Genomic DNA, 57,671 nt, shown 5'->3' on the forward strand with positions numbered 1-57,671 from the left:
CTTACTGGTGTGTACGGGTGACCAGCAGGATTTGGTTGGGGGAGGGCTGATTGTGGGTGGTCAGGCTCTGCCATGTCAGGTGCAGCAGTGCTGCTTCCTCGGGGTGCTGGTCTGTGACACACAGGACTGCGGTGGCGGCCAGAAGGGCTGTGCGAATGCAGGCCAGCACGTGCGGATGGCCGGGCAGTCTGCGGTCGCGGACTGATAGCAGAAGTTCCAAGGTCTGCTCGACCAGCAGCTGCGCCTGCGGGAGTAGCTCCTGCCGAGTGCCGCGCAGAGCTCCTCGGAGGAGATCGTGGACCTGAGCCAGGGTGCTGGCTGGATCTTCTGGTGCCTGTCGCTCAGAGGAAAGGCGATCAGTCCCGGTGCGAACCAAGAGATCGTCGAGCCTCGTGAGCTGGAAAGGGGGTTCCGCATCGGCGGAACCCTTAAAGACAGCGAACAGGGTGCGGAGAGCGGCGAACGCGACCCTCAGCGCGCTGGCATGAGGGCTGAAGTCAAGGTCGAGATCGGGGTCGTGGGCGAGAGCGATGGCGAGGTCAAGGTCGTGCGCGAGGGTGATGGCGGGCTCGGGGACGGGGCCGTGGGCGAGAGCGTGGGCGAGGTCAAGGTCGTCGGCGACGGCGACGGCGGGCTCGTGGTCGAGGGCGTGTGCCAGGGCGGGGTCGAGAGCGCGGGCGAGGTCAAGGTCGTGTGCCAGGGCGGGGATGAGGTGGGGAGTGGGGTCAGGAGCGAGGTCGAGGTCGGGGGCGAGGTCGGGGGCGAGGTCGAGGATCAGGTTGAGGGCGAGAGCGAGGGCGGGGGCGGGGGCGGGGGCGAGGGCGAGGTCGGGATCGGGGTAGGAGGGGAAGTCGGGGTCGGGGTCGAGGTCGATGCCGAGGGCGAGGGCGAGGTCGTGGCCGCGAGCCTGGGCGCGGGCGCGGGCGGGATCGAGGTTGTGGTCGAGGGCGAACACGCGGATGAGGTCGCGGGTGAGGTCGCGGACGCGGGTGAGGTCGACGCCGCCGTCGCGGGCAAGGGCGCTGACGAGGGCGCGGATGAGGGCGAAGCTGCGGTCGAGGGCTGGGTCCAGTTGGGTGATGACAGGACCCCTGTGGAGTTCAGGGGGTGTTTTGAAGGCGGTGGCGATCACTCCGGTCCACTCCTCCACGCGTCTGCGTTGTGAGGGTCGAATGGCCCAAAGGCGCAGGTAGCGCGTAATCCGCTGCCGGTCGGCTGCGGGGAGGCTGTGGATCTGGCCGGGGCTGGGGGTGTAGGGCCAGGGGACTCCGGCGGGCTGGTGGAGCAGGGCGCGGGTGTCGCTGTGGGCCCAGACGGTATGGCGGGTCAGGTCGGCTGCCATCTCGGCGGCGGGATCAGCCAGTTCTTCGGGGGTGGGCAGCCGGTAGGAGCTGTCCCCGGTGATGGTGTTGAGCCAGGTGATGAAACGTTCGGCGTCCCCGGCGTGCATACCGGTGGCCGATGCTTCGGTGTCGGTGAGGTTCGAAGAGCGGGGGTGATGGCGTCCTTCGGCTTGTTCATCGTGGACGAACTGGCGGTACAGGGAGCGGGGAACGGGCCGGGCGCACAGAGCGGCACTGTCGCTGACAGCGATGGTCTCGTGCAGGGTGCGGGTGGCGCGGATGCCGATGAGCAGGCGCCGGCGTGCGGGGTCCTGGCCGGTCTCGGGGGACTCCAGCAGGGCTGTCAGGCGCTCGCGGGTGGTGAGGTCGACGGTCCGGGCCTGCTCGGCGCAGTCGTAGGCGAGGGCCAGGGCGGAAACGGTGCTGGCGTCCAGGCAGGCGGTGATCACGGCGGTGGCGTCGTTGCCGGCGGCCCACAGCCGGATCGTCTCGCGCCACCACGGGTTGGTGACGTTTCCGGTCAGCAGAGTGATGTCGGTGTGCTGGGTACCGAGCTGGGCGGCGGCGAGGTATTCCTGCAGGGTCAGGTGGGCGAAGCCGTAGACGCCATGCTCGCGCTCGACCAGCAGGCCACTCTTGCACGCCTCATCGAGGAACACCTCGCCCTCGACATTGCCGGGAACCTGCTGCAGAGGGTGGCGGATCGCCTCGACGGCCTCGTGCAGCGGCCAGTCCCGGACGTTCGCTTCCATCATGGCCAGCGCGAGGTGCTGGACGACGTGCTGCTTGTGCGGCCCGCTCAACCCCGTGGCATCGCTCAGGCCGCGGACTTCAGAGCGGCGGTGCAGCAGCACGTCGCACATCTCCGCATACAGTGCCGCGCGGCTGCCCGGCAGCTGGCCGCGGTAGCGGTGCACGTTCGCGGTCATCGTCAGCAGCAGCGGGTTCGCCGCCAGATCGTATAGCGCCGGCCTGTCCCGCAGCCGAGCCAGCAGATCCTCCGCATTGCGGCGCGCGGCGGCGCGCACTTCGCTTTCGGCGCCGTCGCGGGCCCGCCGCTCGATCGCGTACGACCACTGGTGCACAAACCGAGAGATCTGCTCCCTTGTGAACCGCCGCACCTGCAGGACCTCAGCCTCCGGCAGCGGATTGGACTGGTAGCCGTGCGGACGCGAGGTCACTACGTACAGGGTGCGGGGATGACGCTGGATCTGCCGTTTGATCCAGTCCACCACTCGGGCCCGGTCCTTCGCCGCGGCGACCTCGTCCAGCCCGTCCAGCAACACAACGCACCGGCCGCGATCGAGCCTGTGTTCCAGCCAGTTGGCCGGCACCTTTCCTTCCAGCCACCCGGCCGACACCGCCACCGTGCTGAGCGACGGCGGATCGTCGGCCAGCAGCGCCGTAGCGTGGTCACGTAGATACAGCAGGACCGGAAGCCGCCGTCCACGTGGCCGCCACCGGCCTTCACACAGGCCGAGCGCGGTGTTCCGGGCCAGGGTGGTCTTGCCCGACCCTGGTCCGCCGACCACCGCCAGGGCTCGGCCGCCCGTGCTCCGCTCCGCCTGCCGCATCATCGACTCCAGACTGCGGCGCTGCCCCGGTACCGCCGCGTCCTCTCCCGGTACCACCGGGCCCACATACGGTTCCCCGGCGGTGGCATGCAGCGGTTTGGGCACCAGGCTGACGTCGACGTACACCTGACGCATCCGAAGCACGTACTCGCCCTGCGTGGCGATGCCCACGGTCTCCATGTTGCGCACGTTCGCCCGCAACTGTCGTAGATATACCCGTTTGATACTGGACCCCCGCCGCTGCAGCCAGTGGTCGACGGCGTCAGCCGCCAGCTGCACCCGTCGGCCGCGCAACTCCGTCACCACGTCACCGGCGAACGCCACGGCGAAGGCGGCCACCTCGTAGGCAAGCAGTGCGGCGGCCGCAATCACCGGGTGGTGCCTAACCGCTGACCAGAACGTGGCGATACCAGCGGCAGGGATGAGCTGGGCCAGTCCCGCCAGCCCAAGACGCCGTAGTTCTGAAACCTTGCCCGCCACGGCATCCCCCCGGGTGACCGTTCGTGAACTGGATTCGTATCTGCCCTCTTTTCATACAGGCAGTGACGTCACTCCCACCCCGTCTTGACGAGAATCACCTGCGGGATTGCGAGCCGGCCCCGACCAGATGACCGACCACGATCACGAAGCCCTCCCGGACTGCTCGCCCGCCTACCAACGAATCTGCAGGCCACTACGCTGTTCCGGTCGTGGTGGGGGAGGCCGACATCCCCCCTACGCCCCCGAGTCCACGCCCAAGCAGGAAGAAGAAGAGAAGTGGGTGGGTGGGACAGGCCCCGGGCGCGGGCGAGAGGGACCAGGCGCCTGGAGGTGTTGCATTTTATTTGCGGATACGAGATCGATTTGCGCGCCACCCTAGTTCGCCAGCCTTCACTCCTGCCCGCCAGGGTGTCGGTATCGGCGGCCGTCGGCCCAGACGTAGACGTAGTCGCTGGTGGACAGATCGCGCTCGCTGAACGCGGCGTGGTCGGCCTGCCATTGCTGGGTGAGGCGGGTGACCGTCGCCGGTGAGATCCCGGCCGTCGACCCGAGGAACTGCTCCAGGGCGGGCACGAAGTCGCCAGAGGACAGGCCGTGCAGATAGAGCAGGGGCAGCACCTCGCTGATCTTCGGGGACTTGCGGCACCACGGCGGCAGGATCGTCGAGGAGAACCGCTTGCGCTCGCCGGTGCTCTCGTCGACGCGCTTGTCGTTGACCCGCGGGGCCTTCACCTCGACCGCCCCGGCCGCGGTCGTGACCTTCCTCGCCTGGTGATAGCCATTGCGGACCACCAGACGGTGCCCGTGCTCATCCCGCTTGTCGGCCAACTCGGCTATATAGGCGTTGACTTCAGCTTCCAGCGCGGCGGCCAGCATTCGCCTCGCGCCCTCGCGAACGATGTCGTCGATCAGGCGGCCGGTCCCGGTCGTTCCATCGGCATTCACTACGCTCAGCACGGGCGTGCCTTCCCGACCGACGGTGCAACGTCGGCCTACTCGATGACCAGAAGTCGATCACTCGGGAAGGTACGCCCTTCGCGTCCAATCCGAGGCCGATCCACAAGTCATGAGCATTGCTCCAGAGGGGATCGAGGACAGCGGACACCTTTGGTGGTGTCGTCCGCGTGGGGGTGGTGAGCGCCTCGCGGTCGGCGGTCCTGCGGCTCTCTGCTTGAGAGCGACCATTTGGGGCTTCGACCTGGCCCAGGGTGGCGTGTTCAGCGTCGCAGCGATCGGCGCGGGTGTTGTCCCGGATGTATGACTGGTAGTCATCGGTACTGTCTCCGGCGTGAGTTCGACATGGAGGGCGGGACAGTGACAGAACGCGGGTGCTTGCGTCTCGTCCTGGCGGGCAAGGCTCCTTCACCCGGTAGGGCCGGAAGCCCGGGGTCCGGACAGCACCGACCGAGAGGAAAGATTCCGGGGCACGACGAAGGCCCGGACACCTGGTCCGGGCCTTGCTCTGTAAAATGTCCCTAAGGGCTTGCAGATCATTAACACGTTGTCTTGATCATGCTGCTGGTGTCGTTGCCCAGGGCTCGAACCCGAGCCTGGAGGGCTGTGAGGGCAGAGGGCGGAGTGGCCGCCGGCGGGATGACGATGCTGTGCGCCTTCAGCAGCGTCCTGATCTTCAGCAGGGTGCGGTGCATAGCGGTCCGACTGCTGTCGAAGAGCACGGCGAGGGGTTCCGCGGCCAGGGCGACCCGCAGGTGAAGGACAGCTGCCAGGATCTGGTCGGGGAAGGCGAGCCGGGGCGGGCGGCCGCGCTTGACGTCGCTGTGGAGGGCCAAAGTGTCGGTGAGATCGCTCAGTTGCTGCCGGGACATGCCGGTCAGGGCGGGGTCAGACAGGAGAGCGTGGTCCCACTCAGGGGCCGGCATCTGCGGAGCCCGGTGTGCTGGGATGGCTGGGCAGGGCTGGGGGTGCAGGGCATAGTTCCAGTCGCCGTGGAAGGTGTGTCGAGTCAGTGGCAGGGACGCCATCTCCGCGTCGCCGATCTGGACTCCGGTGGGGTAGACGTTGGTGTCCAGCTCGGCCATGACACGCAGTCCGGTGCGGGTGGTGGTCGCGGCGATGGACTGGACAATCACTTCATGGCTGGTCAGCGGGCGGCCGCGCCAGTTCATGGTGATGTGCGAGAAGAGCCGGTGCTCGATCTTGTTCCACTTCGATGTGCCCGGCGGCAGGTGGCACACGGTGATCGTCAGACCTGTTTCGGCCGCGAGCCGGGCGAGTTCGAGCTTCCAGGCCCGGGTGCGGTAGCCGTTCGAGCCGCCCGCGTCGGCGGTGATGAGCAGTCGGGTCGCCTGCGGGTAGGCGACCCGCCCCTGGCCGCACCACCAGCGGCGGATCGATTCCACCGCGAATGCGGCGGTGTCGTGATCGGTGCCCACGTTGACCCAGCCGGTGTTCGCCGCCAGGTCGTAGATGCCGTACGGGACGGCCTTGCCCAGCTGGGGGTCGCGAAGTCATGGATGTTCACCGGCGCCGGATCAGCCGCAGGCCGCCACTGGCGGCCGTTGTTCTTGAACTCGCCGACGAGCTCCTTCTTCTTGGTGTCCACGCTGATCACCGGCTGGCCGGCGTCCCGGTGATCACGGGCCTGCTCGTTGAGATAGCGGAACTGGGCATCTCGGTCGGGATGTTGGCTTCCCTCGATGGTCTTGGCGTTGGCCTGCAGGCTGAAGCCTTCCTCCCGCAGCAGGTCGGCGACGGTGTCCGACACTGACTTTGTGTCCGGTCCGGGCGAGCTCCCGCGCCAGCGTGCGGGTCGACTTCACCGTCCACCGCAGTGGCGACATCGGATCGCCTCGCTCGTCCGGCTCGACAAGCGCCAGGAGAGCCGGCCGCAGCCCCGGATCGAGATCTGCGACCCTCTTGCGGCCTCCGCCCGGCCGCCGCACCCGCCCCAGAGGCTCCTCGCCGGCCTCCAACTCGGACACGCCCTTGCGGACCGTGGTCTCACTCACCGAGGCCGCCCGCGCGACGGCCCGAACACCACCGTGTCCCAGAGCACGGGCCTCTGCGGCCATCAGCAGCCGTCGCTGCCGCTCATCCAGATGCCGGAACAACACCCCGAACTTCATGGTGAGTTGGGCACAGATCTCGTCCGGGATGCGCATACCACATCAACGAGCCATGGGACGGGAAGCAACACCTTGATGATCTGCAAGCCCTAAGAGCTGTCCCGCAAAGATCTTCGGTGTGCGACGGCTGCCGCCTATGTTGCGAGGGTGAGGTTGTGTAGGCGGGCGATGCCGAGCATGGCGTGGTGTACGCCGTCGCCCTTGAGGCGGCAGTCGCGCAGGATCTTCCAGGTCTTCATGTGGGCGAAGGCATGCTCGACGCGGGCCCGGACCTGTTTGTGCGAGCGGTTGTGCTCCTGTTTCCACTCGGCGAGTTCCTCGCCGGCCCGGCGACGGTGCGGCATCACGAGTCCGGTCCCGGGGTAGCCGCCGTCGGCGATCGTCATGGTGTGGCCGACGGCGGCCTTCGCGCCGGACTCACCCCATGCCTTGCAGTCGTTGCGGTTGCCCGGCAGCGGCTGTCCTACCACAACGACCAGCCGGGTGTCGGCGTCGATAACGACCTGATGATTGGTGGAGTACCGATAGTTTTTCGACTGCTCGGCAACCCCGTGGTCGCGGGTCGGAACCAAGGTGCCGTCCACGATGAGCACGGCCTCCTTCGCGAATCGGCGCCGAGGCTGCAGGGCCAGCAGCGGTCCGAGATGATCGATGATGCGATCGACCGCGGACTTCGAGATGCCGAACAGCGGGGCGAGCTGGCGCATCGTCAAGTTCGTGCGCCAGTACGCCGTGACCAACAGTGTCCGATCGTCCAGCGACAAGCCCCACGGCCGACCCCGGTGGTGAGTATCGACACCGGCGCGACGCAACACCGTCACCAACTTCGCGAACTGGCGCGGGCTCAGCCCGGTGAACGGGGCTATCCAAGACGACTCCGACGCCGTGATCACACCAGCCATGGCAAGATCATTCCACTGGCGCTGATCCCTCCGGCCGAGGGCGGGTTCCGGATGTGAAGGCGAGAATGTCGAGGACCGCTGCGCGCAGCCTCCCGAAGTGCCGGTGCACGCCGTCGACGGCGACGGGAGTGTTGACTCCCCACACCGTCATGCCGGCACGCAGCCCGGACTGCACCCCGGAGGGGGCGTCCTCGATCACCAGACAGTCCTCGGGCTCGGCACCGAGTCGCTTGGCAGCCAGCAGATACGGGACGGGTGAGGGCTTGCCTTCCTCGACGGAGGCGGCATCCACGATGACATCCGGCACTGGCAAGCCGGTCCGGGCGAAGCGTCCGCGTACCCGGTGGTCGTAATTCGACGTCACCAACGCCCACGCTGTGGAGGGCAGAGCGTTCAGCAGCTCAGCCGCGCCATCGAAGGCCGTATATATGCCGGACCGCACATCCTCATCCTCCAGATCGTGCAGCGCGGCCAGGCACTCCCGTGGATCGCGGTCCGGAATGACCTGCGCAAAGGTCTCCATCGGCCTCGTCCGCAGCGCCACTTGGTAGACCTCGTCGGGATCCAGCCCGTATCGCTCCGCCCACGCGCGCCAAACCTGGCGCTGGTTGTCCACGGCATCGATCAACGTGCCATCGACATCAAACAGGACATACTTCTTGGCTCCGGGCGGAACAGGTTCACCGATCACGTCCCGATCATGCCATCAGGCCCTCGAGCAGGAAGTTTGCGGGACAGCCCTTAGCTGGTCGAATGCCAGTAAGGGAGTCGGAGACCTTCCGTCTACTCGCGCGCTTTCCGGGAGCGGTTGAGTGTGGCGCGCGGGTGACTGGCTAGGCCGTGTTTTAGAACCGGGCCTGTGGCCATGCCTCATGTTGGATGATCGCGGTGTGGGGCGTGGGGATCTCTCGGATGAGCAGTGGGCGGTGCTGGAACCGTTGTTGCCCGTTGTGCAGGTCGGTAGGCCGTCAGCGTGTCGACGGAGGCTGATTGACGGGATCCGCTGGCGGGTGCGAACCGGTGTGCCGTGGCGGGATCTGCCGGTGGAGTACGGGCCGTGGCAGACGGTCTATGGGCTCTTCCGCCGCTGGCAGCGGGCCGGTATCTGGGCTTTGGTGCTGACCGGGCTGCAGGCCAGGGCCGATGCGGCCGGGCTGATCACGTGGGAGGTGAACGTCGATTCCACGATCTGCCGGGCACACCAGCACGCCGCTGGTGCCCGCCGGGAGGGGCGGGCCCAGAAGGAGCCGCCCGGCGGGGTCGGCTGCGAGCCGGACGACCACGGACTCGGGCGGTCCCGGGGCGGCTGGACGAGCAAGATCCACCTGGCCTGCGACCAGGACCAGCGACCGTTGTCGCTGCTGGTCACAGCGGGCCAGCGAGGAGACAGCCCCCAGTTCGTGACCGTGCTGGAAGGCATCCGGGTGCCGCGGGCGGGTCGGGGCCGTCCGCGCAGACGGTCTCTGCGGGTGCGAGCAGACAAGGCGTACTCCTCGCGTGCCAACCGCGCCTACTTACGGCGGCGCGGCATCCGGTGCACCATCCCGGAACCGGCTGATCAGGCCGGTCATCGTAAGCGCGGGGGAAGCAGTGGTGGGCGGCCTCCGGGCTTCGACCGTGAGGACTACAAGGCCCGGCATGCCGTCGAGTGCGGCATCAACCGGCTCAAGCGCAACCGGGCGGTGGCCACACGGTTCGACAAACTCGCCGTCCGCTTCGAGGCCACGATCCACCTCGCCGCAATCAACGAATGGCTGTGACCACACGGGGCTGCCGCCTCCCATGTCATCCTGACGGCAGCTTCTGGGCAGCACGTCGGTATCAGGGGGACAACGGATCGTGGCGGCAACCTACTGCGCCGACAGCGAGAACGGGGACCACATCGACGACCCGTCCGAGGACGCCCTGTTCGAGCTCATCAGCGAACTCGACGACACGGACAACACGTTCATCGTCATTCAGCCCGACGAGGACGACCCCGTCTGGTTCGCCTCTGTGGCCGTCTGCGACGAAGGCGGCTATGAGATCGTCCTGCGCGACAGCACACGACGCGAACACAAGGTCACCACCGAAACAGACGTCGGTGCGATCGCCAACGACCTCATCATCTGGCTGGCCGCCCGCAACTTTCCCGGACGACCAACCCAGCACACCAGCACCTTCTAAAACACGGCCTAGCTGCGTCGGCCGTGATCACGGCGGTGGTCAGTGCGGTGACGTCGTTGGCAGAGAATGCGGCCACTGGTCAGGACCGGTGGCCGGGTCCGCTCGACCAGGTTCGGCGGCACGCGTGGATTGTCCTGGGCGTGGGGCTGGCCCTGGCCCTGCTGCTGGTGGTGTACACACTGTTCCGCGAGGCCAAGTCTTCGTCGGTGGCCGACGACCCACCACCGCCAGCGCCCCCGGAGATACCGCGGTGGGTCGTCGACCGTGCACAGGTCCGGCAGGTGGCGGCCGCGCTAAGCCGCCGACGGCGGTTGCGGTCGGTGGGGATCACGGCTACGGCCGGACTGCACGGCGCGGGCGGCTTCGGAAAGACCACGCTCGCGGAGATGGTGTAGGCCGACCGACGATTCCAACGCCGCTTCCGTGGGCGGATCTACCGAGTCACCCTCGGGTTGGACGTGCGCAGCCGGACGGAGATCACCGCGAAGGTGGCCGAAGCGACCCGGTTCATCACCGGGGACACCACGGTCTTCGACGACCCGGAGCTGGCCGGCGCGCACTTGGGCCGACTGCTCGACGCCCGCCCGCCAATTCTGCTGATCATTGATGACGTGTGGAGCACCGAGCAGCTCGCGCCGTTTCTGGCCGGCGGCACCAAGTGCCGTCGGTTGAATGCTCGGCGTCCACATCAAGGTCGCCGTCCAGTGGCAGCAGGCATCCGCCGGCGACTGGGCCGCCGACGTCAGCCGCCGTGTCCCGGAGAACCGATGAAACTGCCCATCACCATCCACCAAACGCGCCTCGGAGCAACGGAGTTCAAAGTCATCCGACCTGCCCGGCCACTGGTCCACACCGTGCTCATCGACCACGATCGGCACCTGGACGCCTACCTCGACCAGGACGCCGCGAGGCGAATCGGCGGTCTGTGGACGCTCGCTGCGTCCTCGCCGCGCTCACTGATACACCTGCCGATGCGCGGCAACCAGCCCCCGCCCCACGAGCTGCCTGAGAACGGCACGCGCCAGCTTGATCTCGTGCTGCTGCATCACTCGCTCCAGTTCGCGCCTTCACGCTGGAAGGAAATCCGCGGGCGACTCGGCCCGGGCCGTCCGCAGACAGTGACGCTGCCCGACCCGGGGCACACAGACGACACCGTGATCGACTACGAGGCGAGGCACCACCGGGAGAACCGGGACCTGTTCCACCAGCACCTCCACGCCGAAACCTTGTTCATGACCGGCAGCGCGAAGGTGTTCCGCGAGACTGCCCGGCACTTCTTCGACATCGCTCGAAATGGTCCCGGCTACGTCCCCGTCCACCCGAGCTACCCGCACTTCTGCACAGAGCTCCACTCCAACGACGGCATTCTCGGCAACGCGCGCGAGATGCACATCGAGTACTGCGACCAGTGGGGCTCATGACCCGACAGACAGGACGCCGCCGAGCATGACGTTCCACGATCACCTCCAGAACCTTGCCGAGACCGCCCTCGCAACCATTCCGGTCACCGGCGCCGACGATATCTACGCTCTCTCCTTCCTCATCGACAACGAGGACGACGACCCCCGCCTGCCGACCCTGACGATCGGCTACAACACCGAGGCGCAAGCCCGTCACAGCACCCAGAGCGCCTCCGACCAGGAAGAAGCCCGCTGGAACTACGCCTTCTGGATCCAGAACCAACTGACGGTGATCGGCGACCTCACCAGCGACCCCGACGGAGCCGTGGTTCGCCAGGCCTGGATCAACGAACTCGGACTTTGGTACACCGAGCCCACCGACCCCTCAGCCTGGGCCGCAACCGTCGGGCCGCTCGCCGCCCAGATCGAGGCCCACTTCAACCAGGCGTGCTGTCAGCTCGCCAAAACCCTCCACACAACCGGTGCCATCGAGAGGTACGTCGGCCGATCCGTCCCGGTGATCGTCCACGAGCTCGAGTACTACGAAGGGATCGCCCGGCGGACCGAGGCAGCCAACCCGCCCGGTCTCGCCGACGAGTTCACCGCATGGGTCCGCAGCGGCTGAGGCATTCGGACAGTTCCAATACCCGACTCCACCATTAGGCACCTCCGACTCTGGCTTCCGCGACGAGGTCGAGGCTGAAGAAGCCTTCGCCCGGGGCCAGTTTCTCGCCGAACTGGGCGCCGACGACGACCGGCCGGCTCTGACCGGTCCCGCAGGTGCGGAAGCCGAAGCCCGGCTCGCCGAGCTCGCCCGCCACACGGTCTTCGACGGCCAGGTCGTCACCGACGAAGCCCGCCTGCGCCGTATCCTCACCCGCCACGACACCCACGTGTACCCGGGCGCCTTCATCACCTGCGTCTACAACCCCGCTCGCGCCCTGTGCCGCAGCCCCGAGGCTTCCGCCGATCAACCTGTCATGGCCGACTGTCAGCCGCTGGCCTGCAGAAACACGGGGCCCGAGCCGCCCGCCGCCCCACCCCGCCTACGCCCGCGCCCCCACCCCCTGTCCCGCAGGCTCCGCCGCGCGCTCCGCCGCCGGCTGGCGCAGCAGCAGCGCAACCACCGCCCCGCCGACCACGGCCAGCACACCGGCCACGAGGAAGGTCGTGCCCAGCGCGCCGCCGACGGCCGAGTGGATCGCCGTGTCGAGGGTCGCCCGTGAGCCGACCGGGGCGGCCGCCAGGACTGCGGCGGATCCGCCGCTGGTCACGGCGTGCGCGATCTCCGCGCCGCCCGGCATGAGGGCATCGACCCGAGCGCTGAAGATGCTGCCCAGTACGCCGATGCCCGCCGCGAACCCGAGCTGACGTCCCGTGTTCACCGCGCCGGCGGCCATCCCGCCGCGCTCGCGCGGGACCGCGGCCATCGCCGCGGCGACGACCGTCGGGATCGCGATGCCGGCCCCGACCCCGATCACGGCCAGCCCGGGCAGGACCGCGGCCCATCCGGAGCTGCCGTCGAGGCCGAGCATGAGCAGATCGCCGACGCCGATGACCGCCAGGCCGCCGCCGACCGTCCAGCGGGGCGACGCGCCGTGCAGCACGCGACCCAGGCCGCCGGCCACGAAGAAGGCGATCCCGCTCAGCGGCAGCGTCACCAGACCGGCCGAGATCGCGCCGAGGTCGAGCACGGTCTGCAGCCAGATCGACACGTAGATCAGGCCGGCGAAGGCGGAGATGGAGAGCAGCGCCGCGGCGATCAGCACGAGCACGAACGAGCGGCGGCGCAGCATGGCCAGGTCGAGCATCGGCTCGGCCACGCGCCGCTCGATGGCGACGAACGCGCCCAGCGCGGCGACGCAGACGGCCAGTGCCCCGAGCGTCTGCCCGGAGCCCCAGCCCTCCTCGGCGACCCGCACCAGAGCGAAGGTCAGCGCGGCCGCGGCCAAGGTGAAGGCGCCGCCGCCGGCCCAGTCGATCCGCGGGCGCTGCGGCAGGCGCGACTCGCTGAGCGAGCGCCGGGCCATGACGATCGTCGCCAGACCGATCGGGATGTTGACGAAGAAGATCCAGCGCCAGGAGAGGCCCTGGGTGAGCAGGCCGCCCATGATCGGGCCTGCGGCGACCGCGGCACCCGAGGTCGCGCCCCAGATGCCGAAGGCGGTGCCGAGATCACGGCCGCGGTAGGCCGTGTTGAGCAGGGCGATGGTCGTCGCGAGCATCGCTGCGGCGCCCGCGCCCTGCACGAACCGCGCGGCGACCAGCAGCCCGACGGACGGCGCGATGCCGCAGACCAGCGACGCGGCGACGAACACCGCGAGGCCGACGAGGTAGGTGCGGCGACGACCGACGGCGTCGGCGATCGACCCGACGAGGAGCAGGAGCGCGGCGAGGGCGAGCGCGTAGGCGTCGACCACCCACTGCAGGCCGGTGAACGAGGCGTCCAGCGCGGTCGCCATGTCGGGCAGCGCGACGTTCACGATCGAGACGTCCAGGAGCAGCATGAACGTGCCCAGGCAGACCGCCAGCAGCGGCGTCCAGCGTCCGCGCCCGGGCGCGACAGCGGTGGGAGAAGCGGAAGAAGTCATGCGCCGATGGTCTTGCGCACCCCCGGTCGCGACCGAGCGAATCGGCGTTTCGTGTAGAATCCCGCCACAATCATGCCTGCAGAGACGGAAACTATCACCACCGACGCGCTGGACCGCCGGATCATGAGCGCCCTCCAGTTCGACGGGCGCGCCTCGTTCCGGCGCATCGCCCAGGCGCTCGGCTCCTCGGAGCAGACGGTCGCCCGCCGCTACCGGCGCCTGCGCGAGGCCGGCATCCTGCGCGTCGTCGTCCTCCCCGACCCGCGCGCGTCGCGCGAGAGCCTGTTCGTCCGCATCCGCACGGCCCCGGGCGCCGCGGAGCCGATCGGCAGCGCGCTCGCCCGCCGGCCCGACGTCTCGTGGGTCACGCTCGCCGCGGCCGGGACCGAGGTGATGTGCGCGCTGCGGGCCGACGACCCGCGCGACCGCGACGAGCTCGTCCTGAAGAACCTCCCGCGCCTGAGCCAGGTCACCGACGTCTCGACAGCCTCGCTGCTGCACGTCTTCGCCGAGACCGGCCTGAATGAGTGGCAGGGTTTCGACGCGCGCCTGGACGCCCAGGAGATCGCCGCGCTCGGCGCCCGCTCGCGCCGCCACGTCCCCGTGCGCCGAACCGCCGACGAGCCCGGCCTCACCCCCGACGACGACGCGCTCCTCGCCCCGCTCGCCGCCGACGGTCGCATCTCCTACGCCGCGCTGGCCGCCGCCACCGGGCGCAACGAGAGCGCGGTCGCCCGGCGGGTCGAGGCGCTCCTGGAGCGCGGGATGCTCTTCGTCGACGTCGAGGTCGCCTACGCCCTGATCGGGTTCCGCGCGGCCGCGACGCTCTGGCTCACCGTCGCCCCGGCCGACATCCACCGGGTCGGCAGCGAGATCGCCCTGCACCCGGAGGTCGGCTTCGTCGGCGCCGTGTCCGGCCCGGCCAGCCTCGTCGTCGCCGTCACCTGCCGCGACACCGCCGACCTGTACCGCTACATCACCGAGCGTCTGGCCCCGATCGCCGCGATCCGCCAGCACGAGGTCACGGTCACCGTGCGCCACCTCAAGCAGGCGGGCACCGTCATGGACGGCGACCGCCTGCCGCGCCTCTCGCCGTCGGTCGCGCGTCCGGCGGGAGGGTGACGGTCCTGCCGGTCGCCTGGCCTTGCGTGACTCAGCCGCTTCCGGCGTCCCACATGCCGCGTGCGGCGTCCGCGGGCGGCTCCAGGGCCTGGATGCGGCCGGCCTGTTCGCCTCGCGCCCATCAGGATCAGTACGTGCCGGTCCTCGGTGAGTGCGCGGACGGCGACGGCTTCCTGCTCGGGGGAGAGGTCCATGGGTGGGAGGGTCGCGGGTGAGCGTCGCGGCTATGTTGCATGGACGCCCGCACTGTGATGTGAGACGCATCACAGTGTGTGACGGTGGATCAGTACTTGAGAGGTGCTTGTCGGGCTGCGGCGCAATTGGTCGCGTCTGGTGAAGTGCGGTGCAGGTCAGGGGTGTTGTGGACACGATGTGGGGCGTCTTGTTGTACGCGAGCCCAATAGCGCGCTCGCTGGGGGCCGTTGCCGCAGATCAACACCGATATGGACACCTGCCGCTCACCGTTCACGGCCGCGGTATCGATCAAGCTATCAGCCTCCGCCGAGCGAGGTTATATCTACACTCTCGCTGGTCAGGGGCCCTGTGGATCTGCGGCAAGCTTGGTTCCGAGCTGCTTCGGCCGCTCATGCGGAAGGGCCGCCCCGGGCAGGGGGCGGCCCCGTGTTCCGCGCACCGGTAGTGCATCCAACGGATACGACGGAGGTTCCATCGTGGCAGATCGTCTGACGGCTCCCGAGCTGGAGGGGCCGGACCTGTTCCGGTTCAGGCGTCCCTCGCGGCACAGCATGCGGGTGTTCGGGCTCGGCATGCTGGTGGCGGCCGACCTGGGCGGGCTGGTGCCGCACGGCCCCAGTGCCGCCTGGGCGGTGGCCACGGTCGCGGTGACGGGCCTGCTGAGGGAGTGCGTCCGCAGCGGCAGGTGACACCGGCGGTTTCGGGGCGACGGTGTGCGGCGCCCCGAAACCGCCGGGCTGCGGGGCGGGTCCTTCAGGATCCACCCCGCAGCCCCGTTCCGGAGTCGAGGTGCGCCTCGGCGCTCACCTCCGCGGCCGCGGTTTCTTCGATCAGTCGGTCATGCGCAGACGGGTGCGGGGTGTGCAGTGGGGGCAGTCGTCGAATCGTCGGCGAGGAGGCGGCGTGCCTCCTCGCGGTCGACGGGGCGGTGGCGGATGCCGGAGATCATGACGCAGTCCCCGGCGTGCAGCTGGAGGGGCGGCTTTCCGGCGCGGCCGATGTACCTGGAGGCCGAGGACTCCTGGTTCTGCCTGATGGAGGCGTACAAGGACTGGGTCGGCTCCTTCCGGTGGCTTCGGCTCGGCGGCCGCCACCGCGCCCTGGGCGACTGCGAATCCGCGAGGAGAGTGTTGATCCGGATGTCCAAGGGCCGCGGCTCCACGTTCACGCCGACCGCGCCCGCGGAGGGCGATCCCGTGCCCGGACCGCCCTCCGGGACGGTCCTCGCGGTCACGGAGGTCAGCCCCACCCGCCACGACGAGTTCAACCTGAGTAGTCCTCGAGTTGGCCGTCCGGGACGGGGCTGCCGGTGAGGATGTCCCACTCGTCGCCGCGGTGTACTTGGACGGCGATGTGGATCGTGCCGTCGGGGCGGCTGCGGGTGCCGGGGAGCGGGGATCGGGCTGCGGAGGGTCTCGATGACGGGCGTGAAGGGCCGGCACCGGGCGGCTCTCCTGCGCTGTCCCTGTGTGTCAGCGGACGAGCCGTCGGGCGTCCCAGACGAGGATGGAGGCGCTGCCCAGGTGCCAGGTGGCCAGGTACCGGCCGTCGGGCGAGGTCCGCATGTGGTGGGCGCTGCCGCGGTGGTCCGGGGTGAACTCGCCGAGCAGTTCGCCGGTGTCGGTCCGGTGGAAGCGGACGGTGTCCCCCGGGACGGCGAGCCAGCGGCCGCCACCGCCGACGGCGAACGGTTGCGAGCCCGGGATGTGCAGGCGCTCCCGGCCGCCGGGCAGCGGCCCCCAGGGGCGGCGTGGACGGCCTTGGGCGAAGGTCATCAGCGTTTTGACGCGGTACGAGAGCTCGCGCCGGTATTGGAGGTCCTCGGTGGCCTCTCGGTCGGCTTTGCAGGCGGCGCGCTTGACCTGATCGAGGGTGGGGCCGTCGTACCAGCGGTACGTCCACTCGGAAACGGTCCTCGTATCCCGAGCCCCGCTGCAACCGTGGATCTCCGAGCGTTGTCTCCGACTTCATGACAGCAAACCGACGGCCGCGATCAGCCCCAGATGACCGGGAGCTACGCCTGTGGAAGGTCGGCCGGGCCCTGACCGTCACCTTCGTCGCCGCAGTGCTAGTGGCGGGAGGAATCTTCTACAGCCTGGTGGTCCTTCTGGACTTCCAAGGGATCGACCGCACCACGAAGCTCAACGCGGAGACGCTCTTCGACCTGGTGAAGCTCTCCTTCGGCGTGGTCGCCGGAGCTGGTGCGCTCGTCGCCCTGGTCGTCGCCTACCGCCGCCAGCGCGTCGACGAAGCCGGCGCCCACAGGGAAGCCACCCGGCTGCACACCGAACGCTTTTCCCAGGCCGTCGACAAACTCGGATCCGACTCCCCGGCCGTCCGGCTCGGCGGCGTCCACGCCTTGGCCGGCCTCGCCGACGACGCCCCAGACGACAGCCTGCGCCAGACCTGCATTGATGTTCTGTGTGCCTACCTCCGCCTGCCGTTCCCCACCGATCCCGGCGATCTGCTCGACCCCTTGCCCGACGGCACCTCACCCACCGACGAACGGCGCGACGCCCACCAGGACAAGAAGGACCGACACCGCGCACTTCGCGAGGTCCGGCATACGATCTTGCGCCTTATCGGAGACCGCTACCGCATTCCCGAGGGCACTCACCGCTCCTGGCAGGGCTGCAACCTGGATCTCACCGGGGTCATCATCGGCAGCATCGTGGACTTCGGCGGCGCGACGTTCTCCGGCAGCATCGTGGACTTCGGCGGCGCCACGTTCTCCGGCAGCATCGTGGACTTCGGCGGCGCCACGTTCTCCGACGGCATCGTGCGCTTCGGCGGCGCGACGTTCTCCGACGGCATCGTGCGCTTCGGCGGCGCGACGTTCTCCGACGGCACCGTGAGCTTCGGCGGCGCGACGTTCTCCGACGGCACTGTGAGCTTCGGCGGCGCGACGTTCACCGGCAGCGACATGTACTTCGGCGGCGCGACGTTCACCGGCGGCACTGTGAGCTTCGGCGGCGCGACGTTCACCGGCGGCACCGTCTACGTCGTCAACGCGACGTTCTCCGGCGGCACCGTGAGCTTCGGCGGCGCGACGTTCTCCGGCGGCGGCGTGAGCTTCAGCGACATGACGTTCTCCGGCGGCACCGTGGACTTCGTCAACGCGACGTTCACCGGCGGGAGCATGAACTTCGAGTTCACGGCTGGCCCTGCTCCGGTGGGCCTCCTCGCGGCAGTCGGCACTCCCGTGCCGTCCGAGGTCCGCCTGCGCGCCGACTGGCTTCCTCCTGGCCAGTAAACGGCGAAAGTGGTCCGTCTTCGCACGCCGTTTGTGACTGGGTGACACGGTTCTTACCGGCACGCTCACATCGGTCACGCCGACTTATGCACTACGACGATCACGAGGAGCCGGTGCCGCTTCCGCCGCCTGCGCCCGGTCCAGGCCGCAGGCGGTGACAGATCCTGGCCCACAGGGTGGGCGGCGGCTGCAGGGCGGCGCGGACCGCCCGCCCGAAGGCAGCGACGGCGGCGTCACTGCTGGCGTGGTTCTCGATATTGCTGGCGGCGGCCAGGACGGCCTCGGCGGCGTCGGCTACCTGGGCGTTGGGGTGGCGCAGCAGCGGTGCGGCGGCCGTGGCGAGGCGGAGGAGGGGTTCGCGTACGGCGGCGATCGCCTGGTTACTGGCCCGGCGCTCCCGGCTCAGGAGGTGGGCGACCTCTCCCATCCCGATGGCGAAGCTGAGTCCGTCGGTGCCGCCGGCTACCCGGCCACGGGCTGCGCCGCCGGCGCAGGCCAGGAGGGCGAGGAGGAAACTGCGGCCGCGCGAGGCCGGGCTCTCCCACAGCGTGTGATTGACGATCGCCGCAGCGCGGACATCAGCCATGGCCACGCCCAGAGCGTCGGCCTGGACCTGCAGGGCGGCCCGCTCCTCCTGCCGGTCGGCACGCGCACGGACTCGCTTGGTCAGCCAGAAGGTGAAAAGGGCGGAGAACAGGGCAATGACGAAGGCGCCGATGAACTGGGCGACTGCGTCGGCGTGATCGGATACGCCTTTCATGAGCTGGTGCACGCGCGCAGTCTGACGGGCCGGCAGGTATCCGTTCGGGTCCCGTTGCCGTCCTGCAGCGGAACCCGAACGGGATCGTTGCCCCTCCGGCTACGACGGGTCAGTGTGCGCGCTGGGGTCCAGTTCGGGGTCGGCGCCCAGCGTGTAGGTGTGGTACTCGGCGGAGCCGACGAGTTCCTCGTACATGGCGCGCGCACCGCTGGAGGTGAAGTTGCCGCGCAGCGCGGCCAGCATGTCCAGGGACAGTGCGGCGCACTGATGTTCTTCCGGCAGGCCGGGCCAATCGATCCCGCCACGCGCGATTCCGAGCAGTGAGGGGCCGGGGCCGTGAACCGGCTGCGATCCGGCACGGCCGGGCCGCGCAGGACCGTGCCTGCGCGAGGAGATCCGCTCGGAGTGCGCGTCGCGCAGGCCGTGTCAGGCCGGCAGGGACTTGACCAGTTGGGTCAGGTGATCGATGAAGGCGCCAAAGCGTTCAGGATCCGACTCGTCCAACTCGTTGAGCTCCTGGTTGGTCATCCCCATCAGGGCACGCAGCTCCTGGCCAGGGATCGGCTCGGACGAGGCGAGGCGCCCCTCTCCGGCCTGGAGGGCGGCGCGCTCTTGCTGTAGCCCGTCGCGGTGGTTGGCCTGTCTGCAGGCGGCTGAGTAAAAACGTGGGACCTGCCCGCGCGTAGGACGCCTGTTCCATGTGATCCCGCACCAGGCGCACTCGATTCGCCGAACGACTACAACCACATCTGGCCGAACTGAGCGCACCTGGCCTGCCATCCACGTCTCCTCTGCCTCGAAGTGCCGCAAGAGTTACCGCATGTACAAGGCGGGGTTCGGGTCAACCGCCAAGCGTCACACGCACGAGAGGTGCAGTCGCACTGCTGCATTCGCTTCCTGAGCCCGGGCGTGGAGCTGACCGTCCTGCCTCCCATCCGCGCGGCCGCCGGGATAAGTGACTGCCGGGCCGGTCACGCCTATTGATCAGCTCGGGCACCCCGAACGTCAACCCAGCCACAGAAGAGTCACCAATAATGAGTGAGAAACTTTGAAAACATAGTGCTTCTCTGTACTGAATAGATGAACTGTGATAGATTAGTGGGTAGTTGATTCAATCGGGAGGGTGAGTGAGTCAGTCGCCGCAGGAGGAGAGGGCGGTCAACGCGACCACGGCGCGGAACCAGCTGTACTCGCTGGTGAAGCTCGCCGAGGAGGACGGGCGCACCACGGTGATCACCAAGCACAAGGTGCGTGCCCTGCTGGCGCCGCTGGACCGGTTCCCGGCAGCCCGAAAAACCGATGCCTTCCCGGCTCACGTGCTGAGCGTGGCGCAGAGGGATTTCGGTGACCTTGTCGCGCTGGCGGCGAAGGGGCAGCCGCAGGTGCTGCTGCGGAACACCACTCCGGTCGCGGTGCTGCTCCCCGCCGACCCTCCCTCTGATGCTCCCTCGTCCGATACGGCCGCGGACTCTCGCGCGGCGACCGCAGGAGGTGCGGTGAAGGTCCAAGGCAACCAGGACCGCGGCAGTACGCCGCGCAGGCTCGCCACGCTCGGCGACGCCATCGGTTCCGTCCTCACCGACGGCCCGGCGGACGGTCCCACCTTCGGGCTGCCGGGCCTGGACGCCGCCACGGGCGGTCTGCAGCCGGGACGGCTGACGCTCGTGGCCGCCCGTCCGAGTGTCGGGGGGAGCCTGCTGGGCCTGTCCGCCGCACGCAAGACCGCGCTCGTCGAGCGCCGTACGGTCCTGTACGCGGCCTCGGGCCCGAACCGGGACGACATCTTCCGCCGGATCATCGCCGCCGAGGCTGGTGGCGAGTACGCGCGCCTGAAGCAGGGCCGTCTCACCGAGCATGAGCAGCAGGTCGCCCACCGGCTGGTCCAGGCCGGCGACCTCCTGATGATCGACGACGGCAGTGACCTGAGGGCCGAGGACATCGCGGAGACCGCCCCCCACATGCAAGGCCTGGCCCTGGTGGTCGTGGACCGGCTGCAGGCCGCCCACAGCGCCCGGCTGCCGCTGTCCGGGGACCGTCTCCCGGACGCCTCCCAGGTTCTGGCCACGCTCGCGCGCACCTTGCACGTGCCGGTCCTCGCGATCGTGGACAGCGACGATCCCGAACTCCTGGGTCTCCTGGACGCCGACATCACGCTGACGCTCACGCCGACCGAGGACCCTGCCAAGGTCCAGGTGACGGTCGCGGAACGAGACTTCGGCACGATCGGCTCCGCCTACCTGAAGCCCGACTTGATCCACGCCCGCTTCCTCGACGCCGCCGCGCCCCTCGAGCGCGCCGACAGTCCGGCGGGCCCGGGGCCCGCGGCCGCGGGCGGGACGACGGCGCTGGAACTGGCCGAAGCCGCCCTTCCCTACACGTCCGGCGGGCACCAGGGGATCCCCGCCGCCCTCACCCACGAGCTCGCCGCGTGGCGGACCGCGGTCGCGGGCGGCAACCAGGAAGCCCTGAACGAGATCCTTCCGTCGCTCCTGCAGGCCGCCGCCACGGTCACGCAGTGGCCGGACACCCATGAGGGACACCGTCTCGCCGCAGCCCTGCGCCCCTACGGCACGCCCGAGCCCGCCGACACCACCACCACAGCCGCCGGGCAGTCAGCTGCTGCCGGTGCCGCTGTCCAGGCTGAGGCGGGCAACGGGCAGACCCCGGCCGAGGTGGCGGAGGACGAGGAAGACAACGAGGACGACGAGGACGACGAGGAAGATGGTCTGGCGCCGGAGGATGAGGAGGACGAGCCCGAGGGCCATGTCTTCCCTGCCCTGAAGATCCTCAAGGACTCGGTCGGCCGCTCGAAGATGCACCCGATCCGCGTCATCCGCAAAGAGGAACGCGACAGCGGCCCGTGGCCGCTGATCAGCGAGCACATGGACGGCGAGCCCCGCTGGGTCCACCCCGACGTCACCGCCACCCGCGTTCCCCACATCCGGGCAAACGGCAGGCGCGTGCGCCGCGACCAACTCGACGTGCCCGACTCGTTCGGCGAGGGCGTGCTGTGCCTGATCGACCGCAACGGCTCGTTCCCCTCCGCCTGTTCGGCCGTCCCCCTCGCCCCGAACAAGCTCCTGCACACCGGCTCGCTCGACGCCTACGACAAGGCCGGCGCCGGCATCTACCTCATCGACATCCCCGAGTGGACCCGCACCGACATGCCCCACCCCCTGGGGCGGATCGCCGACCGGCCCGACGAAGACGGCCGAGCGTGGGTCACCACCCCCCACATCAAGCAACTGATGAAGCTCGTGAGGGACAACCACCTTCCGGCAATGCCGACCATCCACGACTCCTGGACCGGCAAGGCCAACGAGTCGCTGTTCAAGCCGTTCTACGAAGCCACCCGAAAGGCACGCACCGAACTCGTCCAGGTCGGCGGCGACCCCTACAAGGCCTACAAGACGCGCCTGTCCATCGCGCTGCGTCTGCTGTGGCCCAAGCGCCCCTCCCAGCGGTCCCCGTTCTGGCGGCCGGACTGGCGCATGAGCATGGTCGCCGAGGCTTCCGTCCGGCACTGGACGGTCGCGTTCAAGGCCGTCCAGGAAGGCCACACCCTCGTTGCACTGCGCAACGTCGACCAGGCCATCTTCTGGACCCCACCCGGCACCCCGCCGTCCACCTACCGGATCGGCACCGGCTTCGGCGAAGTCAAGAGCAAGTTCGTCCAAGCGGGCGAGACCATCCTCGAAGGTGACGACTGATGGCCGGACCCACCGGACGCGGCACCTCCCTCGGCGCCGCCCTCAACGACCTGCTGCGCTCCCAGGTCACCGCACGCCACCGGCTGTCCTCCTACAACGCCAAGCACTGGCACGCCCAGCTCTCCCAGCTCACCGCGACCCACCGCGGGCAGCAGGCCCTCGCCGACGCCGGCCTGAACGTGACGACCAAGACCCTCATCAACTGGCTGTCCGACGCCGAGTACAACATCCGCCGCAACTACCGCGACCTCATCCACACCGCGTACGAAAACGTCGCCATCGTCCCCGCCGACCCCATCCCCGACCACATCAAACGCGGCCAGTACGAGATCAGCGGCCTCGTCACCACCGGCGACGACGAACGCGAACGCGGCACCCGCGACGCCGCACCCCTGCGCATCGACGCCAGCCGCGGCCACTGGGACGCGATCGAAGCCCTCTGGCTCGCCGGCGAACTCACCGACGACGAGTTCGAGGACCACTTCATCGACGACGTCATCGTCGAAGACATCGGCGAAGGCACCGACGGCTGGCAGTTCACCGGCGGCTCCTACTCCGTCGAACTCCGTTAACAGCCCGCACCAGCGGCCGAACTACACGTTGCAGCAGGGGGAGCCACCTCATGAGCCACCATCCACCACGGCGGCCCTTACCGCTGATCGCCGTACACGCCGAGACGGCCTCGAACGCCGAGCAGCGGGTGACCGAGCTGCTCGGCGCCGCGGGCGCAAGCCCTGGTGAGGTACACACCCTCATCGCGGCCATCCGCGCCGGCGCCGTGGAAGGCGCTCAGGGCGAAGTCATCACGCTGGACACGCAAGCCCCCGCCGACACCAGAGACCAGGTCCAGGAGGGCTGGCATCGCGCCGTCGAGACGATCTCCGAGCGACTCGCCCACATCGCCGACCGCACCGTCCACCAGGCACGAACGGCGGCCGCCGTCATGGAGACACGGCCAGTCACATCCGAGTCGGAACCAAACTCCCTGCCCACCCCGGTCGACCAGGTGGGGGAGGAGCAGGTGCAGCAAGTCCTCGAGGCAGCCGAGCGGATCTTCGTGTCCCTGACCGGCTACACGGGCTTCGACCGCGACCTGTCCCAGGAGATCCTCGCAGTCGTCCTCAAGTCCGTCAGCGCCGAGCAACAGCAGGACTACGTCCAGCAGTTGGAGGCCTTCGCCGAAGCCAGCCGTGAACGCCTCGCGCAGCTGTACGGGAAGTACGGGCCAGGCGGAAAGTTCGCGGACGAGAGCCACTGCTACCTGACCCATCAGCCCGAAAGCGTCGTGGTCTGCGAGCGACTGGACACCGTCCCGATGTGGCTCGAAGCGGTGTGGAACGACGAACTCGACGCCGAGCTGACACTGGAGCGCTTCACCAAGTACTGGCGTTTCGGTCTGGGTCCCTCATGAGCGGAACCGGCGGTCGCACTCTTGACCCACGTCGACTCGACGGCGACTTCGGGGAGAGGACGAGGCCATGGCGCAGCTGAAGATCCGGGACCTGCACGAACTCCTGCGCCAGGCTCCCCGGCGAGGAGATCTTCAGCAGGACGGTATCCGGCTCGTGTACGACGGCACCGCTCTGCACATGTCCACGGCCGACGCCCCGGACACCGTGATCGCCCGCGTCGACACCTACGGGTTCACCACCGAACCGTGGGACGTGACCGCGTACCGCGCCAGCATCACCAGCACGGAGGTGTGGCTGCGCCTCCTCAACAGGGAGCACGGCGACCACCTCATCGACGTCGCCCCTTTCTGGGCCCAGCGCCCCGCCGCGATCACATTCACCGCGGGCGGGCACACGGCGGCGTTCCCGGCGATCGCCTGTCCGACTGCACCAGCCGACCGCCGGCCGTACGCGGCCGCCGTCGACGGAATCGAGTTCTGGGCAACTGCCGTGACCTGCACGTTTTTTGAGGCCCTCTCAACCCGCAACGTGAGGTCCATCACACACCGGCGTGGCGTATGGGGTACTAGGGGGTGGGGGTGGCGAGGTTCGCCCTCATCCAATGGATGAGGGCGAACCTCGCCACCCCCACCCCCTTAGAAGGCTCCGCGACCTGCCAAAACGCGGTTTGCGATCTTGTTTTCCGTGTCGTGATTCTTGAGCCGTGCCGAGGCGCCCGGCGCACCCACATCACGACAACGGTAGGAAGACTCCACCGTGTTGACGCACCTCGCCAAGCTCACCCAGGTCGTTCCCGCCTTGCTCGGGCTCCTCTGGCTCGTCGCTCTCGCGTCCAATCCGATCGCCCCGTGCGGCCCGTCCGCCGAGCACCCCGCGCAGACCATCACCGACCACCTGCGCGCCATGGCCAACCACGCCCGGGCGGTGGCGGTGCTGATCGCCCGGAAGTCCGGCGCGGGCGGCGACAGATAGGTCGCGCCCCGACGGCAGGCGCCATCCGTCGGGGCACCTCACATCGGCCGTCTGTAGGCGTTTGAGGTGCAGATCGTCGCGACGCACTTAGTTGGCGTAGAGCGGCACCCGGGATGACAGCTTGCCGCGCTGGTGCCCTGGTAGGCACGGCCCCGGTCGAGGAGTTCCGCGCGATCAGGTCCGGGTGCCCTTAACCGTGCCATGGGAGTGTTGGCGTACCGTCCGGGTCCAAGCCGTAGGGCCACAGTCTGTTACTGATTTCCGGCAACTTGGCCAGGTAGGCCAGGGCGAGGGAGAGGCCGTGGTCGACGGCCTGCCGGGCCAGGGCTTCGGCGCCCTCCCGATCCCCGGCCTCCTCCCGCAGCCTGGCCAGGTCGAACAGGGCGCCAGTGTTGCCGTGGTCGGCGGCCTGGCGTAGGAGGGCTTCGGCGCCCTCCCGGTCCCCCGCCTCCTCCCGCAGCTCGGCCAGGCGGAACAGAGCGTCGGTGTGGCCCTGGTCGGCGGCCTGCCGGGCCAGGGCTTCGGCGCCCTCCCGGTCCCCGGCCTCCTCCCGCAGCCTGGCCAGGTCGAACAGGGCGCCAGTGTTGCCGTGGTCGGCGGCCTGGCGTAGGAGGGCTTCGGCGCCCCCGCGATCCCCCGCCTCCTCCCGCATCGCGGCCAGGCGGCCAAGGGCGCCGGTGTGGCCCTGGTCGGCTGCGCGGTGCAGGAGGAGGTGGGCCCATTGCTGGCGGTGCCGGCTCCCGGCTTCGTCGGCGAGGCTCTTGAGATCCTCAGGGTGGGTGAGGTGAGTGTGGGCGGCGTGCCAGAAGGACGCGGGCGGGCACAGGTGGCGGCGGGTGGTGCGGCCGTGTTGTTCAAGGTAGTCGGCGAGCCGGAACACCGGCCCCGCCAAGGCCGGGGCCGGATGGCCGGCCGTGGCGGTGGGGGCGGGCGGGCGTCGTGGGGCCCGGGGGGTGGTGCGGCGCAGGGGGGCCTGTTTGCCGTGAACCAGTTCGGCGAGTTCGGCGAAGGCGCGTTCGGCCCAGTCGTCGGTGAGCTGGTCGTAGTCGGTGTCGGTGAGGTAGTCGGAGGCTGCGTCGGTGAGGAAGGCCTGCGGCAGGTGGAGACCGACGCCGAGGCGGCGTGCGTCCATCGCCGCTTCCAGCAGCGCCCGGGCGGGCGGGGTGGCCTGCTCGTAGCGGCGCAGGAGTTCAGGGACTCCGGCCAGGTCCTGGGTGATCCGTCCGCTGTCACGGGCGCGGGTGAGGGCGTCGGCCAGGAGCCGGTCGCCCTGTCCGGCGAGGGCGGCGGCCTCGGCCAGGGCGTTGGCGTCGAAGGCGTCCGGGACGGCCGTGGTGTGGCCGGCCAGCAGTTCCCGCACCCGGCTGTACGGATCTGGGCCGCCCGGCGTAGGCAGGGCGGTGTATCGGTGGGCGTACTCGGGCCACAAGGTCCCCAGGACCAGGACAGGCCTACGTTCCTCATCGAGCAGCAACTGGTGCACCGCGGCTGCGATCCGTTCACCGTGCGTGGGGTCGCCGAGGTAGTGCTGCGCCTCGTTCAGCCACACCACGGTGCGCGGCCCGACCCGGTGCAACTCCTCCAGTGCCGCCTCCGCGCGGGTGGGGTCGAAGGGGTGCCACAGCCTCCACCCCGCCTTGGCGAGGTCCTGGACAGCCTCCCAGCACGCCCGGGTCTTGCCCGTGGAGGAGGTTCCCACCAGCACCACGATCCGACTGCGGCCCGCATCCGCGTCCCGGACCGCGTCGGCCAGCACCTGGTCATGCGCGCGCGGCACATATTTGGGCAGGACCCGCATCGCGAGCGCCTCCGCGCTGGAGGCGGCCTTGGCCGGGCCGGCCGGGTGGACTTCCAGCTCGTGCGGCTCCCACTGGCCGATCGGCCTGCCCGGCCCCACTACGTGCACTGTGATGGTGCCCGGCTCCTTGGCCGCGGCCCGCTGCAACTCCAAAAGCTCGTCCACCGGCAGCTTCAGGGCACGGGCCAGCGCTGCCACGGTCTGCGCCGACCCGCCACCCCGGAATGCCTCCGAGACGGTCGTACGCCCCAGTCCGGCCCGGGCGGCGAGCTGCGTCTTGTTCAACCCGGCCCGGGCCAGCCCGTCGCTGAGCCTGCTGAGCAGTGCGGTGAGCGCCGCACCGCGGCCATCCTGCTTGTCGTGCACCAGGCCCGCCCCCGAGGTGGTGTGTTCGCCGGTGTTCATATTCCTCCCGCCGAACCCCGGCGTACACCGATTCCACGACCTTCGACCACGTCAACACCCCACCGTGTACAGGGAGCTTGCCGTGACCGTCGCCGTCGTCCTCCTCGCCACCGCACTCATCGTCGTCGTCGCGCTGCTGACCGGCACCGCCGCAGGCAAACTCGCCCGCATGGACGGTGCCACCTACCCCACCGCCCTCACTCGCGCCGCCACCGCCTTCGCCGCCGTCATCACCCTCGCCGCCGCGGTGACCGTGGCCATCGCCACCCTCTTCGCGTAGAGCACCTTCGCCCAGCGAACCTTTGAGCGTTAGCAGCGGAGGCCGGACGCCCGGGCGATGTCGGGGGCATTTTGAGGCCCCTCGGTCAGTGTGAGTAGGTGGATGGGGTGAGGCGGTTGCCGGTGACGATGCCGGCGAGGACGAGCCGGTCGGTGGTGGCGCCGCGGGGGCGGTGGGTGGCCAGCCAGGCGACTTCGTCGACGCGCAGGGTGCCACTGCTGCTGGTCTTGGGAGTGAGGTCGAGGACGAGGAGCTGGCCGAAGGGCGCGTTGGTGTTGGTGTACTCGGCTTCCTGGGTGAGGTACTTGCCCTCGATGTGAGCGCGGCTGTTGTCGTCGGGGTCCTGTTTCATCTCCGTCAGGTAACGCAGTGCTCCGAACTGGACCAGGACGTCGGCGCGGCCCATGCCGACGTTGTTCGTCTCCACCTGAACAATGCTGTGCAAGGGGCCGCTGAGCAGCCATTGGTGGAAGTCGCGCTGCAGGTCTGCCTCTTTGGCCTCACGCTGCCCCTTTTCGGGTTTGCGGCGGTAGTCGTAGGGCGGGTCGTCCTTCTTGCCGGTGCCGAAAATGTGGGTGCGCTCCAGGTCGGTGCGGCTTTTCAGGAACAGGAGGGTCTGGGTGAGCAGCGCGGTGAAAGTCTGTCGGACATCCCCAGTGAAGGCCTCGTGTTCTGACAATCTGACCAGGAAGCTGTCGAGCAGGGGAACGATGACGGGGTCGGTGGCCTTCAGTCGGGCGACATCGCTGTCGTAGGCGATGCCTTCGACGGCAGCGAGAGCCGTATCGTCGAGGCCTTCTGCGAGCCGTAGGGCACGAGAGAGCGGAAGTTTACGGAGCACGGTTGGTGCGATGCGATGGAGCCGCACTCTTCCCGCGTCGGCGTCCGGGTCTTCGCCGTCGGAGTCACCCTGGTCGCTACTGGACGTCTCGTGGTGCTCCCGAGCGTCGATCCGGGCGAGGATCGCTGACGCGGCGGCTCCGTCGAATACCGGGCCGGGGTAGTCCTCGGGGTGCGCTGCGGCGTGCCGCAGCGCACTGAGGAAGGCCTCCTTGCGGAGGAAGCCGTCCTCTACAGCCGGCTCAACCAGCGCGGCCAGACCGGGGGCCAGCTGACTGGTGCCGAGTGGCTGGACGGTGCGGGCAGCTCGGTAGGCGGCGAGGACCGCGTCCACAGCTCGCCAGGAGTCCATCCATACGTCGGCCGCAAACTGTTCCGCAGCGGCCCGCAACTGGAGCAGGAGTTGGGACCAGGCGACCTCGGCGGCCTGGCGCGGCTGGAGCCACGCGGGCTGGTGCGTGCCGTGCAGCCAAGCCCGACGGCGCTCCAGGGCGCGTTCGATCCGGTCGGCAGCCGATGCCACTTGATCGGCGTTGTGCGCGGTGAAGCCGAGGATGGCGTCGCACACGGCGAGGTACGCGGCGGCGTCATCGCGGGCTTCTTCTGCCGCCTCGGCCGCGGCGAAGAGGGAGCGCGCTTCGCTGATGAGGCGGCTCACGTCGGCCAGGTCGGTTGAGGACAGCGCAGTGCGCAGGCGGTCGCAGCCGAGCTCGAACAACGCGTCGACGTCTGCGGCCTCGTCGACGGACAGGTGCTGCAGCAGCTCCCGCACGGCCGTTGAGACGCGGGATTCCTGCTGCGCCCAGCAGTCCAGTGCGACGCCCAGGACGCGGGGGAGACGCTCGAGGAAGTCCTCCGGCCCGTCGGCCGGAAGTTCCTCGAGGATGTCCCAGACCTGGTAGGGGCGGACTGCGTCGGAGGCGGCGAGTCTGACGGCGCCCTCCAGGCGGGCGGCGGCTAGGAGGGGCCCGCGCTCGACCTGTTCGGTGAGCCCGTCGAGGAGTGCACCGTTGAGGGGGTTGGCGAGCGCCTTGGCAGTGGCAGGGCTGCCCAGGAGGGTTTCCAGCGACGAGGTAAGGGCCAGGACGCTGCTCTGCTGGGCGAACCCCGTGGGAAAGGCGGCGGCTGCCTGCTTCCATGCGCCGTCCGCGGCGTCGTAGGCGTGAACAATCGCTTCGGCCAAGAGGGGGGCCAGTGGGCCGGCCGCGACTTCAGGCACTTGGTCGAGCAACGTGTCCGCGGGCAGGCCGATGTCCTCGAACGTGATCGTGCGGGTTCCCGTGGTGGCCAGGTCGCTGAGGCGCTCGGCGAGCTGCGTCATGTCCCCCTCTCCCTCCACCTTCATATTCGTGTCACCACAGTGGCCGGCCCTCTGCCGCTTCGGTGATCCTGTCAGGAGGCAGAACGTCGTGGGCCAGGCCGAAGTCCGCGGTGGTGACCAGTACCTGCAACTGATTCGCCTCCGCCACGGCGTTCAGCTCGTGCAGCAGGAGGTGGATGTCGACATCCTGGATCTCTTCGGCCTTGGGGCTGTCGATCAGCAGGAGACCCGGGTGGGTGGAGACCTGGTGTGCCGCGCCCACACGCAGGAGTGCCACGATCACGGCGATCCGCAGTCTCAGCCGTTCGCCGGGCACCTGGTCGGTGAAGCTGCGCACGTGCTCGCCGTCCGAGGTCACGTCGAGGTGCGCTGCGCGGTCGATACTCACCGACTCCAAGCCGGCGAAACCGAACTTGCGCCCGAGGTCGGCAATCTCTTCGTTGAGGTCCGCGAACAGCTTGTCCGCTTCCTTCGCGTGATCGTCCTCCAGCGTCTTCGCACCGGCACGCAATACCTTGATCGCCAAGTCTTCGGCCGGATCATCGGGAGAGTCAGGCAGCTCGGGCAGAACGCTCAACGCGCCCTCCAGACGCAGCACTTCGTCTCGAGCCTTGGCGTATTCCGGCACCCGGGCTGCCGCATCCGCCCGCCGCAGCTTTTCCTGTGCCGCGTTCAGTTCCCCTGACAGGCGATTGAGCTCGGTCTCCGCCTGCTCCAATGCGTCCCTGGCCGCCTGTTCGGCCTGGGTGCTGGCTTGGAGGCGTTCTTCGGCCTCGGCCAGGACGTCTTCGGAGTCCTCGTCATCACCCTCGACGGGGCGTGCGCACACGGCGCAGCTGTGTGCGTCGATCTCCAGCTGACGCCGTTCCGCAGCGATGTCCTGATCGCACCGCGGGCACGTTGTGGGGTCCAGGCCGTGGAACAGCTGACGGGCGATCGCGCTTTCGCGGACATCGTTGAGCAGCTTCTCGTCGCGCTGCCGCTGCCCCTTGGCCTGCCGGTGGACCCGCATCAGGTCGTCCCACGCCTGCTGGCTGTCCGCCCACGAGGTCGCCAGTCGCATCGTGGTCGCGGCCAGATCAGCCAGCGACTCTTGATCGGAACCAGCTGATCCTGCTGACAGCTGCTCCAGACGGGCACGGGCTGCTGCCAAATCCTCCTCGGTCTGCTGGCGCTGCGCCGTTCGCTCTTCCTGCGCCGTTTTCGCTGCGCTCTGCCGGCGCTTGCGAGCCGTGGCCATCAGTTCCGCCTGCGTTTTGACCTTGGTCAGCACACCGGCGGCCGGCAGGTCGAGGAACACCTGCAGAAGGCGTCCCGGCAGACCGCTCATGAGTACATCGCCCAGCAATGCGGGGGAGCGGGCCGCCGGCAGGTACAGGGCGCCGAAGTAGGCGGGCCACCCGTGGGCCACGGCAGACGTCCCCTGTTTGGCACTGACGAGAGGATGCAGGTCCATCCACTTCATCATCAGCGCCTGTACCTGTTCGGCGTAGCTCTCCGAGCTCGCGGCGCGAAACAACGGCAGCACTCCCTGCGCCGGGTCCGGAGCACGGAGAGTCTCCAGCACGGCCAGATCCGGCCCGGCAAACGCGACCGCGGAAGTGATTTCCTCGTTGTCCAGGTCCAGCCGGAAGGCCATCGGCTGGCCGGCGACCGTGGCGTCGAGGTCCACCTCACACAGCCAGTGGATGGCGCCGCTCTTCTCCCGCGGAGTGCCCCGAAGACACCACGTCACCAGTTCCAGCACGCTCGACTTTCCACGCAAGTTCGATGCCACCAGGGCGGTCAGCCCGTCGCCGAACCTGAACGTGGTGTTGAACGGGCCGGGTTCAAGGGCTCCGGTGCGCACCCCCGCCACCCGCAGCCGGTGAATCCGCAACGGTCGCGGCCGCGCGGGAGGCGCACCCAGCGGAATGCCCTGGGACTCGAACACCGCCCGCACGTCATCGACCGTCACCTTCGCGCGCGCGGCGATCCGATTCTCCAGCGCAACTTCCTCAGCCATGCTCCCCCGCTTCCGCATCCCCGTCCTGTGCCTGCTTACGCAGTTCTTCCAGCCGCGCTCGCGCTCGCACGCGCACCGAACCGATCCGATCACCGCGGGCGGCCTCGGCGTACTCGCGCTGCAGGTACTGCTGTTTCTTCAGCTGGTTGCCGCCACGTCCGTCGGCCAGATCCAGCACCAGCTGAACCCGGTCCACGTAGTACTGAAAGGCGGGTGCCTCCTGAATCGCCTCGCGTGCGACCGTCCGCCCGGCCTCCAGCAGGAAGTAGTCGTGCTGCCGTACCCGGTTGACGGTCCCGCGTCGGCGACGAGCCACCAGACCAGCACTGCGCAGCACGGCGAGGGCGTCGTCCAACGGTTCGTACGCCCCGAAGTGGTGCCGCAGCATCGGATAGCACCGCACCTCCGGCTCCTCGGAATCGAGAATGCGGCCGGCCAACTCCAGCAGGCGGGCCTCGGTGGTCGCCTCATACTTCGTCAGCAGCTCATCGGCGAGATAGTCAGGATTGCGGAGCCAGAAGTCCAGCTTCTGCAGGCGGACCTGAGTGCGGACAACTCCCACAGCTGATTCCAGTCCTGGGTCAGCTCGCTCGACGTCGGACACGGGCTCACACGCCCCGTCGATGAGCAGCAGGAGCCGCACGGCATCCTGCTCCCGGCTCGTCACCCGCTCAGCGGCCTCGGGATTGGGTAGTCCTTGATCCACCGCCCCAAGGTATCGCCTGGTAGCCGTACCTGTACCCTCCGCGTACGAAAGTGGCTGTGCGTCCGCCGCCTCCACGACGGAGAGCGTTCAGCCCCTTCCGCGCGGGGTGAGACCGCGTGGGGGAGCCGGGCTTTCCGGAGGCGCGAGCTGAGGTGCTCGGGCCCAGCCGTGGGCGTGCATGGTCTCGGTCTCCCAGTCCTCGAACAACTGGGGGAGCGCCTTCGGATCGCGGTCGGCGTCGCGGTGCCATCGGATGAAGGCTCGGGCTGCGGGCCGGTGCCCGTCGCAGGCCGGGCAGAGCTCCATCCACACACCAGTCATGAGGGGCCCGTGCCAGTACAGAAGGAGTTCGCCTCCACACCGTGAACAGGGCCGGGCCGACTGATCCTCCTCACGATCGGAGGGATGCAGGCGGGCCAGCTCTTCGTCGCTGACGTCGTCAAGACTGCCGTCGAGGTTGCCGATGCGGCAGAAGTCGCCGTCGGGCCGCACGAGGTATCGCCAGGTGAAGGACATGCAGTCCCCTTCCCGTGGAGCAAGACGCGAGACCTACCGTCTGTCCGATTCGTGACCTGCGTCAAGAGGTGAGACGCATGTGCGCACGGGTCCGAGGCCGTGCTTCAACGTCGAGTCCTGCATGGTAGGCCTCGCCGACGGGTGAGAACGCACTGTTCCCCGGCATGCGCCGGCCGGACAGAACTACGCTGGCACGGTGACCCTCTTGGCGCCCCAGATTGCCCAGCTGCCTGCCGATCCATCGCTGATCAGCCTCGCTTACCACCACGAACACCCCGTCCAGGCGTACGAGTTCGAGAACACGCTGGAGGTGTGGACGGTGTCCGCCCGGATCGACGCGGACGTCCTGGCAGAGGACCTGGCCGCCTACAGCGACATGGACCAGGAATCGCTGGACGCGGTCCAGGACGTCACGGTGGGCCGCATGTCGTTCGTGCGGGTACGGATGTTCGGCCCGGACCATCCATGGGAGGCGATGGACTCCTACACCGGCGATGTCTCCCGCATCGGCGAGGTGGTCCTGGACGTCGCTGACGGCCGATGGGAGCCGGCCTTCGAGGCCGCACTCGCACACCCGGTCGGTGACCTGCTCATCATGGACCGGGTCATCCTGGAACCCTCGTGGCGCGGCCTGGGCCTGGGCCCGGTCTTGGCAGGCGCCGCGATCCGGCGCCTCTCGCAGGACTGTGTCGCGGTGGCGTGCGAGCCCGGATCGGCCGACGGCCGCGAGCTCACCGAGGAACAGCATCGCGAAGCCGCCGCCAAACTGAGCCGCGTATGGGAGCGGATCGGCTTCGAACCCTTCCAGGACGGCGTGCACATCCTGGACTGCCACCTGCAGCGGCCCCAGGACCTCCTTGCCGAACGCCAGGAAGAGTTCACCGCGCTGTGCCGCGCCTGGCGGGAGCACCGGTCGGTCAGGTGACAGCGAGTTCGGGGTGCTCCGCGTCAGGCGGAAGGGTCACACCGAGCTGATCCACGGGCATCCGGAACGCCTCCTCGTGCCGGCCGTCGAGGTTCGTGCAGGTCGCGGTCCAGCGAAGAGCGGCGGCTCCGTCGGTGGAGGGACAGCCGTACACCACGACCGGGGGCAGCAGCACGTTCGCGTGAGCGCGCAGGTCCACGGGAGGGTACGTGATCACGAGGCCCTCTTCCGACGATGTGTACTCGGGCAACCGCGAGACCGAAGGACCTCGCCTCGCCGCGGGCAGCCCAATGGAGGGGATGCCCGCCGAGACTCCCATCCTTGCGGCGAGCGTCTTGCTCCCGAACGGCGCCGGAGGCTCCGGCCAGGGAATTTCGCTCAAGTCCGGGAGAACGTCGGGGATCCGCACGATGGCCCGGTATCCCGGATCCAGCGTCGCGATCAACTGCACCTGGCGGAGCATGGCATCGGACCGGTTCTCCAGCCGCAGGACCAGCGGATCCCGCCGCAGCGCCGCTGCCTGCTCCAGCATCGGTGCCAGTCCGGCCCGGCACTTCTCCAGGTAGGCGTCCACCTCCTCCCGGTACTCCTGCGGCGTACGGAGCTCGCGCGACAGGGTGTGAGACAGGGAACTGGCGGCCACCTCCCGGAGCCGCAGCAGCCCGTCGACGGCCTGCTGTTGCTTGTCGGAAAGGGCCACACCTTCCCGTTGCCGACGCGGTCGCTGCTCGGCCTGAGGGAGCGACGCCAGCAGTGCACGACGCCGCCTCTCTACGAGGGTCTCGATCACGGAATCGGCGACCGCCACGTTCACCGCGGAGCCACCCGCGACCGCGAGACCGAGCTCCATCGCGGGCCCGCCTCGCAGCCCGCTGTTCACCAGCTGGTACACGGTGTCCGGGGGCAGGTAGCGCGTGTCGTCGCCGTGCCGCTTGGGGATCGTGACGCCGCCTGTGACGAGCTTCCCGTTCTCGTTCAGGGTCTTGGTGACCAGCGCCCAGCGAGCGCTCTCCGGGAGCGCCTGCACTTCGATCACCAGATAGCCGAGGTCAGGGTCACCGGGATCGTCGTACCAGGAGAACTCGATATCGATGGACGGGCGTACGAGGTCGGCGATGACCGCCTTGTACCGTTCGGTGTTGACCAGTCTCTTCGCGAAGGGGACCGGCTCCACCACGGCCTCGTGTAGGTCTGTCGGCCGCCGCGTCGCTTTGAAGCCGCACACGAGCAGACCGCCGGCCGCGTTGGCGAACGCCGCGACGTCCTTGGCCAGCTCGTACTTCTTTGATTCGAGGCTGAGGTCGTACGGTCCCTTGGGCCCCACTCCCTTGAAGTCCACCCACTCGGACTCCGGCATCCCCACCACTGCTTCGGGCTGCTGTTGGGCGAGCAGGGTGACGATCCTGACGCGGCTGTCGACGACGGTCATGAGGGGCAAGCCTACTGAGCGTTCGAGCCGGTCACTGGCGTCTCAGCTCCCGGTCGGTTCCACGCCGCAGGCCGAGTGGCCTTACCCAGGAAGCGGGAACAGCACGGCAGAGGCCACCAGTCCGTCCCACATGGGCGATAGGGGCCCCGGACCCCCAATAGGCCCTGGAGTCCTAGCTCAGACACCAGCCGCAAACTAGCCGGTGATCACGTGGCTGCCGTCGTGGCGGCCTGTTCGTCGTGTTCGCGCAGCATCCGCATGACGGTGGCGGGCGAGGGGTGCTGGCCCTTCTTCACGCCCGTGGTGATGACGAGCCGTTTGGCGATGTCGCGCAGGCTCATCTCCTGGTCGCGCAGGTGAAGGGCCATGGAGAGCATGGACTCGTCGGTGACGCCCGCGCCGCCGATGGTCTTGCCTCGCTTGCGGGCGGACTCGTGGCCTTCGAGGGTGCGGTCGCGGATGTACTCGCGCTCCATGCCCGACATCGCCGCGAGCACCGTGAACACGATCCCGGAGGGATCGTGCGAGCCCTTGAGTTCCCCGGTGAGGAACTCCAGACCGACGTCGCTCGCCTTCAGTTCCTCGGCGAGCATGGCGAGTTCGATGCCGCGACCGAGTCGTTTGTGTTCGTGGACGACGAGGGTGACGGCGACGCCGGAGGAGCGGATCTCCCCGGCGAGCTTCACAGCGGCCTCCAGTTCGGGGCGCAGGGTGGCGCGGGTGGAGATCTTCTCCGAGAAGACGCGCGTCACTCCGGCCTCGGTGAGGGAGTCGAGTTGTGCGTCGAGGGACTGCCGGGCGGTCGAGGTGCGGGCGTATCCGAGGCGGACGTGCCCGACTGGTTCGGCGCCGGCGCTCACCGGCCGGGGCAGCTCCGTCCAGACCGACCCCGGCTTGCGTATGGCGGGAGTCGGCACGCTCAGGGCCTTGGCGAGTTGGGGCGCGAGGCGGAAGCGGGCGGTGTGGTACTGGATGGCCACCTTGTTCTTGCCGGTCCGGCACGGGGAGCCCGCGGGGGCGGCACAGGTGGACATCGGGCAGTCGTGCGATTCCGCGCGCTTGAAGTCGTTGCTCACGACCCCGGACCGTTTCATGAGGGTGTTTCAGATGTCCAGTCGTTTGCAACAACTCATGAAACATGATCGCCGCAGGTGGCCGACCGCCCGGCTGGGTGTTTCATGAGCGACCACCTATGAAACATGCCCCGCTCCCGGGTGCCGTGCCCGTCAGGATCCGAGGGTTGCGGCGCGGTCGCGGTTGGCGCGGATTTCGTCGTGATGGTCGGCGGCCCAGCCGATCAGGGTCGTGACGATCCCGTGCAGGCTGCGGCCCAGCGGGGTGAGGGTGTACTCGACGCGCGGGGGTACTTCGGCGTAGGCGGTGCGGGTGATCAGGCCGTCCTGCTGGAGCTGGCGCAGGGTGAGGCTGAGCATGCGCTGGGAGATGCCGGGGACCTGGCGTTGCAGGTCGGTGTAGCGCAGCGGGCCGGACTCAAGGACGGCGATCAGCAGCAGGCTCCATTTGTCGCCGACGCGGTCCAGGATCTGCCGGATAAATGCCATCTGGTCTGCGGGAATGGCCGCGCACGGCCCGATCGCCGCAGCTCCCACGATGCCGGCCCCGCTGGTCGTCCCCATGACGCACATTCCTCTCCGGCACGCACACGGGTGTGCCTTTTGTAACGGCTTCCATACTGGTCCATCATGGCGTTACGCACAAGTCGTAGGAATTGGAGCTCCATGGTGAAGGTAGATATTTGGTCCGAGGTGACCTGCCCGTGGTGCGGTCTGGGCAGCCACCGTGTGGAGCGAGCCCTGGCACGGTTCGAGCATGCCGACGAGGTGGAGGTGGTCCACCACTCCTTCCCGCTCGGCGGCGTCCCCGAGGGAAGCACCTTCTCCGTCCGTGACTTTCTTCTGCGCAAGCACGGCGCCGAGGCGGCGGCCCAGCAGATCGAGGCGCTGGCGCACAGCGAGAGCCTGAGCCCGTACCGGGTGCTGGACAACCAGGTCGGCAACACCGACCTGGCCCACGAATTCCTCGCCCACGCCTCCGCCCAGGGCAGGAACCGCGAGGCATGGGACACGATCTTCCGCGCCTACTTCGGCAAGGCCCAGCCCGTCTTCTCCCTGGAGGACCTGCTGAAGCTCGCGGACGAACTCGGCCTGGAGCGCGAGCAGACCCGCCAGGTTCTCGAACGGCGCCGCTACCGGCAGCAGGTGCAGGACGATGCCCGCCAGGCCCAGCGCCTGGGCGCGCGCGGCGCCCCGTTCATCGTCATCGACGGCCGCTACGGCGTCCCCGGCGCACAGGACAGCGACACCCTGCTCGACCTGCTGCGCACGGCCTGGACCGACACCCACCCGCTCACCCCCGCCGCCGGCGACGCCCCGGTCTGCGGCCCCGACGGCTGCGCCGTCCCCGAGCGCACCTGACCCTGCCGCCCCCCTTGTTCTCCAGACTGCCGCGTGTCTCATGAGACATGCGGCCTCACGAGTTCAGGGGCTCCAGATGCCCAAATCGGGGTGTGACGGACAGTGTGTCAACGTAGGGTGAGAGTGACTGCTGCGTCGGGCCAGCAGGGTGAGTTTGTCGGGTTGGTGAAGCTTTGACCTTTATGACCGATGCCGAGCTGTGCCTGGGCCTTTCACGGCATCTCTCCGCCTACCAGATGAGTCCAGAGCGGGCTGCCCTTGAGCAGCTCGAATTCGCGGGCTGGACGTTGGATATGGCGTTCCGTCTGGAGGGCAGCACGACCAGTAGTGCCCGCCGGGTTCAGGCGATTGGACTCGACGTCGGTGTTGGGGCACGCAACCTCAAGGCTGTGCTTGCGACGATGGAAGGTCTTGATTGGATATCCATCGAGCGTGATGACACCCAGAAGTTGGTCTCTATCACGGAACGAATCCCAACTCGTGGTGATCTCATACTGGCCGCGCCAGCGCTGCTTCGGGCCATCATGGTGACTCCCGTGGAGAGCGCAGCGCTGGCTCTGCTGCGGGCCACTGCCCTGCAGCCGCTTCTGATCGATGATGCGCTTCAGGCAGCTGCGGACGCGGATGGTGTTGAGGGCGACGATGAGTGCGTGGAATCCGCTTTGCGACACCTGACGCATACTGGTTTGGTCCGGCGTGTCGGGGCTGCGGATGGTCGGGAAGTTCTCTATAACCCGAACATTTGGGTTCAGGGTGATTCGATCGCGGAGGCTGCTCTTCGAGCCGCTGATGCTAGAGCGACTCCAGAGGTGACGGCGCTCCTGCAGGAGCTTGCGGAAAGCCCTGGAATGCCTGAAGAGCACGTCACCTCGACTGAACGTAAGTGGGTCGATTTCGCAGTATCGCAGAACTTGGTGCAGCGGTCGGTGGTCCAGACGTCGGACGGCGGCGTGGAAAGAGGGTTTCTTTTCACGCCCCACCTCGGGCGAGATCCCTTTGGTGGAAACATCGCGGACGTTTCTGGGCATGTCCGTCAGTTGGTCGGCTCGATGATGTATGCGGCCACGTATGCCGAATACAAGCTCAACGCCCCAGAGCAGTTCCTGCGGTCTCTGATCAATCGAGGAGTCGCTGGCAACGCGTCCCCCATCGGGACCGATTACCCGATGCTGGAAAAGGCTGGCGTGGTGCGGGTCGTTGACGGGTATGGTGCGGGAAGGTATAGCCTTCAGTTGTTGCAGCCTGAAGTTGCTCACGATGCGCTGAAGATGCTCGATGCTCGCGAAGGGACGGGAACGGAGAGCTCTGATATCGCAGCGTTGCGGGCTCAGCGGGCATATGTACACGTCGAAAAAGAGCGTGCGCGTTTGGCTTTGACCACGGGCATAGATGAGGTAGAACAGGCAAGGCTCATCGCGGCCCTCCGCGAGGTGCCGGTTAAGCGCATGTTTGGTGGTCGAGGGTGACTTCTGAAGAGTCTCCGAAGAGCGCATCGTCCAGGTCGACTGGCGGGGGGAACGAGGCCCGCCGCAGGCCTGGACGTCCTGCGCGGGGGCGAACCGCTCCTGGGACAGCGCCCTCCGAGACTGTGGGAGGCGAGCTTGAGCGGCGGGTAGCGAGACTGGAGTTCGCCGAGGGGGCTCACACGCGCTTGCGCATTCCTGTGCCAGCAGAGGAAGCAGATGCTGGTCGCGCAGTACTCACTGACATCGATATCCTTTCCTTGGATGTCGATTCACGCTTGCGGCTTTCACGGTCCAGCCTCGAATGTAAGAGCGGAAAAGGGCAGAGCGGCGAGCCGGATACCATTCTTTGGCTCGTTGGATTCAAGCAACTACTGAAACTGGATCGAGTAACGCTTGTTCGTCAGATCGTAAGTCCGCGTGGTCAAAGTTTGGCACGCAAGCTGGACGTAACAGTTATAGACGAAGCGACAGTGGCACGCCGCGAGAAGGCTCACGCCTGGATGCCGGCGAGATTTGCGCATCTGGATGGACCAGCTTGCTTGGACGCAGAGTCCAGGACCACTGGCCAACTCAAGGGACTTCCGGATATCCCTGCCGGGCTGGCTAGATTCCTGCGCGGAGACGCATTGCTCGCCGGTTCACCCAATCTGCTTGCCGCAGTGCAGGCGTTCGGCGTTGCCGTTGGAAAGCAAGGGGTCCTTCCTGAGCCCGCTGCCGGAATACTTTCTGGGCATTCTCTGATGGCGATCCTGCTGGCAGGTATCCAGGATGCTGGGCGCTTGGATTCCTTTCCCATCAGTTCTCTTCGGAGTCGCCTTGCGAGTGCGCTGACGGTAGGTGACCCCGATGACACCTATGTATTGCCGATGCTGGAAAAGGCCGACGCGCTCATCCGGTTTATCCAAGATCGAACCCATAAAGCCTATGTTGATGCTGGGGCGGAGCCGATCAGGCTGGACGTTCCCTCTCTGAGGGACGCGATTGCTTCAACTCCTCCCTATGTTGACTATTATCTCAATTTTGTTGAGCGTCTGAGGGAGAATCCTCAAGTGGCGAGCGGATTGCTGCAGACCGCCGAGCTCGCCTGCTTCGATGCCTTGTTGGGGGATAGTGCGTGGAAGTCAGATTCCTTCTCCCACCTGTTCACCACGGAACATAAGGGCCTCCTTTTGGTCGCCTTGAAGTGTCTGGAAGAAGTCGCGGGCGCGCAGGTAGCTTCCTCGCTGCGTGATATTCATGACCTCCCGTTCCGAGGGTCCGCTGGGAAAGTTCCTGACCGTCGAGAGCCTTTTGGTCAGCCGACTCTTTATTGAGGGATGGTTCGGCCTTATTTGTCATTGGGGCCAAGCGAGGCTAGTCTTTCGACGACGTCCTTGCCCTCGGCGAAGCCGCTGCTCCAGCTTCGCTATCACTACCCAGGTAGCTCGCGCTTGGCTGAGAGGGAAGAGTGGAACGACGGCGGCTGAGCGGTTGTCTGCATGCTCGCGGAGGCGGTCCGTCTTCCCGAACCGCTGGCTCGGCTCCTGGCCGACCTCACCGCCTCCGGGCTGGAGTGCCAACCACCCGAACAGATGGCTGTTCCCCGGGACGGGACCTGGTCGGCACCTCTCCAGTAGGAGGGCAGCCGGAATACGCCAGAAACGTGCCGTAGGGATCAACCCCGACGGCGGGCGGCGGGGTCGCGCTCAGCGACGTGCCGGGCGACCGCGTCGACGCCGGGGCGAGCGTAGCGTTCCAGGGACCGTACGGAGGCGTGGCGGGAGCGGGCCAGCAGCATCGGCGTGGACGTGCCGGTCTCCGCGTCGTGCGTCAACGCACTGTGCCTGAGCCGGTGCAGTGTTCATCCCGCCAGGTCCTCGACGTCCTCGGGCCGGGCAAGCGGGTTCGCCAGCAGCCGGGTGGACTCCTCGAAGATCTCCTCCCCCCGGCGGTAGAAGAGCCGGGCCCGGCTGGTCTCCTCGCACACGTCCAGCGTCGCGGTTCCGGCTGGGGCCTTGCGGTCGGTGAGGAACAGCGGGCCGCGGGTGCGGCGGGCGATGAGGCGGGGCAGGAGCTGGGCGGTGCCGGACTGCCAGTGGATCCACTCGGTCGCGCCGCCCTTCGCGGTGATCTTGCCGCGCTTGTCCTGCGGGTACAGGTCTTCCACGTTCAGGCACAGGACCTCGTCGGCCCGTGCGGCGGACTCGTAGAGCATCTTCCAGAAGGTCTTCTCACGCAGTGAGAAGTCCAGGCGCCACAGGGCAGCTATCTGATTCTCCGCTAAGGGCCTGCCGGAGAACAACATGTGGGCGAGCAAAGCGTTGACCTGCGACATCAAGGCCAGAAACCCGCAACTTAATTCTCGGCAGGCCCTAACGACCTCGTGCACGATTGGCCGTGGCTCAGCGTTCAGGTAGCTCGTTGAACAGGGCATGGTGGGGGCTGGGGCGCGTGAGTTGATCGTGGCGGAGTACCGGATCACCGGGCTGTCGCCGACGGTGATCGCTGAACTCGTCGCTGAGGTAGGGCCGTTGTGGCACGAGCTGCATCAGGCCCGGCTTACCTCTCGGCCACGGCAGCGGGCGGTAGGAGCCGGGGCGAAGCACAAGTTCGTCTTCATCGATCGGCTGTTGGCCACGCTGGTGAGTCTGCGCCACGGCACCACGCACGACGTGCTGGCCTGCTGGTTCGGCGTGGACCGCTCCACCATCACCCGCGCCATCGGCGAGGTGCGGCCCCTGCTGGCGCAACGGGGCTGCACCGTCGCCCGGGGCATCCGGCTGCGCACTCTCGCCGAGGTCATCGAGTACCTGAGCGCCGGCGGGACCGGCATCATCGACGGCACGGAGGTCCGCGTGCGACGCCCGGCCGCAGGCCGAAAGGACCGGGACAAATTCGTCTCCGGCAAGACCAAACAGAACGCCGTGAAGTCCATGGTCCTCACGGACGCCGAGGGGCGCGTACTGTTCTGCAGCCCGGTCCGGCCCGGCAGTTGTGCCGACATCACCCAGGCCCGGCAGCTGGGACTGGCCCAGCTCCTGGCCGACGGCCCGTTCCTCGAGGTCCTCGCGGACGCCGGCTACCAGGGTATGGGCGCGCAGACCGGCGGACGCGTGCTGACACCACCACATCGCAAGTTCAAGAAGAACGCTCCAGCCTGGTACGAGGAAAGGCACGAGCAGCAGCGCAAGGCACACACCTCACGACGCATCCGCGTCGAGCACGGCATCGCACACCTCAAGAACTGGCGGGCTCTCGCCCGGCACCTTGGCCGCCGCGAACACATGAGTGACATCGTCCAAGCCATCGCCGCACTGCTCTCACACCAGCAGACCGCCACCCTCGACCACGGCCTTCGAGCGTGAACACCGACAACGCCACACACCTCGACGTGCCACGGCCAACCGTGCACGAGGTCGTAAGGGCTGTCCCGTAACTGGCGGCATGACCGTATATGTTGTCAGCCGGACGTGGGACGCGGGTCTGGCGCGCTGATATTCAAGGCGCCTACTGAGGTAGCCGGACTACGCTGGCCGAGTGATTGAGGACGGTTCCACTGACCGCGGCAGTGTCACGACAGTGCGACGGATCGGCGCGACGATCCGTAGGCCGACAGGCGCGTGGACACCTGCCGTACACGCCCTGCTGAGCCACCTGGAGGCGGTGGGATTTAGCAGGGCTCCCCGCGCGTTGGGCACCGACGGCACCGACGAGGTGCTGTCGATGCTCTATGGCGAGCCCGCATTCACGCCCTGGCCAGAAGCTTTGCGCTCCTCACACGGAGTTGGTGAGCTGGGCCGCTGGCTGCGGGGATACCACGATGCCGTCCGGACCTTCCGGCCGCCGGTCGATGCCCACTGGCAGGGCCAGGAAGAAGAGTGGCAGCCAGGCATGGTGATCCGACACGGAGACCTCGGGCCATGGAACTCGATCTGGGACGGTGGCCAGCTCATCGGCTTCATCGATTGGGACTTCGCGGCACCCGGCCACGCCATTGACGACTTGGCCCAGCTCGCCTGGTACGCCGTCCCGCTGCGGCCCATGGAGCAGCAGCGACGGGCGTCGGTCACTGGCTCCAGCACCCTGCAGGCCCGCCTTCATGCGCTCTGTACTGCTTACGGGGAACAGCCTGTAGCTGTGATCGAGGCGCTGGACGCCCTTCAGTCCCGCGAGGCCGCGCGCATCGAACGCCTCGGCAGGCAAGGCACCGAGCCATGGGCGACCTTTCTCGTCCGCGGTGACGCGGCTGAGATGTTGGCCGAGCAGTGCTGGATCCGCTCGGAGAGCGACGCACTCTTGGGCACTGGGCGCAAGTGAAAGCCTTCTCCGGCCCGTAGACCACCGATGAGATGATCTTGGTGTGGCTGGTGTGATCACGGCGTCGGAGCCGTCCTGGATAACCCCGTTCTCCGGGATGAGCCCTCGTCAGTTCAGCAAGCTGATCACCGCTCTGCGGCGTGAGGGTGCGGATCCGGTGCGCAAGGGCCGGCCGTGGAGCCTGTCTCTGGAGGACCGTGTGCTCCTGGTCGCTGCCTACTGGCGGACGAATCTGACGCTGCGCCAACTGGCTCCACTGTTCGGGGTGTCCAAGTCGGCAGCCGACCGCATCATCGACCACCTCGGGCCGTCGCTCGCGCTCCAGCAGCGCCAACGGTTCCGCAAGGACACCGTGCTGATTGTGGACGGCACCCTGGTCCCCACCCGCGACCACCAGGTGGCGGAGCAGTCGAAGAACTACCGCTACTCCACCAACCACCAGGTCGTCATCGACGCCGACACCCGGCTCGTCGTCGCCGTTGGCCGGCCACTGCCGGGCAACCGCAACGACTGCAAGGCGTGGGAACTGTCCGGAGCCAAGGATGCCGTCGGCGACACAACAGTGATCGCAGATGGCGGCTACCGAGGCACCGGCCTGGTCATCCCACACCGCCGCGAACGAGGTCAGGCCGAACTCCCGGCCTGGAAGGAGGAACACAACACCTCCCACCGCAAGGTCCGCGCCCGCGTCGAGCACGTCTTCGCCCGCATGAAGACCTGGAAGATCCTCCGCGACTGCCGCCTGAGAGGCAACGGAGTTCACCACGCCATGCTCGGCATTGCCCGCCTGCACAACCTCGTCCTTGCCGGGTGACACGGAATCCAGCAGGTCACTCAACCTGCGAAAGATCATTTACGGGACAGCCCTTAGGGCCTTGGTGCGGTCCGGCGGCGCCGGCCGCCGCTCGATGCCGATTGTGGGATCGCCTTCGATCCAGCCCTGGCGGTGCCACCAGCCGATCGCCTTGCGCGCGATGGACAGCTCGCGGTTGACGGTGTCGGCGTCCATCTCGTCCGCCCGCGCCGCCGCCAGTTCGGCCAGCACCTCCGGCAGCGCCGGGTCGTCGATCGCCGCGACGGGGAAGACGGGCGGCTTCGCGCCCCGGCGGGCGGGTCCGGTCGGCGCGGGTTCGCCGGTGAGCATCCACCCCCACGTCGTCAGCGAGATCCGGTAGATCCGCGCGGAGGACTTCGCGATGCCCGCGCCGGTGAGATACCGCTCGACCGCCGCGGTGTACGACGCCGGCGGGGCGGACAGCTGCACCACCCGGGCGCGCGGCAACCGAAGTACGCCCCCGGCCCCGAGTTTGGTCACTGGTTCGATCGTCACGCCCGCCCCGCCCCACTCAGCGCTGCCGCAGTAAATGCGTACACCTCACCCCCGGTGGCCGGAACACCCCGCCGCAGGTCGTGGTGATCACGGTAGAGGCCCTGCCGCAGTAAATCCGGTATTTACTGCGGCACCACCCTGACGAGCCAACAGGTGCGGGAGGTCCGGTAAGCAGAACCGCCGCTCATGCGTTCCCTGCACGGTGTCATACCGTCACGACGTGTGTGTGCTCGCATAGTTGGCGACACAAGAATCATGCTGGAACACGCTCCGCCTCGGAAGTGCCACTGGCCCGCTGCGCCATCAACGTCCACCACGCTCAGCTCACTCAATGGCGGAGTCGATGATTGCGGCATCCCCGGTATCAGCTCCGTCCACCTCCGCTTACTCTCCCAACAGGTGCGCCGCTCTCAGCTTGGCAAGAAGTGCGTTGAAATCAGCCCTCAGATGGTCAATGTCCAACGCGTGCGAGTCCTTCTGATCTGGCACGCACTGTGGAATCGGTTCAAGGTACTTTTTGTTTGCGGGATCATCCAAGTCATAGAGCGTCTGCCACTCTAGGCATTTATCCTCAGTCTTATCACCGACAGTTTGGCTCCAACGCGGCTCACTTTGACCGGAGACGTTGAGGTGTGGGTTCAACGGGCGCGGGTTCAATCCGTCCTCCCTGTACGCCTTCAGTCGATACAAGAAGCCATTGGCGGGCGTGGGGGGCCTCGGCTTGACGGTTTGCCCTATGCTGTAGTGCGTCCCGGGAACCCAGGGTTTACAATGCCCCTCTGACCCCCGTCCACACGCAGCCGCCACCGCCCACCCGATCGGGCCTTGGCGCGTTGCATCATTGTAAGCATTGAGAATCAGATCACCCGGGCTGTAGAAGTTGCAGCTACCCACAGTAGTAGTGTACGGATTTCCGCTATAAACAACACCGATTCGCCGCTCACCGTGATCAAATTGTCCAATCCACGCTTCCGGAAGCATCAGCGCTCCGGGAACCGGACCGTTTTCGTACGCGGTTTGATAGTACATATGGAAAGGCGTTCCACTCAGAAGGGACGTTTCAATCCTGCCCCTGCGAGCGTCAGAAGGGAGATCTGTCCGGACTTCGGTACGGAAGAGTGAATCTCCGCCGACGGGTTGCAACTTGCCGTCCACCATCATGGACTGAATATCCTGAATGATCGCGGGATTCACATTACTTCCGAGGGTGTTGGACGTTACGGGGCTAGGCGGGCATGGGCCCAAGCATTCCCATGTCACACCGTCACCTTTTGCGCCATCTTGTGTCAGGCCCCCGAACGTTGGGACCTCCGTGAACCATTCACGAGGCATACCGGTCGGGTTTGCCAAACTAGCTCCGAGAGTATGGCCGCCGACTTTTGCTTCAAATAGGTATCCTAGCGCCTTTGGGGTTGGTTGGCCTGGTTTGGGCGGGGGCGGCGTCGTCTGCTCGCCCTTATCTATATCGATCCCACCGATGACGCCCCGATAATATTGCACTTTGGAAAAGTTATTTAGCACTTTCAAAGCAGAGGGTCCATGTCCTCCACGGACGGGGCCGTAGCCCCAGTACGTTGAGTCGGGGGTGATGTCCATGTCCCCTCCGACTACAGCGATGGGCCCCTTGAATACCGCTGGTGCATCAATCTCGGCGTAGCAGCCGAGGTATACGGAGTAGGAACTACTCGGGCGTTCACAGCTGATGTTTCGGTGTTTGTTTGCTGCAGTGTGACACGAAACGAAGGTGCAGCCCAAGCGCGAATTGTCGCAAATTCCATCACGTCCATTTGATGAGGCATCAACGTTCGTAACTAGTATGGTACTGGCGTTGTCGTTGCCCAGGCTGCCGATGTCGAGCCCATTTTGGCCATTGCTGGTAAGGCGGCAATCACGTATCTGCACGCCGCTGGCGTTAACCACCGGTGCGACCTCGCTTGAGGATATCTCTATTCCGTTACGCCTGAAACTGACAACGCTCATTCTCTCAATGCATGCGCCGGTCGCCATAACCCGTATGCCATCCATCTGCGGAGCCTGGAAGGTGGCGGCAGGCGTCCCTTGAGCGGGGATCGAATGGAGGGCGAGCTGACGAAGCACGGCATAGTCCGCCCGTCCGCGAGGGGGCCTCATGGCCAATCCGGTCCCATAGCCCACCAGGGCAATTGCGCAATAAACGGTCTCCCGCGCTGTCCCCCCGCCGACTTCACCGATTTTAGTCGAGACAGAGAGGTTGAAATTTCCGGATTTGACATCTGCGAGTATGCGACTGGTTTCGTCATGATAGGCAAGGCCGGCCCCCTCCAGAATGCAACCGTTTGAGATAACGAGAGGCTTCTTAATGCGGTATTCTCCCGGCGGGAGGTAGACGACACTGCCGTCGGTAGTGCCGAGTCGCATCGCGCAGTCCAGGGCGCTTTGGATCGCGTCTGCGTCGTCGGCGTTTTCGTCGGTTTTGCCGTTTCCCACTGCTCCGAAGTCGAGCACGTTCAAGCGCGTGTCGCGGCGGGGGCGGATTGTCACCGTGCCTGAAGCATCGCAGTCGCCGATCCAGTTCGGAGCGCTCACGCATTCCTTACTTGCAGCGCGGACGAGCTGTCCCGAACTGTTGATGCCAACCGCGCCGAACCTAGGGACCGAACCTACCTCGGGGCCCAGGCTGCGAAGGGTGAAAAGACCACTTACTTGAACTTTGACGGGGTCGTTGGCACGCAACGCCGTTTCCAGCGCAACCCCGAAGAACGGACCGGTATGAAACTTCTCGGCCTCGGCAGTAGCAGGGGTGACGGTGCGTGATCCTGTGGTGCGGACCGCCTGGCCGGCATTGATGCGCTGTGCGGCTTTCATGTTTTCGATGTCCATCGGAACGTCCCTGCCGTCGAGGCTTCGTCGGTCGGACGGGTCGGCGTGAGCGCGGCCGAAGCGCGCGAGTATCCCGACCTCGGAGGCGAAGGCCGGTACCCTTCGGCAGTGCACGCAACACAACACCGTTTAGGGCCTCTTGCACTATTCGCCCTTTCCACGTTAGGCGTGATCACCGGCCTGCGCACTTCGCCAAGGCCCGATGGCCGTCCCGACCGCGATCATGCTGATCAAGACCGAGTGCATCCACGGCCGGGTGTTTCGCCACCAGGGCCGGCTCCAACTCCCTGGCCAGTACCACACCGAAGCAGTTGGGAGCACGATGCCGACATCGGCGACATGAGCGTCCTCCTCGGGATGGACGTCCGCAAGACCGCTCACCAATGGCCACGGACTCATCCCGGCCGGCAATAAGGTCTTCGACAAGCAGCTGCCCAACAGTGAGCCAAAGCTGCGGGCCGTCTTCGACAAAGTGGTTGCAGAGCGCGCCATTGGAGCTCGGGTGCCCTTTCGGCTGCACTGGCGCAGTTCATGGCACGGACCACACCGTCACGCGGCCATCCGCAGCCGCCCTACCGCTTCGTTCTCGGGCGGCTCCATGTCCAGGTGCCAGGTACCGAAGCGGCGGGTCTTGCTGGTGATGTACGGGGTGACGGTGGCCAGGTCCACCGGGTCCACCTCCCACCCCTCGTCGATGAGGTCATTGGCCACCTTCGTAATGTCCACCGCGGTATGAAAAATGAGGCAGTTCGCCAGCAGCTCGTTGAACTTGATGGTCTTCTCCTGGTGGTCCGGGTCGTTGTCCTGGAGCACGTCGGAGGCGAACATCAGCCAGTTGCTGAACTTGTGGAACGCCTCGACCTTGTTCGTCATCGCCTGGATCGACTCGCGCAGCTCCGGTTCCGACAAGAACCTGAGGAGCACGATCGTCCTCATGACCCGGCCGAGCTCGCGGTACACCTGGTAGATGCGGTTGCGCCTGGACTCGTTGCCCAGCCTGCGCAGCAGCGCGGCCGAGGACAACCGCCCGTCGCGGATCGACAGCACCACGCGCATGAGGTCCTGCCAGTGGTTCTCGATCAGCCGCCAGTTGATGACGTCCTTCTGCGGGTCGCCGAACAGCGGGTCGATGTGCTGGTACTTCATCATGGCGCTGGGCCGGTAGAAAGTCAGGTCCTTCCAGTTGCGGATGCGCGGCAGCAGCTCCACCCCGAGCATGTGCGCGAGCCCGAAGACAGGCAGCGACTGACCTTGCGTGTCCCCGTGGACGATGTCCACGGTCACCTCGGACTGGTTCTTCAACAGGCCCTCGAACAGATACACCGCCTCCCACACGCCACACGGGATGAAGTGGCTGAAGAGCGCGATATAGGTATCGGACACGTGCCTCATCGAGATGCCACCAAATCCCCCATACCGGATGTGGGACTCGGCCAGCATGTTGTTCTCCCAGGTGTCGTACTGGGAGCCGTCGATCCCGGCCTTGCCGACATCGCCCCACACGTGCGCCAGGTCGAGCTGAATGAACATGTCGATCACGTCCGCCGAGGCGGCGTTCAGCTTTTCCGCGGTGATGTGCTGGTTGCCCGCCAGTGACAGCTCGTGCACCGAGACCTTCTGCCGCATGTGCCGCGCGACCTGCGCGGGCCCCGCGTTGGTCCCGTAGCAGAAGACCGTCAGGACATAGCGGGCGAGTTTGTCGCGGATCTTCGGATCGCTTCCGGAGGCCGGGCCGAAGTGCCGCCACCACCGGATCCAGTACGCCGTGCGGGCGAGCACGTCCAGCAGGCTCCACTCCGGCAGCCGGCGCAGGATCTCCGCCTCCAGGGCCTGCGCGGACTTACGGCGGTCTTTGCCCTTGCGCGGGGTGAGCACGATTTTCCCCGACGCGGTGTCGATGGTCAGGTCCGCGTTGTCCGGGTACCCGGCGTCCACCTTCGCGGCCGTGGCGGTGAGCTTCTGCTTCAGCGCCGCGGTGAACGCCGGGGCGGTGGCGGGCAGCCCAGCCTGCTCGCAGTAGTCGGCAACCAGCGGCTCGCACGCCCGCCAGGACAGCAGCTGGTCGTGCAGGTTGGCGTACGACTGTGAGCCGATGACCGCCACGTCTCCGGTCCGCAGCTCCTGGGTGAGGTAGAAGAGCGTGCACACCTCGAAGTGCCGCCAGTTGATCTTCCCCGGCTTGTGCCTGTCGAACAGAATGCGCTGCCACATCTGCGAGGCGAAGTCGGCCGAGACCGTCTTCGTCCTCTCGGTGCCGTCCTCCTGGGCGACTGTGTGGGTCACCGGCACCCACTGGCTGCCGCGGTGCCGCATGGCCTGGCAGAACCCCACCGCCTGGAGCACCGTGTCGTCGGTGGAGGTGGCGACCATCGACAAGGTCTCGGGTCAGGTCGAGCAGAACCTTACGGTGGCTGCGGAAGTGCCGCCGCATCAGCGGCGCGTAGTTGTCGCCGTGGTGGGCGGAGACCAGTTCGTGGTCCTCCGAGAGCTTGGCCAGCCCGCCGGCCTTTTCCAGCCGCTCCAGCACCGCCTTGCCGCACTCGGCGTGCACCGCGTTCTGCTTGCGGGCACTGGTGGGGACGGTGACCGACTCCCCGTCGAAGCCGACCGCGTCCTTGGCCGCCTCCAGCACCTCACCCAGCACCGCGATCAGCCGCTCGGACTCCGCCCGGTGCCGCTCACGGATCTTCTCCAGACCCTCCTTCACCTTCTTCGTGATCGACCCCATGCGCTTGCACAGCATCGTCACCAGCTCGTCCCGGGCCCGCACCTTCGCCATGTGCAACAGACTCGCCAGCAGCGCACACCGCTTCACCATGCCGACCTTGGACATCTCGGCGGCGTCCAGCACCTTCGCCTGCCCGGCGAAGTGCTCCACCTTCCCCGGCGGAACCCCCTGAAGCCATGTCGCCGTCGCCCCCAGCGCTTCCAGCCTGTCCAGGTGGGCAAGGTGCTCGCGCAGGTGGGAGACCGTCGGCGCCTTCGCCGGGCGCTTCAGCTCGTCGAACCTGCTGCGACCGCCCGCAGGCAACCGCAGCAGTCCCAGCAACCGGGCGCGGTCGACCTCGTCCATCCGCGACACGATCGCTGCGAAGAAGTCCTCGTTCGCCTCGGTCCTGATCGCCGAGGCCATCTCGTCCAGCGTGCTGTAGCCGGGCAGCTCCATCCTCGCCTTGACCAGCTTCTCCAGCGCCACGTTGATCAGGTCGGCCGGGTTGTCCTTGGTCTGCACGGCCTCCCTAATCGCTGCCGCGGCGACCTGGCGGGCCTTCTCCATGTCGTAGGCCACGCCGATCCGTTCACGGATGAAGTCCCGCTGCCGCGCAGCCGTACGCACCGAGTCGTGCCGCGGTGACACGCTCTCGTCCTGCTCCAGCAGACCGCGCACATGCCCGACCACCAACTCCGGCACCTCGCCCAGATCCGGGAAGTAGCCCAGCTTCTGGTAGCTCTTCAGCAGCACTACCAGCGCCAGCAGATGCTCCGGCGAGCGCGCCTTGCCTCGCGCCCACGCCACCTCGGCCGTGCCGGGGGTGAACGCCTCGTGCAACTCGCGAGAGGAGATCGTGCGCTTGAACCGCGGATACGCGGTACGTTCCACCGAAGCCATGCGCCGCATGATCTCGGCCGCTCACTCATACGAAGCACACGCAGCCGAGTCGATCACAGACACCACAAGCACATGACCAGGGAAGAAGCCCCAGCCACCCCGCCGCGAATCATCGGAAGAACCCACGAACGGGTGATCCGCCGGTGGGCCAGCGAGCTTCAGATCACCACCGCAGACGGCCTACGGCACGTTTCCGGCGTATTCCGGCTGGCCTCCCAGTACGGCACTCGGCTGGCGCCTCGCCACCCAGAACATGCCCATCCGGCCCGCCCGTGCCACCGCCCTCGTCCAGCACCTGCCCCCAGCCGTCCTCGCACCAATGCTCGGCCTCCACATCGTGACCGTAGAGAAGTGGCGCCACCGCGCGGGCACTGACTGGACCGCCTACCTCAAGGCCGGACCACCGTCCCGCCGTCCGGCAGCGTCTCCACAGCCCGCCGGCTCCGCTGCGGTCAACCTCACGACCGCCACGCCGATGAGGTAACTAGCCGACGGTCATCTCACCCCCTGCTCGGGGTGGCCTCAGAATTGTCCGGCTTGATTTCCCAGGCGGTCCCGGCTCCCGCTTTGCAGCATACGGAACTTCCCCGGTCCGTCGGACACCGCCGACATGGCAGATCGGGAGGTGACGCAACATCAGGGGCACCGTGATCTGGTCGATACGTCTCAGTCCGCCTCGCGCTGCCGGGTGGTTTGGGGGCTTCACCTGATCCGGGATGCCGAAAGTCCACCGCTTCTCCAATTGGGTGCGCTCAGCGCGCGCCACCGTTCCATTCCCGTTACAGTCGCAGAGGACAAATAGAAGACAGAGGAAAGGTGCACCAATGGCCGTCGTCCCATGCCGTCGAAATGATGGCGGACTCTGCAAGGAACCAGATCTAGCAGACTCAGCTCCGGCTGCACTGGTAATGGAAGGAAATATCTCGCTGGTCTCCCAGCCTCTGATCAACCGACTATTTCCAGACGGGTTCGAGTTGGAGTCAGGCAACGGGGTATTCCTCGCTGAAATGTCTGATGAACAGTACACGGCGAACGTCTATGAAGCGATGTTCACCCCTGATCGGACACCGCTTCAGTACGCTTTGCTGGAGGCAATTGGGGATGATGATGGGGTCCTAGTGGCATGCGATTGCGGCCATCGCTACGTATACAGGATCCGCCATGTCTGATCCCAGCACGCAAGGCCAGCCGCCTGATCGCATCGCTAGAGACCCTCTTACGTATGGTGAACAGATCACAGTCGCAAGCTACGAGGAGGGCGTTAAAGCGGCTCTAGCATCAACCGACTCAGCATGCGAGAAGATTCTCACAGCAGCGATCTCGCTCACCACCGTCTACGGTGCAGTTATCGCTCTGGTGGTACCGAAGGATCAAACAACAGACTGGAAAGCAGTGCCGCCTTTTGCCGGGTTCGCGCTGGCTGTTGTGCTTTGTATGTGGGCTCAAACTCAAGGAATCAAGTTTGCTCCAGACGACGGAACGGACACACTGAAGTCACACATCACGGGGATCATTGACAAGAAGAGGAAGAAGGCGGTTGGGGCAGTTATCGTGCTCGCCATTTCGTTGATTGGCGCCGGTGTTGTAGTGAGCCTACTGTACGGCAAGGCCCCAAGCGAGGAAAAGGCACAAAAGGCCAGCATTACACTATCTCCGGAAGCGCACCGAGCCGTATCTCGAGAATGTGGGAGTATCGCGAATCCCGTGCAAGGCACGATTGAAGAAGCTGATCTGCCGACAGGTTCGGTAACGATCTCAGTGAGTGCAAAAGAGTGCCCTAATGGGACTCACAAGTTCAGCATCCCTACTCCGTCTGTGATGCTAGTCCAGATTGCTACGCCCTGACGTTGCCGCCCATTTATCTGGAACCGAGTTCGGGTGCGGATCCGCGCCCTGCCCAACGACCAGGGCGCGCCGAACAGTCTGATCGCGGCCTCCGGAAGCTCTAGTGGAGTCCGCGCGTGTTCCCGGAGGCTGCTCGGCGGCTGTGAACCTGCATCTCAGCAGGCAGATCGCCCCGTGCTCACCCTTCACCCGATGGTTAGATATCTGCAGTATTCGCAGATTCTGGGAGCGATCGCCGTAATCTGCGGCGTCGTGCCAGATTTCGAAACTCGCGTGCTGACGCTCGTGCGCCCCAGGAGTGCGCGGCATCGCCACCCGCTACGAGAAGACAGCCACGATCTACCGGGCCGGACTCCACGTCGCAAGCATCTTCCTCTGGTCCGCTCGGTGATCCAAACGAGAGCCCCTAACCCTCTCGCGCGACGATGTTCTAGGGCGGTACGGTCACATAGTGGACCGCCTGAGTTGTCACTCAGACGCATGCCTACTGCGTCGCGCGTTTACCTCATCCCAATACCCCTCAAAGGCGGCATGCCACATTTCTGGAGTCATTTCGCCACTTCCGAAGATCCCCAGACTTGCATCTTGGAACCTATTCCAGGCGACAATGAAGGCTTGGGTTTCCGTCCAGGTGAACTCTTTGTGGGCGAAGGCCATTCCTTGGAAGTAATAGTTGAGTTCCCAGCTATGCAGGGTTTGTCCCCGGAACCTGTAGTGCGCGGGATCGCCCCAGAATATGCTGTCAAACGTGCTGAGATCGAGTAAATTCTCCGGGATTTGAGGATGCATTACGGCAACCTCGTTTGCGACCAGTCGCTCCGTCTCCTCGTCTCCTACGAGTGGGTGCATGGGGTCGGGGGCAGGTGCGTTTTCGTTAGCCGCGTAAAGCGCATCCTGAGAACCTGGATCACTCGCCTCGCTTCCATCTACCAATTTAGCGATCATCGCGGCCATGCCCGGGTCGGGAGCAGGTGGTTCCAGAGGATCAGCGATGGTGATGGCCTCCTCCTTTGGTGTGTCACTCTTGGATCCACTGGAACCGCTGTCCACGACGATCTCAAGGCCTTCGTCGTCTCGGAAGGTAATGTCTCGGGGAGGGCTAAGTGGGTTGCCGTCGTCGTCCAGTCCGGTCTGCGCGTCCGATGCTGCGGCCTCTGCGCAGAGGCATTGGTCTGCGGGCTCGAAGTTTTGCAGCTTCCGGGCTTCTTGCTCTCCGGCGTCTTTTTCCACGTGCCCGGTTGAGTCCCAGGTGTTAATGGGATCCGCGCTGCCGTAGCCGTACCGGTTGAGTGCCTGCGGCCGTGCAACGTCGGCAATGACTGTGTCCGGCGCCGTGAACTGGCCGAGTTCCGGTTCGTAGAAGCGGGCGTTCATGTAAAGGAGCCTGCTTGCGGGGTCGCTGCGGTGGCCCTGCCATCGGTGCTGCTCGGGGCTCTGCAGGTTGTCCGGGCGTTCTGCTCCGAACGGCGCGTAATTGTGGCGCGCGGTGATGCGCTGTTGGGAATCGGTGACGGTGCGGGTGGAGTGCTGGTGGTCCTGTAGGAGGTAGGACACGTCGCCGCTCGCATTGCGGGTGGCGACGATCTGGTCGCCTGCCCAGTAGTAGCGGGTTAGGCCGGTGGCTGTCTGCTCAAGAAATCGGCCGAGGAAGCGGGTGATGTCCTGTCCCTCTGTCTGTTTCGCGAGTTGTCCGCTGGCGTTGTAGGAGTAAGTGCTGGTGGTCGCGCTGGTGGTGATCTGACCGGGCATGCCGTTGGGGAGCCAGTCCATCGTGAGTTGACGGCCTGAAGGGTCTTTTAGGGCCGTGAGTTGTCCGGCCTCGTCGTAGGTGCGTTGGTGTCCGGCGCTGGTTGAGGTCACGGCGTGTGCGTGATCGGCGTCTTCGTACTTGTAGGTCCCTGCGGAGAGTGTGTGGGTCACCCGTCCGAGTTCGTCGTAGGCGTAGGTCGACGGGGGCGTGCCTGGAGTCGTGCTGGTGGTGTGCCGGATGAGTCGTCCCAGTTCGTCGTATCCGTACGTCTGCGTATCGGGCTGCGGTTGAGCCGGAGTGGGGTTGTAGGTGACGGTCTGGGTGATGCGTCCGGTGGCGTCATGGTCGGTGTAGTCGGCCCTGTACAGAGGCGTAGTCGGGTTCTGTGGTGAAGTCAGAGCCTGGCTGGTGAGCCACTGGCGGTCGGGGTCGTACGTGAACGTCTCCTGGAGGCCGTTACCGTAGGTCTGCTCTGTCACGTGGCCGGCTGCGTCGCGTCGAATGTTGGTGAGGTAGGAACCGACAGAGACGAGGCGGCCGGAGTTGTCGTAGCGGTAGCGGACGTGCTCGCCGTCGGGATTGTTCGGATCGGGGTAGTGCAGATCGCTGAGGCGTCCCGCGACGTCGTAGGCGTAGCGCATTGACTGGCATACATCGTCGACGCAGTGCTTGGTGTGGGTGGGGCGGCCTGCAGCGTCGTACCAGATGCGGTCGCTGCCGGTCCCTGAGCCGAGCGGCCCGGAGCTGTAGTTGGTCAGGACCAGTCGGCCGATGCTATCGCCCTGGGGCTGGCCGGTGCGGGGATCGCGGTCATAGACCCAGCGGGAGATGTGGGCATCGTCCTTCGGCGAGACCTCCTTGAGCCCGGTGGGGCGTCCTGCCGCGTCGTAGCTCCATGTGTGGGTGCCGCGCGCGTCGGTCTCGGTGTCGAGGAGTCCGTCGGCGCGCCATTTCAGGGTGCGTAGTCCGCGGTCGGGGTCGGTGACGGTGGTAGGCCTGCCGAGTGCATCGCGGATGAGTGCTGTCTGGTCGCCGAGGGGGTTGGTGATGGTGGTCAGTTGGTCGAGGAGATCGTGATCGTATGAGGTGCTCAGGGAGGTCAGGGCGCAGGCGGGGCATAGGCGCACCTGCTGGTCGACCTTGCTGACGCGGCCGAGTCCGTCGTAGTGGGTGGTGGTGAGATTGCCGTTTTCGTCGCGGTCTTCGACCTTCCCAACTTGGTAGGCACGGCGCTGTGTGTCCCCGGAGCCGGGATGGGTGAGAGTGGTCGGGCGATGGGCTGCGTCGTAGGAATAGCGAGTCCATCGTGGGTTCTGGCTCGCTGTTCGGGGCAGGGAGGTGGCGGCTGGCTGGCTGGAGGCGTCCGCGTACGTGATGTCTGTGACGATGGCGTCCTGCGGCGAAGCAGTGGTGCCTTCTGCACGAGTTCGGTATGGGCGGCCGAGGCCGTCGACCAGTGTCTCGCTCCACAACACCTGGTCGCCGCCGCTGGCACCAGTGGTTTCAGTGCGAACGCGCTGGCGTGCCGTATCCGGGCCGGTGAATGTTCCAAGATCCAGGTAGCTGGTGGTCGTGGTGGTCCGGTCGGGTCCCGTAACGGTAAGCGGGCGGCCGTGGGGGTCGTAGGTAGAGGTCACAGTCCGGCCGTTGGGGTCGGTGCTGGTGTGGGGCAGACCATGAGTCTCGTCCCAGCGCAGGGTGGTGCAGCCGACGGGGGTGCATTGGGCCTCGGGGAACAGACCGCGTCCGGGATCGTACTTGCTGCTGGTGGTGATGCCCGTCGGGTTCTGGCTGCTCGTGAGGTTGCCGAAGGCGTCGTATCGCAGGAAGGTCTCGGAGGCTGTGTCTGCCCCGATGTCGGAAAAGGCAGTGATGCGAGTCAGATCGCCGTGCGGGCCGGGTGCCTGCTCCCAGGTGCCGTCGTCGTAGCCGAACAGGGTGCGGGCAATGGCCACCCACGTGGTGGGCGAACTCTGCGATGGTGAGGTTGCCTTGAGGACGTCCCGTTTGTAGGGCCTGTTGACGATGTAGTCGGTTGTATTCGGGTGTACAGGGGTTTCGGTGCGCCGGCGTAGCGTGTCGGCCCGCTCCTCAACGGAGATCGTGTTGCCGTACTTGTCGTAGCTCAGGACGTCGTGCTTGTCCCGGCAGGCGGAAGCGAGTTCGCAGGTGCGGTACCGGATGATCTCTGGCAGGCAGGTGTAGGGGGGCTCGTCGCCTGGGGCGGCGAAGCTGACGGATGTCTTGTTGACCAGACCTTCGTCCTCGTCCTCCAAGGTGGTGTCAGAAACGCGCGCGCCGCAGGCTTCGTCCAGGTGTCGCCCTGCCGTGACGATGCTGTCGCCTTGGTCGGCCCGGATGCTGCCATAGCCGATGAGCTCGCTGTAGCGGTTCGACCAGAGGGCCCTTGCGTAACTGAACTGTGCGCGGGCACGGACGGGCGGATGATGTGCCGAGTCGACCGTGGTGACCTCGTCCACCGTGATCGGCATGAAAGCGGCGGGCAGGTAGGAGCGGGCCTCGGCTCGCGCGGCGTAGCGGATGCTCGTCACCGCGCCCATTCCGTTGTCGATTGTGCTCAGACGGTCGTCACCCGCCTGCCAGTGCAAGGTGCGGAGATTGGTGGGTTCCGCACCGCCGAAGTGAGCTGGTTCGGAGACGCCGTCGTGGTCGCTGTCGAGCATGGTCCAGGCCCAGCTGTCTGGCTCAGGCGCGGGGGCATCAGGCTGGTCTACCCAGCGCCAGTTTTCCAGGTGGACGGGATCGCCGGTGTTGATCAGCGTGGAGACCGTGCCCTGTGTGGTGGTTCCGTCGGCGATGCGGGACAGGTGATAGACGTCTGTGCGGCCGTCCTGGTTGACGTCCGCCAGGCGCAGGTTCTTCCGGTCT

At 67.0% G+C, this 57,671-nt stretch carries 47 protein-coding genes and 3 pseudogenes (1 of these 50 running past the window's edge); 24 read left to right on the forward strand and 26 right to left on the reverse strand.

What is annotated here, in order from left to right; translation table 11 throughout:
- Position 1 precedes the first annotated feature (1 nt).
- The 5 genes and pseudogenes from AQJ46_RS55885 to AQJ46_RS48250 all read right to left on the reverse strand — a co-directional run bounded on the left by AQJ46_RS55885 (position 2) and on the right by AQJ46_RS48250 (position 8,076).
- Entirely contained in the window at positions 2 to 3,289 is a 3,288-nt protein-coding gene (locus AQJ46_RS55885; protein WP_059211714.1) for an NACHT domain-containing protein, read from the reverse strand.
- Between the two features lie 531 nt (positions 3,290 to 3,820).
- Positions 3,821 to 4,354, reverse strand: a pseudogene (locus tag AQJ46_RS48235) (transposase); the annotation flags it as partial.
- 536 nt (positions 4,355 to 4,890) lie between these two features.
- Positions 4,891 to 6,519, reverse strand: a pseudogene (locus AQJ46_RS48240) (ISAzo13 family transposase).
- A gap of 98 nt (positions 6,520 to 6,617) precedes the next feature.
- Positions 6,618 to 7,385 carry an IS5/IS1182 family transposase gene (locus AQJ46_RS48245; RefSeq protein WP_059211715.1) on the reverse strand — a complete coding sequence of 256 codons (768 nt, stop codon included), beginning with the start codon at positions 7,383 to 7,385 and terminating at the stop codon, positions 6,618 to 6,620.
- Positions 7,386 to 7,392: 7 nt separating this feature from the next.
- Positions 7,393 to 8,076 carry an HAD family hydrolase gene (locus AQJ46_RS48250; RefSeq protein ID WP_059211716.1) on the reverse strand — a complete coding sequence of 228 codons (684 nt, stop codon included), beginning with the start codon at positions 8,074 to 8,076 and terminating at the stop codon, positions 7,393 to 7,395.
- A gap of 181 nt (positions 8,077 to 8,257) precedes the next feature.
- Here AQJ46_RS48250 and AQJ46_RS48255 point away from each other — a divergent pair, with 181 nt between their 5' ends.
- From AQJ46_RS48255 to AQJ46_RS58060, 5 genes are all read left to right on the forward strand, one after another.
- Positions 8,258 to 9,145 (forward strand): IS5 family transposase, encoded by an 888-nt coding sequence (locus AQJ46_RS48255; protein ID WP_063803955.1) that lies wholly within the window; start codon positions 8,258 to 8,260, stop codon positions 9,143 to 9,145.
- A 76-nt stretch (positions 9,146 to 9,221) separates the two neighbouring features.
- Positions 9,222 to 9,551: a hypothetical protein gene (locus AQJ46_RS48260; protein ID WP_059211717.1), complete on the forward strand. Its 330-nt coding sequence runs from the start codon at positions 9,222 to 9,224 to the stop codon at positions 9,549 to 9,551.
- Between the two features lie 140 nt (positions 9,552 to 9,691).
- On the forward strand, positions 9,692 to 9,946 hold the full coding sequence (locus AQJ46_RS48265; protein WP_059211718.1) for a hypothetical protein: 255 nt from the start codon (positions 9,692 to 9,694) through the stop codon (positions 9,944 to 9,946).
- A 63-nt stretch (positions 9,947 to 10,009) separates the two neighbouring features.
- Entirely contained in the window at positions 10,010 to 10,972 is a 963-nt protein-coding gene (locus tag AQJ46_RS48270; RefSeq protein WP_225887632.1) for a hypothetical protein, read from the forward strand.
- Between the two features lie 25 nt (positions 10,973 to 10,997).
- A complete protein-coding gene (locus AQJ46_RS58060) occupies positions 10,998 to 11,576 on the forward strand; it encodes a hypothetical protein (RefSeq protein ID WP_059211720.1) in 579 nt (192 codons plus the stop codon).
- A 34-nt stretch (positions 11,577 to 11,610) separates the two neighbouring features.
- Here AQJ46_RS58060 and AQJ46_RS48280 read toward each other — a convergent pair whose 3' ends face one another.
- Complete coding sequence (locus tag AQJ46_RS48280; RefSeq protein WP_159064218.1) at positions 11,611 to 11,835, reverse strand: hypothetical protein; 225 nt, start codon at positions 11,833 to 11,835, stop codon at positions 11,611 to 11,613.
- A gap of 162 nt (positions 11,836 to 11,997) precedes the next feature.
- Positions 11,998 to 13,542 (reverse strand): MFS transporter, encoded by a 1,545-nt coding sequence (locus AQJ46_RS48285; RefSeq protein ID WP_059211722.1) that lies wholly within the window; start codon positions 13,540 to 13,542, stop codon positions 11,998 to 12,000.
- Positions 13,543 to 13,614: 72 nt separating this feature from the next.
- Between AQJ46_RS48285 and AQJ46_RS48290 the strand changes: the two genes are divergently transcribed.
- Both AQJ46_RS48290 and AQJ46_RS48295 read left to right on the forward strand, forming a co-directional pair.
- On the forward strand, positions 13,615 to 14,664 hold the full coding sequence (locus AQJ46_RS48290; RefSeq protein ID WP_063803956.1) for an Lrp/AsnC family transcriptional regulator: 1,050 nt from the start codon (positions 13,615 to 13,617) through the stop codon (positions 14,662 to 14,664).
- Between the two features lie 671 nt (positions 14,665 to 15,335).
- Positions 15,336 to 15,548, forward strand: coding sequence for a hypothetical protein (locus AQJ46_RS48295; RefSeq protein WP_059211724.1), 213 nt, complete (start codon positions 15,336 to 15,338; stop codon positions 15,546 to 15,548).
- Between the two features lie 149 nt (positions 15,549 to 15,697).
- Here AQJ46_RS48295 and AQJ46_RS58660 read toward each other — a convergent pair whose 3' ends face one another.
- On the reverse strand, positions 15,698 to 15,808 hold the full coding sequence (locus AQJ46_RS58660; RefSeq protein ID WP_263972918.1) for a hypothetical protein: 111 nt from the start codon (positions 15,806 to 15,808) through the stop codon (positions 15,698 to 15,700).
- Here AQJ46_RS58660 and AQJ46_RS55890 point away from each other — a divergent pair.
- Positions 15,807 to 16,172, forward strand: a complete 366-nt coding sequence (locus AQJ46_RS55890; protein ID WP_159064219.1) for a 3'-5' exonuclease family protein — start codon at positions 15,807 to 15,809, stop codon at positions 16,170 to 16,172. The genes AQJ46_RS58660 and AQJ46_RS55890 overlap by 2 nt on opposite strands.
- A gap of 159 nt (positions 16,173 to 16,331) precedes the next feature.
- On the opposite strand, the gene AQJ46_RS48305 is transcribed toward AQJ46_RS55890, so the two are convergent.
- Positions 16,332 to 16,634, reverse strand: coding sequence for a hypothetical protein (locus tag AQJ46_RS48305; RefSeq protein ID WP_059211726.1), 303 nt, complete (start codon positions 16,632 to 16,634; stop codon positions 16,332 to 16,334).
- A gap of 194 nt (positions 16,635 to 16,828) precedes the next feature.
- Between AQJ46_RS48305 and AQJ46_RS48310 the strand changes: the two genes are divergently transcribed.
- A complete protein-coding gene (locus tag AQJ46_RS48310; protein WP_059211727.1) occupies positions 16,829 to 18,112 on the forward strand; it encodes a pentapeptide repeat-containing protein in 1,284 nt (427 codons plus the stop codon).
- A 100-nt stretch (positions 18,113 to 18,212) separates the two neighbouring features.
- On the opposite strand, the gene AQJ46_RS48315 is transcribed toward AQJ46_RS48310, so the two are convergent.
- Positions 18,213 to 18,884 (reverse strand): hypothetical protein, encoded by a 672-nt coding sequence (locus AQJ46_RS48315; protein ID WP_059211728.1) that lies wholly within the window; start codon positions 18,882 to 18,884, stop codon positions 18,213 to 18,215.
- Between the two features lie 87 nt (positions 18,885 to 18,971).
- Positions 18,972 to 19,115, reverse strand: a complete 144-nt coding sequence (locus AQJ46_RS55895) for a hypothetical protein (protein ID WP_159064220.1) — start codon at positions 19,113 to 19,115, stop codon at positions 18,972 to 18,974.
- 884 nt (positions 19,116 to 19,999) lie between these two features.
- Here AQJ46_RS55895 and AQJ46_RS48320 point away from each other — a divergent pair.
- The 5 genes from AQJ46_RS48320 to AQJ46_RS48340 all read left to right on the forward strand — a co-directional run bounded on the left by AQJ46_RS48320 (position 20,000) and on the right by AQJ46_RS48340 (position 24,966).
- Positions 20,000 to 22,582, forward strand: coding sequence for a DnaB-like helicase C-terminal domain-containing protein (locus AQJ46_RS48320; RefSeq protein ID WP_059211729.1), 2,583 nt, complete (start codon positions 20,000 to 20,002; stop codon positions 22,580 to 22,582).
- Complete coding sequence (locus tag AQJ46_RS48325) at positions 22,582 to 23,154, forward strand: hypothetical protein (RefSeq protein WP_059211730.1); 573 nt, start codon at positions 22,582 to 22,584, stop codon at positions 23,152 to 23,154. The genes AQJ46_RS48320 and AQJ46_RS48325 overlap by 1 nt, the downstream gene beginning before the upstream one ends.
- A gap of 50 nt (positions 23,155 to 23,204) precedes the next feature.
- Entirely contained in the window at positions 23,205 to 23,993 is a 789-nt protein-coding gene (locus AQJ46_RS48330; protein ID WP_059211731.1) for a hypothetical protein, read from the forward strand.
- Between the two features lie 67 nt (positions 23,994 to 24,060).
- Complete coding sequence (locus AQJ46_RS48335; protein ID WP_059211732.1) at positions 24,061 to 24,603, forward strand: hypothetical protein; 543 nt, start codon at positions 24,061 to 24,063, stop codon at positions 24,601 to 24,603.
- Positions 24,604 to 24,750: 147 nt separating this feature from the next.
- Entirely contained in the window at positions 24,751 to 24,966 is a 216-nt protein-coding gene (locus AQJ46_RS48340) for a hypothetical protein (protein ID WP_059211733.1), read from the forward strand.
- Between the two features lie 190 nt (positions 24,967 to 25,156).
- Here the strand turns inward: AQJ46_RS48340 and AQJ46_RS48345 are convergent, their stop codons facing one another.
- Complete coding sequence (locus AQJ46_RS48345; RefSeq protein ID WP_107117494.1) at positions 25,157 to 27,169, reverse strand: helix-turn-helix domain-containing protein; 2,013 nt, start codon at positions 27,167 to 27,169, stop codon at positions 25,157 to 25,159.
- Positions 27,170 to 27,251: 82 nt separating this feature from the next.
- On the opposite strand from AQJ46_RS48345, the gene AQJ46_RS56745 reads away from it, so the two are divergent.
- Complete coding sequence (locus tag AQJ46_RS56745) at positions 27,252 to 27,449, forward strand: hypothetical protein (RefSeq protein WP_079072803.1); 198 nt, start codon at positions 27,252 to 27,254, stop codon at positions 27,447 to 27,449.
- An 85-nt stretch (positions 27,450 to 27,534) separates the two neighbouring features.
- Here AQJ46_RS56745 and AQJ46_RS48355 read toward each other — a convergent pair whose 3' ends face one another.
- The 4 genes from AQJ46_RS48355 to AQJ46_RS48370 all read right to left on the reverse strand — a co-directional run bounded on the left by AQJ46_RS48355 (position 27,535) and on the right by AQJ46_RS48370 (position 32,837).
- On the reverse strand, positions 27,535 to 29,610 hold the full coding sequence (locus AQJ46_RS48355; protein ID WP_159064221.1) for a hypothetical protein: 2,076 nt from the start codon (positions 29,608 to 29,610) through the stop codon (positions 27,535 to 27,537).
- Between the two features lie 31 nt (positions 29,611 to 29,641).
- The gene (locus AQJ46_RS48360) at positions 29,642 to 31,615 is read right to left on the reverse strand and encodes a hypothetical protein (RefSeq protein ID WP_059211736.1); all 1,974 of its coding nucleotides are present in this window, start codon (positions 31,613 to 31,615) and stop codon (positions 29,642 to 29,644) included.
- Positions 31,608 to 32,219, reverse strand: coding sequence for a hypothetical protein (locus AQJ46_RS48365; RefSeq protein ID WP_208617116.1), 612 nt, complete (start codon positions 32,217 to 32,219; stop codon positions 31,608 to 31,610). Before AQJ46_RS48365 ends, AQJ46_RS48360 begins: the two co-directional genes overlap by 8 nt.
- Positions 32,220 to 32,408: 189 nt before the next feature.
- Positions 32,409 to 32,837: a DUF6300 family protein gene (locus AQJ46_RS48370; RefSeq protein WP_059211738.1), complete on the reverse strand. Its 429-nt coding sequence runs from the start codon at positions 32,835 to 32,837 to the stop codon at positions 32,409 to 32,411.
- A 196-nt stretch (positions 32,838 to 33,033) separates the two neighbouring features.
- On the opposite strand from AQJ46_RS48370, the gene AQJ46_RS58070 reads away from it, so the two are divergent.
- Positions 33,034 to 33,762 (forward strand): hypothetical protein, encoded by a 729-nt coding sequence (locus AQJ46_RS58070; RefSeq protein WP_225887633.1) that lies wholly within the window; start codon positions 33,034 to 33,036, stop codon positions 33,760 to 33,762.
- Here AQJ46_RS58070 and AQJ46_RS48380 read toward each other — a convergent pair.
- The 3 genes from AQJ46_RS48380 to AQJ46_RS48390 all read right to left on the reverse strand — a co-directional run bounded on the left by AQJ46_RS48380 (position 33,755) and on the right by AQJ46_RS48390 (position 36,828).
- Positions 33,755 to 35,191, reverse strand: coding sequence for an AlbA family DNA-binding domain-containing protein (locus AQJ46_RS48380; protein ID WP_059211739.1), 1,437 nt, complete (start codon positions 35,189 to 35,191; stop codon positions 33,755 to 33,757). The two genes, AQJ46_RS58070 and AQJ46_RS48380, sit on opposite strands and share 8 nt — an antisense overlap.
- A 206-nt stretch (positions 35,192 to 35,397) precedes the next feature.
- A complete protein-coding gene (locus AQJ46_RS48385; RefSeq protein WP_208617117.1) occupies positions 35,398 to 36,267 on the reverse strand; it encodes a recombinase family protein in 870 nt (289 codons plus the stop codon).
- Positions 36,268 to 36,417: 150 nt separating this feature from the next.
- Complete coding sequence (locus tag AQJ46_RS48390; protein ID WP_107117495.1) at positions 36,418 to 36,828, reverse strand: winged helix-turn-helix transcriptional regulator; 411 nt, start codon at positions 36,826 to 36,828, stop codon at positions 36,418 to 36,420.
- A gap of 102 nt (positions 36,829 to 36,930) precedes the next feature.
- On the opposite strand from AQJ46_RS48390, the gene AQJ46_RS48395 reads away from it, so the two are divergent.
- The 3 genes from AQJ46_RS48395 (at position 36,931) to AQJ46_RS55900 (ending at position 40,405) form a co-directional block, all read left to right on the forward strand.
- Positions 36,931 to 37,626: a DsbA family oxidoreductase gene (locus AQJ46_RS48395; RefSeq protein ID WP_225887634.1), complete on the forward strand. Its 696-nt coding sequence runs from the start codon at positions 36,931 to 36,933 to the stop codon at positions 37,624 to 37,626.
- 182 nt (positions 37,627 to 37,808) lie between these two features.
- Positions 37,809 to 39,092, forward strand: coding sequence for a hypothetical protein (locus AQJ46_RS58075; RefSeq protein WP_059211741.1), 1,284 nt, complete (start codon positions 37,809 to 37,811; stop codon positions 39,090 to 39,092).
- A 185-nt stretch (positions 39,093 to 39,277) separates the two neighbouring features.
- Positions 39,278 to 40,405: a hypothetical protein gene (locus tag AQJ46_RS55900; RefSeq protein WP_159064222.1), complete on the forward strand. Its 1,128-nt coding sequence runs from the start codon at positions 39,278 to 39,280 to the stop codon at positions 40,403 to 40,405.
- Positions 40,406 to 40,746: 341 nt separating this feature from the next.
- On the opposite strand, the gene AQJ46_RS55905 is transcribed toward AQJ46_RS55900, so the two are convergent.
- Positions 40,747 to 40,905: a PmrA gene (locus AQJ46_RS55905; RefSeq protein ID WP_225887635.1), complete on the reverse strand. Its 159-nt coding sequence runs from the start codon at positions 40,903 to 40,905 to the stop codon at positions 40,747 to 40,749.
- 27 nt (positions 40,906 to 40,932) lie between these two features.
- The gene (locus AQJ46_RS55910) at positions 40,933 to 41,406 is read right to left on the reverse strand and encodes a site-specific integrase (protein WP_059211742.1); all 474 of its coding nucleotides are present in this window, start codon (positions 41,404 to 41,406) and stop codon (positions 40,933 to 40,935) included.
- Positions 41,407 to 41,503: 97 nt separating this feature from the next.
- Here AQJ46_RS55910 and AQJ46_RS48415 point away from each other — a divergent pair, with 97 nt between their 5' ends.
- From AQJ46_RS48415 to AQJ46_RS48425, 3 genes are all read left to right on the forward strand, one after another.
- Entirely contained in the window at positions 41,504 to 42,436 is a 933-nt protein-coding gene (locus AQJ46_RS48415; RefSeq protein ID WP_059211743.1) for a transposase family protein, read from the forward strand.
- 172 nt (positions 42,437 to 42,608) lie between these two features.
- Complete coding sequence (locus AQJ46_RS48420) at positions 42,609 to 43,388, forward strand: phosphotransferase (RefSeq protein ID WP_059211744.1); 780 nt, start codon at positions 42,609 to 42,611, stop codon at positions 43,386 to 43,388.
- A gap of 43 nt (positions 43,389 to 43,431) precedes the next feature.
- The gene (locus AQJ46_RS48425; RefSeq protein ID WP_059211745.1) at positions 43,432 to 44,202 is read left to right on the forward strand and encodes an IS5/IS1182 family transposase; all 771 of its coding nucleotides are present in this window, start codon (positions 43,432 to 43,434) and stop codon (positions 44,200 to 44,202) included.
- Positions 44,203 to 44,241: 39 nt separating this feature from the next.
- On the opposite strand, the gene AQJ46_RS58080 is transcribed toward AQJ46_RS48425, so the two are convergent.
- Positions 44,242 to 44,718, reverse strand: coding sequence for a hypothetical protein (locus AQJ46_RS58080; RefSeq protein ID WP_225887636.1), 477 nt, complete (start codon positions 44,716 to 44,718; stop codon positions 44,242 to 44,244).
- A gap of 384 nt (positions 44,719 to 45,102) precedes the next feature.
- Positions 45,103 to 47,577 carry a right-handed parallel beta-helix repeat-containing protein gene (locus AQJ46_RS53525; protein WP_079072804.1) on the reverse strand — a complete coding sequence of 825 codons (2,475 nt, stop codon included), beginning with the start codon at positions 47,575 to 47,577 and terminating at the stop codon, positions 45,103 to 45,105.
- A 339-nt stretch (positions 47,578 to 47,916) separates the two neighbouring features.
- Here AQJ46_RS53525 and AQJ46_RS54995 point away from each other — a divergent pair.
- Positions 47,917 to 48,061, forward strand: a pseudogene (locus tag AQJ46_RS54995) (IS110 family transposase); the annotation flags it as partial.
- A gap of 65 nt (positions 48,062 to 48,126) precedes the next feature.
- On the opposite strand, the gene AQJ46_RS48440 reads toward AQJ46_RS54995, so the two are convergent.
- Together AQJ46_RS48440 and AQJ46_RS58085 are read right to left on the reverse strand one after the other, a co-directional pair.
- On the reverse strand, positions 48,127 to 49,512 hold the full coding sequence (locus tag AQJ46_RS48440; protein WP_225887641.1) for a transposase: 1,386 nt from the start codon (positions 49,510 to 49,512) through the stop codon (positions 48,127 to 48,129).
- Entirely contained in the window at positions 49,418 to 51,187 is a 1,770-nt protein-coding gene (locus AQJ46_RS58085) for a DUF4158 domain-containing protein (RefSeq protein WP_159064223.1), read from the reverse strand. Before AQJ46_RS58085 ends, AQJ46_RS48440 begins: the two co-directional genes overlap by 95 nt.
- Before the next feature lie 1,161 nt (positions 51,188 to 52,348).
- On the opposite strand from AQJ46_RS58085, the gene AQJ46_RS55915 reads away from it, so the two are divergent.
- On the forward strand, positions 52,349 to 53,032 hold the full coding sequence (locus tag AQJ46_RS55915; protein WP_159064224.1) for a hypothetical protein: 684 nt from the start codon (positions 52,349 to 52,351) through the stop codon (positions 53,030 to 53,032).
- 468 nt (positions 53,033 to 53,500) lie between these two features.
- Here the strand turns inward: AQJ46_RS55915 and AQJ46_RS48455 are convergent, their stop codons facing one another.
- On the reverse strand, positions 53,501 to 57,671 hold the 3' portion of the coding sequence (locus AQJ46_RS48455; protein ID WP_079072805.1) for an FG-GAP-like repeat-containing protein. Its footprint extends 3,266 nt past the window's final position; 4,171 of the gene's 7,437 nt are visible here — the last part of the coding sequence; its start codon lies beyond the right edge, outside the window; its stop codon occupies positions 53,501 to 53,503.

The organism is Streptomyces canus (genome assembly GCF_001514145.1).
Taxonomy (GTDB): domain Bacteria; phylum Actinomycetota; class Actinomycetes; order Streptomycetales; family Streptomycetaceae; genus Streptomyces; species Streptomyces canus.

Coding starts and splice junctions, on each gene's coding strand:
- AQJ46_RS48245 (WP_059211715.1), bottom strand. CDS start 7,385: ATGGCTGGTGTGATCACGGCGTCGGAGTCGTCTTGGATAGCCCCGTTC.
- AQJ46_RS48255 (WP_063803955.1), top strand. CDS start 8,258: ATGTTGGATGATCGCGGTGTGGGGCGTGGGGATCTCTCGGATGAGCAG.
- AQJ46_RS58060 (WP_059211720.1), top strand. CDS start 10,998: ATGACGTTCCACGATCACCTCCAGAACCTTGCCGAGACCGCCCTCGCA.
- AQJ46_RS48285 (WP_059211722.1), bottom strand. CDS start 13,542: ATGACTTCTTCCGCTTCTCCCACCGCTGTCGCGCCCGGGCGCGGACGC.
- AQJ46_RS48290 (WP_063803956.1), top strand. CDS start 13,615: ATGCCTGCAGAGACGGAAACTATCACCACCGACGCGCTGGACCGCCGG.
- AQJ46_RS55890 (WP_159064219.1), top strand. CDS start 15,807: ATGACGCAGTCCCCGGCGTGCAGCTGGAGGGGCGGCTTTCCGGCGCGG.
- AQJ46_RS58660 (WP_263972918.1), bottom strand. CDS start 15,808: ATGATCTCCGGCATCCGCCACCGCCCCGTCGACCGCGAGGAGGCACGC.
- AQJ46_RS48305 (WP_059211726.1), bottom strand. CDS start 16,634: ATGACCTTCGCCCAAGGCCGTCCACGCCGCCCCTGGGGGCCGCTGCCC.
- AQJ46_RS48310 (WP_059211727.1), top strand. CDS start 16,829: ATGACAGCAAACCGACGGCCGCGATCAGCCCCAGATGACCGGGAGCTA.
- AQJ46_RS55895 (WP_159064220.1), bottom strand. CDS start 19,115: ATGCTGGCCGCGCTGCGCGGCAACTTCACCTCCAGCGGTGCGCGCGCC.
- AQJ46_RS48325 (WP_059211730.1), top strand. CDS start 22,582: ATGGCCGGACCCACCGGACGCGGCACCTCCCTCGGCGCCGCCCTCAAC.
- AQJ46_RS48330 (WP_059211731.1), top strand. CDS start 23,205: ATGAGCCACCATCCACCACGGCGGCCCTTACCGCTGATCGCCGTACAC.
- AQJ46_RS48335 (WP_059211732.1), top strand. CDS start 24,061: ATGGCGCAGCTGAAGATCCGGGACCTGCACGAACTCCTGCGCCAGGCT.
- AQJ46_RS48345 (WP_107117494.1), bottom strand. CDS start 27,169: ATGAACACCGGCGAACACACCACCTCGGGGGCGGGCCTGGTGCACGAC.
- AQJ46_RS48355 (WP_159064221.1), bottom strand. CDS start 29,610: ATGACGCAGCTCGCCGAGCGCCTCAGCGACCTGGCCACCACGGGAACC.
- AQJ46_RS48360 (WP_059211736.1), bottom strand. CDS start 31,615: ATGGCTGAGGAAGTTGCGCTGGAGAATCGGATCGCCGCGCGCGCGAAG.
- AQJ46_RS48370 (WP_059211738.1), bottom strand. CDS start 32,837: ATGTCCTTCACCTGGCGATACCTCGTGCGGCCCGACGGCGACTTCTGC.
- AQJ46_RS48380 (WP_059211739.1), bottom strand. CDS start 35,191: ATGACCGTCGTCGACAGCCGCGTCAGGATCGTCACCCTGCTCGCCCAA.
- AQJ46_RS48390 (WP_107117495.1), bottom strand. CDS start 36,828: ATGGGGACGACCAGCGGGGCCGGCATCGTGGGAGCTGCGGCGATCGGG.
- AQJ46_RS48395 (WP_225887634.1), top strand. CDS start 36,931: ATGGTGAAGGTAGATATTTGGTCCGAGGTGACCTGCCCGTGGTGCGGT.
- AQJ46_RS58075 (WP_059211741.1), top strand. CDS start 37,809: ATGACCGATGCCGAGCTGTGCCTGGGCCTTTCACGGCATCTCTCCGCC.
- AQJ46_RS55910 (WP_059211742.1), bottom strand. CDS start 41,406: ATGTCGCAGGTCAACGCTTTGCTCGCCCACATGTTGTTCTCCGGCAGG.
- AQJ46_RS48415 (WP_059211743.1), top strand. CDS start 41,504: ATGGTGGGGGCTGGGGCGCGTGAGTTGATCGTGGCGGAGTACCGGATC.
- AQJ46_RS53525 (WP_079072804.1), bottom strand. CDS start 47,577: ATGGACATCGAAAACATGAAAGCCGCACAGCGCATCAATGCCGGCCAG.
- AQJ46_RS58085 (WP_159064223.1), bottom strand. CDS start 51,187: ATGGCTTCGGTGGAACGTACCGCGTATCCGCGGTTCAAGCGCACGATC.
- AQJ46_RS55915 (WP_159064224.1), top strand. CDS start 52,349: ATGTCTGATCCCAGCACGCAAGGCCAGCCGCCTGATCGCATCGCTAGA.